The sequence below is a fragment of the Phenylobacterium sp. SCN 70-31 genome (assembly GCF_001724605.1).
Lineage (GTDB): Bacteria > Pseudomonadota > Alphaproteobacteria > Caulobacterales > Caulobacteraceae > Phenylobacterium.
In genome coordinates, this window is sequence record NZ_MEEX01000019.1 from 35,608 (window position 1) to 91,982 (window position 56,375).

At 71.2% G+C, this 56,375-nt stretch carries 51 protein-coding genes and 1 pseudogene; 19 read left to right on the forward strand and 33 right to left on the reverse strand.

The window, feature by feature from the left end; translation table 11 throughout:
• Positions 1–225, reverse strand: a pseudogene (locus tag ABS78_RS23925) (aminotransferase class IV); the annotation flags it as partial.
• Positions 222–1,604, reverse strand: coding sequence for a chorismate-binding protein (locus tag ABS78_RS14660; RefSeq protein WP_363083315.1), 1,383 nt, complete (start codon positions 1,602–1,604; stop codon positions 222–224). The pseudogene ABS78_RS23925 and the gene ABS78_RS14660, both read right to left, overlap by 4 nt.
• 90 nt (positions 1,605–1,694) lie before the next feature.
• Here ABS78_RS14660 and ABS78_RS14665 point away from each other — a divergent pair, with 90 nt between their 5' ends.
• Positions 1,695–2,552 (forward strand): enoyl-CoA hydratase-related protein, encoded by an 858-nt coding sequence (locus ABS78_RS14665; protein ID WP_293380641.1) that lies wholly within the window; start codon positions 1,695–1,697, stop codon positions 2,550–2,552.
• Positions 2,553–2,557: 5 nt separating this feature from the next.
• Here the strand turns inward: ABS78_RS14665 and dgcA are convergent, their stop codons facing one another.
• Positions 2,558–3,577: an N-acetyl-D-Glu racemase DgcA gene (gene dgcA, locus ABS78_RS14670; protein ID WP_293380644.1), complete on the reverse strand. Its 1,020-nt coding sequence runs from the start codon at positions 3,575–3,577 to the stop codon at positions 2,558–2,560.
• An 86-nt stretch (positions 3,578–3,663) separates the two neighbouring features.
• Here dgcA and ABS78_RS14675 point away from each other — a divergent pair, with 86 nt between their 5' ends.
• Complete coding sequence (locus ABS78_RS14675; protein ID WP_293380647.1) at positions 3,664–4,485, forward strand: YciC family protein; 822 nt, start codon at positions 3,664–3,666, stop codon at positions 4,483–4,485.
• Here the strand turns inward: ABS78_RS14675 and ABS78_RS14680 are convergent.
• From ABS78_RS14680 to ABS78_RS14705, 6 genes are read right to left on the reverse strand one after another with little or no spacing between them, the layout of a single operon-like run.
• Positions 4,478–5,407, reverse strand: coding sequence for an RDD family protein (locus ABS78_RS14680; protein ID WP_293380650.1), 930 nt, complete (start codon positions 5,405–5,407; stop codon positions 4,478–4,480). The genes ABS78_RS14675 and ABS78_RS14680 overlap by 8 nt on opposite strands.
• Positions 5,404–6,402, reverse strand: a complete 999-nt coding sequence (locus ABS78_RS14685; protein ID WP_293380653.1) for a stage II sporulation protein M — start codon at positions 6,400–6,402, stop codon at positions 5,404–5,406. The genes ABS78_RS14680 and ABS78_RS14685 overlap by 4 nt, the downstream gene beginning before the upstream one ends.
• Positions 6,402–7,715: a DUF58 domain-containing protein gene (locus ABS78_RS14690; protein ID WP_293380656.1), complete on the reverse strand. Its 1,314-nt coding sequence runs from the start codon at positions 7,713–7,715 to the stop codon at positions 6,402–6,404. Before ABS78_RS14690 ends, ABS78_RS14685 begins: the two co-directional genes overlap by 1 nt.
• A gap of 4 nt (positions 7,716–7,719) precedes the next feature.
• Positions 7,720–8,676, reverse strand: a complete 957-nt coding sequence (locus ABS78_RS14695) for a MoxR family ATPase (RefSeq protein WP_293380659.1) — start codon at positions 8,674–8,676, stop codon at positions 7,720–7,722.
• Positions 8,663–9,883, reverse strand: a complete 1,221-nt coding sequence (locus tag ABS78_RS14700) for a hypothetical protein (RefSeq protein ID WP_293380662.1) — start codon at positions 9,881–9,883, stop codon at positions 8,663–8,665. Before ABS78_RS14700 ends, ABS78_RS14695 begins: the two co-directional genes overlap by 14 nt.
• Entirely contained in the window at positions 9,880–10,512 is a 633-nt protein-coding gene (locus tag ABS78_RS14705) for a DUF4129 domain-containing protein (RefSeq protein WP_293380665.1), read from the reverse strand. The genes ABS78_RS14700 and ABS78_RS14705 overlap by 4 nt, the downstream gene beginning before the upstream one ends.
• A gap of 167 nt (positions 10,513–10,679) precedes the next feature.
• Here ABS78_RS14705 and ABS78_RS14710 point away from each other — a divergent pair, with 167 nt between their 5' ends.
• Complete coding sequence (locus ABS78_RS14710) at positions 10,680–11,705, forward strand: adenosine deaminase (protein ID WP_293380668.1); 1,026 nt, start codon at positions 10,680–10,682, stop codon at positions 11,703–11,705.
• Here ABS78_RS14710 and ABS78_RS14715 read toward each other — a convergent pair.
• On the reverse strand, positions 11,675–12,103 hold the full coding sequence (locus ABS78_RS14715) for a GNAT family N-acetyltransferase (protein WP_293380671.1): 429 nt from the start codon (positions 12,101–12,103) through the stop codon (positions 11,675–11,677). The two genes, ABS78_RS14710 and ABS78_RS14715, sit on opposite strands and share 31 nt — an antisense overlap.
• 86 nt (positions 12,104–12,189) lie before the next feature.
• Here ABS78_RS14715 and ABS78_RS14720 point away from each other — a divergent pair, with 86 nt between their 5' ends.
• From ABS78_RS14720 to ABS78_RS14730, 3 genes are all read left to right on the forward strand, one after another.
• Positions 12,190–13,407 carry a parallel beta-helix domain-containing protein gene (locus tag ABS78_RS14720; RefSeq protein WP_293380675.1) on the forward strand — a complete coding sequence of 406 codons (1,218 nt, stop codon included), beginning with the start codon at positions 12,190–12,192 and terminating at the stop codon, positions 13,405–13,407.
• A gap of 10 nt (positions 13,408–13,417) precedes the next feature.
• On the forward strand, positions 13,418–14,443 hold the full coding sequence (locus ABS78_RS14725) for an SO2930 family diheme c-type cytochrome (RefSeq protein WP_293380678.1): 1,026 nt from the start codon (positions 13,418–13,420) through the stop codon (positions 14,441–14,443).
• Between the two features lie 95 nt (positions 14,444–14,538).
• Complete coding sequence (locus tag ABS78_RS14730) at positions 14,539–15,612, forward strand: NADH:flavin oxidoreductase (protein WP_293380681.1); 1,074 nt, start codon at positions 14,539–14,541, stop codon at positions 15,610–15,612.
• A 222-nt stretch (positions 15,613–15,834) separates the two neighbouring features.
• Here ABS78_RS14730 and ABS78_RS14735 read toward each other — a convergent pair whose 3' ends face one another.
• The 7 genes from ABS78_RS14735 to yghU all read right to left on the reverse strand — a co-directional run bounded on the left by ABS78_RS14735 (position 15,835) and on the right by yghU (position 23,117).
• Positions 15,835–16,470, reverse strand: a complete 636-nt coding sequence (locus ABS78_RS14735; protein WP_293380684.1) for a class I SAM-dependent methyltransferase — start codon at positions 16,468–16,470, stop codon at positions 15,835–15,837.
• 4 nt (positions 16,471–16,474) lie between these two features.
• A complete protein-coding gene (gene glcF, locus ABS78_RS14740; RefSeq protein WP_293380687.1) occupies positions 16,475–17,731 on the reverse strand; it encodes a glycolate oxidase subunit GlcF in 1,257 nt (418 codons plus the stop codon).
• A complete protein-coding gene (glcE, locus tag ABS78_RS14745) occupies positions 17,728–18,897 on the reverse strand; it encodes a glycolate oxidase subunit GlcE (protein WP_293380690.1) in 1,170 nt (389 codons plus the stop codon). The genes glcF and glcE overlap by 4 nt, the downstream gene beginning before the upstream one ends.
• The gene (locus ABS78_RS14750; protein WP_293380693.1) at positions 18,897–20,378 is read right to left on the reverse strand and encodes an FAD-linked oxidase C-terminal domain-containing protein; all 1,482 of its coding nucleotides are present in this window, start codon (positions 20,376–20,378) and stop codon (positions 18,897–18,899) included. Before ABS78_RS14750 ends, glcE begins: the two co-directional genes overlap by 1 nt.
• Positions 20,379–20,422: 44 nt before the next feature.
• Complete coding sequence (locus tag ABS78_RS14755) at positions 20,423–21,268, reverse strand: phytanoyl-CoA dioxygenase family protein (RefSeq protein WP_293380696.1); 846 nt, start codon at positions 21,266–21,268, stop codon at positions 20,423–20,425.
• A 49-nt stretch (positions 21,269–21,317) separates the two neighbouring features.
• Positions 21,318–22,100, reverse strand: a complete 783-nt coding sequence (locus tag ABS78_RS14760) for an enoyl-CoA hydratase/isomerase family protein (protein ID WP_293380699.1) — start codon at positions 22,098–22,100, stop codon at positions 21,318–21,320.
• A gap of 129 nt (positions 22,101–22,229) precedes the next feature.
• Complete coding sequence (yghU, locus tag ABS78_RS14765) at positions 22,230–23,117, reverse strand: glutathione-dependent disulfide-bond oxidoreductase (protein WP_293380702.1); 888 nt, start codon at positions 23,115–23,117, stop codon at positions 22,230–22,232.
• A gap of 220 nt (positions 23,118–23,337) precedes the next feature.
• Between yghU and nudC the strand changes: the two genes are divergently transcribed.
• From nudC to lpxK, 6 genes are all read left to right on the forward strand, one after another.
• Complete coding sequence (nudC, locus tag ABS78_RS14770) at positions 23,338–24,264, forward strand: NAD(+) diphosphatase (protein WP_293380705.1); 927 nt, start codon at positions 23,338–23,340, stop codon at positions 24,262–24,264.
• Positions 24,265–24,385: 121 nt separating this feature from the next.
• Positions 24,386–26,161 carry an ABC transporter transmembrane domain-containing protein gene (locus tag ABS78_RS14775; protein WP_293380708.1) on the forward strand — a complete coding sequence of 592 codons (1,776 nt, stop codon included), beginning with the start codon at positions 24,386–24,388 and terminating at the stop codon, positions 26,159–26,161.
• The gene (locus tag ABS78_RS14780) at positions 26,158–26,859 is read left to right on the forward strand and encodes a lysophospholipid acyltransferase family protein (RefSeq protein ID WP_293380711.1); all 702 of its coding nucleotides are present in this window, start codon (positions 26,158–26,160) and stop codon (positions 26,857–26,859) included. Before ABS78_RS14775 ends, ABS78_RS14780 begins: the two co-directional genes overlap by 4 nt.
• A 170-nt stretch (positions 26,860–27,029) precedes the next feature.
• Entirely contained in the window at positions 27,030–27,899 is an 870-nt protein-coding gene (locus ABS78_RS14785) for a cation diffusion facilitator family transporter (protein ID WP_363083325.1), read from the forward strand.
• Positions 27,896–29,152: a glycosyltransferase N-terminal domain-containing protein gene (locus ABS78_RS14790; RefSeq protein WP_293380717.1), complete on the forward strand. Its 1,257-nt coding sequence runs from the start codon at positions 27,896–27,898 to the stop codon at positions 29,150–29,152. Before ABS78_RS14785 ends, ABS78_RS14790 begins: the two co-directional genes overlap by 4 nt.
• On the forward strand, positions 29,149–30,141 hold the full coding sequence (gene lpxK, locus ABS78_RS14795) for a tetraacyldisaccharide 4'-kinase (protein ID WP_293380720.1): 993 nt from the start codon (positions 29,149–29,151) through the stop codon (positions 30,139–30,141). The genes ABS78_RS14790 and lpxK overlap by 4 nt, the downstream gene beginning before the upstream one ends.
• Positions 30,142–30,171: 30 nt before the next feature.
• On the opposite strand, the gene ABS78_RS14800 is transcribed toward lpxK, so the two are convergent.
• Entirely contained in the window at positions 30,172–31,251 is a 1,080-nt protein-coding gene (locus ABS78_RS14800) for a phosphotransferase family protein (RefSeq protein WP_293380723.1), read from the reverse strand.
• A 70-nt stretch (positions 31,252–31,321) separates the two neighbouring features.
• Here ABS78_RS14800 and ABS78_RS14805 point away from each other — a divergent pair, with 70 nt between their 5' ends.
• The gene (locus tag ABS78_RS14805) at positions 31,322–31,759 is read left to right on the forward strand and encodes an SRPBCC domain-containing protein (protein ID WP_293380726.1); all 438 of its coding nucleotides are present in this window, start codon (positions 31,322–31,324) and stop codon (positions 31,757–31,759) included.
• A gap of 212 nt (positions 31,760–31,971) precedes the next feature.
• Here ABS78_RS14805 and purD read toward each other — a convergent pair whose 3' ends face one another.
• On the reverse strand, positions 31,972–33,246 hold the full coding sequence (purD, locus tag ABS78_RS14810) for a phosphoribosylamine--glycine ligase (RefSeq protein WP_293380729.1): 1,275 nt from the start codon (positions 33,244–33,246) through the stop codon (positions 31,972–31,974).
• A 155-nt stretch (positions 33,247–33,401) separates the two neighbouring features.
• Between purD and ABS78_RS14815 the strand changes: the two genes are divergently transcribed.
• From ABS78_RS14815 to ABS78_RS14825, 3 genes are all read left to right on the forward strand, one after another.
• The gene (locus ABS78_RS14815) at positions 33,402–34,070 is read left to right on the forward strand and encodes a sensor histidine kinase (RefSeq protein WP_293380732.1); all 669 of its coding nucleotides are present in this window, start codon (positions 33,402–33,404) and stop codon (positions 34,068–34,070) included.
• Between the two features lie 22 nt (positions 34,071–34,092).
• Positions 34,093–34,359 (forward strand): SemiSWEET transporter, encoded by a 267-nt coding sequence (locus ABS78_RS14820; RefSeq protein ID WP_293380735.1) that lies wholly within the window; start codon positions 34,093–34,095, stop codon positions 34,357–34,359.
• 85 nt (positions 34,360–34,444) lie between these two features.
• Positions 34,445–36,730, forward strand: coding sequence for a tetratricopeptide repeat protein (locus ABS78_RS14825; RefSeq protein WP_293380738.1), 2,286 nt, complete (start codon positions 34,445–34,447; stop codon positions 36,728–36,730).
• A 1-nt stretch (position 36,731) separates the two neighbouring features.
• Here the strand turns inward: ABS78_RS14825 and ABS78_RS14830 are convergent, their stop codons facing one another.
• The 7 genes from ABS78_RS14830 to rfbF are packed head-to-tail and all read right to left on the reverse strand — an operon-like array spanning position 36,732 to position 42,245.
• A complete protein-coding gene (locus ABS78_RS14830) occupies positions 36,732–37,385 on the reverse strand; it encodes a hypothetical protein (RefSeq protein WP_293380741.1) in 654 nt (217 codons plus the stop codon).
• 6 nt (positions 37,386–37,391) lie between these two features.
• Positions 37,392–38,186 carry an SDR family oxidoreductase gene (locus ABS78_RS14835; RefSeq protein ID WP_293380744.1) on the reverse strand — a complete coding sequence of 265 codons (795 nt, stop codon included), beginning with the start codon at positions 38,184–38,186 and terminating at the stop codon, positions 37,392–37,394.
• Positions 38,183–38,674: an acyltransferase gene (locus ABS78_RS14840; protein ID WP_293380747.1), complete on the reverse strand. Its 492-nt coding sequence runs from the start codon at positions 38,672–38,674 to the stop codon at positions 38,183–38,185. Before ABS78_RS14840 ends, ABS78_RS14835 begins: the two co-directional genes overlap by 4 nt.
• Positions 38,661–39,197, reverse strand: a complete 537-nt coding sequence (rfbC, locus tag ABS78_RS14845; RefSeq protein WP_293380750.1) for a dTDP-4-dehydrorhamnose 3,5-epimerase — start codon at positions 39,195–39,197, stop codon at positions 38,661–38,663. Before rfbC ends, ABS78_RS14840 begins: the two co-directional genes overlap by 14 nt.
• Positions 39,197–40,438: a class I SAM-dependent methyltransferase gene (locus ABS78_RS14850; protein ID WP_293380753.1), complete on the reverse strand. Its 1,242-nt coding sequence runs from the start codon at positions 40,436–40,438 to the stop codon at positions 39,197–39,199. The genes rfbC and ABS78_RS14850 overlap by 1 nt, the downstream gene beginning before the upstream one ends.
• The gene (rfbG, locus tag ABS78_RS14855) at positions 40,435–41,490 is read right to left on the reverse strand and encodes a CDP-glucose 4,6-dehydratase (RefSeq protein ID WP_293380756.1); all 1,056 of its coding nucleotides are present in this window, start codon (positions 41,488–41,490) and stop codon (positions 40,435–40,437) included. Before rfbG ends, ABS78_RS14850 begins: the two co-directional genes overlap by 4 nt.
• A complete protein-coding gene (rfbF, locus tag ABS78_RS14860; protein WP_293380759.1) occupies positions 41,478–42,245 on the reverse strand; it encodes a glucose-1-phosphate cytidylyltransferase in 768 nt (255 codons plus the stop codon). Before rfbF ends, rfbG begins: the two co-directional genes overlap by 13 nt.
• 158 nt (positions 42,246–42,403) lie before the next feature.
• Between rfbF and ABS78_RS14865 the strand changes: the two genes are divergently transcribed.
• Together ABS78_RS14865 and ABS78_RS14870 are read left to right on the forward strand one after the other, a co-directional pair.
• The gene (locus ABS78_RS14865; protein WP_293380762.1) at positions 42,404–43,150 is read left to right on the forward strand and encodes a sulfotransferase domain-containing protein; all 747 of its coding nucleotides are present in this window, start codon (positions 42,404–42,406) and stop codon (positions 43,148–43,150) included.
• Positions 43,151–43,191: 41 nt separating this feature from the next.
• Complete coding sequence (locus ABS78_RS14870) at positions 43,192–44,196, forward strand: M23 family metallopeptidase (protein ID WP_293380765.1); 1,005 nt, start codon at positions 43,192–43,194, stop codon at positions 44,194–44,196.
• Between the two features lie 213 nt (positions 44,197–44,409).
• Here ABS78_RS14870 and ABS78_RS14875 read toward each other — a convergent pair whose 3' ends face one another.
• The 3 genes from ABS78_RS14875 to ABS78_RS14885 form a co-directional block, all read right to left on the reverse strand.
• A complete protein-coding gene (locus ABS78_RS14875) occupies positions 44,410–46,230 on the reverse strand; it encodes a calcium-binding protein (RefSeq protein WP_293380767.1) in 1,821 nt (606 codons plus the stop codon).
• 210 nt (positions 46,231–46,440) lie between these two features.
• On the reverse strand, positions 46,441–47,829 hold the full coding sequence (locus ABS78_RS14880) for an HlyD family type I secretion periplasmic adaptor subunit (protein ID WP_293380771.1): 1,389 nt from the start codon (positions 47,827–47,829) through the stop codon (positions 46,441–46,443).
• Positions 47,826–49,574 carry a type I secretion system permease/ATPase gene (locus ABS78_RS14885; protein WP_293380774.1) on the reverse strand — a complete coding sequence of 583 codons (1,749 nt, stop codon included), beginning with the start codon at positions 49,572–49,574 and terminating at the stop codon, positions 47,826–47,828. The genes ABS78_RS14880 and ABS78_RS14885 overlap by 4 nt, the downstream gene beginning before the upstream one ends.
• A gap of 186 nt (positions 49,575–49,760) precedes the next feature.
• On the opposite strand from ABS78_RS14885, the gene ABS78_RS14890 reads away from it, so the two are divergent.
• Complete coding sequence (locus ABS78_RS14890; RefSeq protein ID WP_293380777.1) at positions 49,761–50,576, forward strand: DUF6270 domain-containing protein; 816 nt, start codon at positions 49,761–49,763, stop codon at positions 50,574–50,576.
• Here ABS78_RS14890 and ABS78_RS14895 read toward each other — a convergent pair.
• The 4 genes from ABS78_RS14895 to ABS78_RS14910 are packed head-to-tail and all read right to left on the reverse strand — an operon-like array spanning position 50,536 to position 56,349.
• The gene (locus ABS78_RS14895; protein WP_293380780.1) at positions 50,536–51,792 is read right to left on the reverse strand and encodes a hypothetical protein; all 1,257 of its coding nucleotides are present in this window, start codon (positions 51,790–51,792) and stop codon (positions 50,536–50,538) included. The genes ABS78_RS14890 and ABS78_RS14895 overlap by 41 nt on opposite strands.
• Positions 51,768–52,793, reverse strand: coding sequence for a hypothetical protein (locus ABS78_RS14900; protein WP_293380783.1), 1,026 nt, complete (start codon positions 52,791–52,793; stop codon positions 51,768–51,770). The genes ABS78_RS14895 and ABS78_RS14900 overlap by 25 nt, the downstream gene beginning before the upstream one ends.
• Positions 52,790–54,394: a hypothetical protein gene (locus ABS78_RS14905; RefSeq protein ID WP_293380786.1), complete on the reverse strand. Its 1,605-nt coding sequence runs from the start codon at positions 54,392–54,394 to the stop codon at positions 52,790–52,792. The genes ABS78_RS14900 and ABS78_RS14905 overlap by 4 nt, the downstream gene beginning before the upstream one ends.
• Positions 54,391–56,349, reverse strand: a complete 1,959-nt coding sequence (locus tag ABS78_RS14910) for a hypothetical protein (protein WP_293380789.1) — start codon at positions 56,347–56,349, stop codon at positions 54,391–54,393. Before ABS78_RS14910 ends, ABS78_RS14905 begins: the two co-directional genes overlap by 4 nt.
• Positions 56,350–56,375: the final 26 nt, after the last annotated feature.

Here is a 56,375-nt window from a genome sequence, read left to right on the forward strand (position 1 = left end):
CGCGGGCCGTCCGGCGGCGGCCCGCGCGGCTTCGGCCAGGGCGGCTTCGGCCGCCGCCGTCAGGTCCGCCCGCGCAGGCAAGGGAAGACCCAGGGCGCGGCAGCCGCGCTCCATGCGTTCGACATGGTCGTCCCAGTATTCCAGCACCCCGCCCGCCCACAGCACCGTTTCGAACAGGCCGTGGCCCAGGGTGAATCCGCGGTCGTTTAGGGCGATGTCGCTCATCTTGGGGCGTCCGCAGCGGGTTCGGTCAACGCCTTCAGGATGGCGCCGATCTTGGCCGTGGTCTCGTCCGTCTCGGCGACGGGATCGCTGTCGGCGACCACACCGCCCCCGGCGCGCGCTTCGAACGCCCATCCCGCCGGATTTTCGGTCAGCTCCTCGACCAGCGCCACCGTCCGGATGAGCACCGAAGCCTCCAGCGCACCGTCGACACCCGCCCAGAACAGGCTGCCGCAGTAAGGGCCGCGCGGGGCCTCGTGGTCGGCGATCACCCGCATGGCCTGCAGCTTCGGAGCGCCCGTCACCGAGCCCGGCGGGAAGGCCGCCAGAAAAGCGTCCCAGGCGCTCTTGTCCGGGGCCAGCCGCGCCCGCACCGTGGAGACCAGGTGATGGACGTTGGCGTAGCTGCGCACGGCCGCGAACGCCGGGACGCTCACCGTGCCGGGTTCCGACACCCGCGCCAGGTCGTTGCGCATCAGGTCCACGATCATCAGGTTCTCGGCCCGATCCTTGTCGCTGGCCGCAAGCTCCGCCGCCAGGGCGGCGTCCGAGGCCGGGTCCGCGCCGCGCGGCCGGGTGCCCTTGATCGGCCAGGTCTCGGCCCACAGCCCGCCCTCGCCGGGCCGCACCGACAGGAAGCGCTCGGGCGAATTCGACACCAGCGCCCGCCCCGGCAACCGCAGCCAGGCGGCATAGCCGGCCGCGCTGCTCGCCGCGAGCCGGCGGAAGAGGTCGTAGGGCGTCACGTCCGCCTCGAGCCGGCCGCGCCAGGCGCGGGCCAGATTCGCCTGGAAGATCTCGCCGGCGGCGATCCTCGCCACCGTCTGCGCGACGGCGGCGGCATGCGCGTCGTCCGTCACCGAAAGCTCGACGGACGCCGCCAGAACGTCCCGGCGGGACGGGGGTCTTGGGGCGTCCAGCCAGCTCAGGGCGAAGTCGGCCGCCGCCGCCGCCGCGCGAGGATCGGGTCCGCGACCGATGGCCAGCGCCCGCCGTCGATCAGCGTGGAAGGCCAGCAGCGCCGGATAGCGCAACAGGGTGAGGTCGGGCCAGACGCCGTCGCGGGCCTGCGGCGTGGTGGGCTCGAGCACCGCGCCCAGTTCGTAGCCGGCCAACCCCACCACCCCGCCCAGGAACGGCGGGCCATCCGTCGGCGGTTGGGGCGGTCCCAACAGGCCGGCCAGGTCCAGGCTGTCCTCCGACACCGCATCGGGCCGGCGGAGGACGTACGACCAGCCCTCGGCCGACAGCAGCACGCAGCCGTAGGTCTCGTCCGCGAAAGCCGCGCCGACAGCCACGGGATCGGCCCAGGCCGTCGCGCGCACGGCGAGGCAGGCCAGCGGATCGGCGATCGACGGGGGGTGTGGGGCGGCGTGCGGCACGCCGCCGCCTATAGCGCATCGCGGGCCGGTTGACCTTCCGCCTCGTCAAGCGCGCCCCCTGCCGGAAACAGACGACCAGGGAGGACGACGTTGGCCTACGAAACCATCCTCTACGAGATCGAAGGCCCGGTGCTGACGGTCACGCTGAACCGGCCCGAGAAGCTGAACGCCTACACCGCCGTCATGGGCGCGGAACTGGCCGACGCCTTCCACCGCGCCGACGCGGACGACGACGTGCGCGTGGTGATCGTCACCGGCGCGGGCCGTGGTTTCTGCGCCGGGGCCGACATCTCGGGCGGCGCAGGCGCGTTCGACGCCCAGGCCGAGGGCTCGGTCGCCTTCGCCGCGCCCGGTCAGGCGCGGCAGGCCGGGGGCGGCTTCGTGGAAGCCATCTTCAACTGCCGCAAGCCGTCCATCGCGGCGATCAACGGCGCGGCGGCGGGTGTGGGTGCGACGCTCACCCTGCCGATGGACATCCGGCTCGCCGCCGAGACCGCGAAGATCGGCTTCGTCTTCGCCCGTCGCGGCCTGGTGCCCGAGGCCGGCAGCGCCTGGTTCCTGCCACGGCTGGTGGGCCTGCCGCAGGCGCTGCGCTGGTGCCTGACCGGCGCGATGGTCGGCCCTGACGAGGCCCACGCCGCCGGCCTCGTGGCCGAAGTTACACCCCTGGACGAACTGATGGCCCGCGCCCGTGCGCTGGCGCTGGAGATCGCCGAGAACACCGCCCCGGTATCGATCGCGCTGGCCCGTCAGATGCTGTGGCGGTTCTCGGGCGAGCCCGATCCCTGGGGCCTGCTGAAGGTGGACGGACCGCTCAGCCTGCAGCTCGGCGCAGGCGCCGACGTGCGCGAGGGGGTCGGCGCCTTCCTGGAGAAACGCCCGCCCCGCTTCCCTGGCAAGGTGTCCACCGACATGCCGCCGGGCTATCCGTGGTGGGAGAAGGCGTAACCCACTCAGGGACGCGGGCCGGGGTCGCCCCAGAATCCCGCGTCCGGCGGGTGCAGCACGCCCCGCTCGATGCGGCAGCCGCCGGGCCGGTCGCGCGTCAGCCACCAGGGGCCGTCCAGGTCGACCGCGTCGGCGCCGGCCCCGATCCAGAGCGCGGGCGCGATCGCCAGGGAACTCGACACCATGCAGCCGGCCATCAGGCCCAGGCCCAGTCGGCGCGCCTCGGCCGCCATCGCGAGCGCCTCGGTGAGGCCTCCGGCCTTGTCCAGCTTGACGTTGACCACCTGATAGCGGTCGGCGACCCGGGTCACGTCGGCGGCGGTGTGGACGGACTCGTCGGCGCAGAGCGGCGCGGGATAGGCCAGGCCGGCGAGCGCGGCGTCCGCGTCGGCCGGCAACGGCTGCTCCACCATCGCCACCGGCAGCCGGGCGATCAGGTCGGCGAGGCCCATGAGGACATCCAGGGTCCAGCCCTCGTTCGGGTCCACGATCAGGCGGGCGCCGGGCGCGGCCCGCGCCACCGCCAGCAGGCGCGCCCCAGGATCGTCGGCGTCCAGCTTCACCTTCAGCAGCGGCGCGTCGGCCGACGCCACGGCGGCGGCGGCCATCGCCTCGGGGGCGTCCAGGCTGATCGTCACCGCCGTCGCCATCGGGCCGGGCGCTTGTCGGCCCAGCCGCGCAGCGACGCTCTTGCCCGAGCGCCGCGCCTCCAGGTCCCGGAGCGCGCAGTCCAAGGCGTTGCGCGCCGCGCCTGCGGGCATGGCCGCCGCGACGGCGCGGGCGGGCTCGCCCCGCGCGATCCGGCCCGACGCCTCCGCCAGCGCGGCGAGCACCGTGTCCGGCGTCTCGCCGTAGCGGGCGTAGGGGACGCATTCGCCCAGGCCCAGCCGATCGCCGTCGCGGACCTCCGCCACCACCACCTCGGCATGGGTCTTCACGCCGCGCGAAATGCGGAAGGGCGCCTTGAGCGGCAGGCGCTCGGCGTGCGCGGTCAGGACCTCGGCCACGACGGCGTTCTCCCCCATCCCCGCCGCCACGTCGACAGGGCCAGCAACCCGTGATTACTCTCGGGTCAGACATCGCCCCCCCGGGGACGATTGGGGGGAGCGACATGACGGACACCACCGCCGCGGAAACGCGCAAGCTCGACATCGGCCGCGTGATGGGCGGCACGTTCTCGGTCATCGGCCGGAATTTCGTGACCTTCGCGGTCCTGGGTCTGATCCTGGCCGGCCTGCCGACCGGGCTGATGTACGTTCTCCAGACCTCGGCGATGACCGAGCAGCTCGCCGCGATGGAGACGGGCGACCTCGGCGCAACCGGCGCCTATTTCGGCAATGTCGGCCTGAGTGTGGTGGTCCTCATGATCACCACCGCCATCCTTCAGGGCGCGCTCATCCATGCCGTCGTCCAGGATTTCAGCGGCGCCCGCGCCTCCATCGGCGAGGCCCTGGCCACCGGACTGCGCGCCTTCCTCCCGCTGATCGCGGTGAGCATTCTCTACACCCTGGCGATCATGCTGGGGTTCGTTCTGCTCATCGTGCCCGGAATCATGATCGCCATCGCGCTGTGCGTCTGCGCGCCCGCGGTCGTGGCGGACCGGTCGGGAGTCTTCGGCGCTTTCACGCGCTCGCGCGCCCTCACCCGCGGCAACCGCTGGCGGATCTTCGCCCTGTTCGTCGTTCTCTTCGTGCTCCTGATGGTGGTCGGCGCCGTCGTCGCCGTCGTCGCGGGCGCGCTGGCCTTCGCGAACCCCACCGCCCTGCAAGACCCGAGCGCCCTGGCGACCAACCCGCTGATGATCGCGCTCAACGTCGTCCAGCAGACCCTATCCGCCATCCTCAGCGCGGCGCTGATCTCGGTGCTGTACGTCGAGCTGCGTCAGGCCAAGGAGGGGCTGGGCGCAAAGGACCTGGCCGACATCTTCAACTGACGTCGAACTTGTCCCGACGGCGGCGGCCGAACAGCAGGCGGCTCTCCAGCCGCCCTCGGAGCGCGACGTAGTAGGCGTTGAGGAAGGTGACGTCGGCCGTGTCGGCGGGCCCTTCCCAGGCGATCTTGTCCCGGATACGCCCGGCCACCGCCGCCATCGCCTTTCGGTCGCCCGCCCGGATCACGTCTTCCAGCACGTGGAGTTCGCGGATGCCGTAGGCGTCGAGCTGGGCCGGCGAGAACGCCAGCCCGCTGGAGACGCGACGGTCGGCGTCGGCGAGGTCGGCCTGCAGCACGCGCCGGGGCGCCTTCACGACGATCGTTCCCGCCACGAGGTCGCCCAGCCGCCGCCGGTCGGCGTTGAACAGCGGGAACAGGACCAGCACCAGGCTCCAGATGGCGCCCAGGCCGATGAGCGCGGCGTCTACCCCCTCGCCGCGCATCATGAAGAAGGTGGCGGGCAGGAACACCTCGACCTCGCGCATGGCGTTCCGCGCGAAGACCGCGTCGGCGGTGAGCCGCCCCCCGTCGGCCGAGGCGACCCGGAGGCCCATCAACCGCTTGCCCGGCGTCGCCGCCCGCGACCGCGCCTCGAACCAGAAGAAGTAGAAGTTCCGGCCCAGGAACCAGCCCAGGATGGCGACGATCACCGCCCCCTGTCCCAGCCACGTCGCACCGGTCGCCCAGACGGCCAGGGCCACCATCAGACCGAACACCAGCAGGCCGGCGCCCAGGATCAGCAGGTCGAGAGCCATGGCGCTCAGCCGCTCGCCGTATCCGCCCACCTGGAGCCGGAGGTCCACGCCTTCGGGGGTGACCAGTTCGCGATAGCCGTCGAAGCGGCGTCGGGCCCCGCGGCCGCGCGCCGGGCGGCGTCCCCAGAACGACCGCCGCGTTCCGGCGGGAGGGGCGGGCGCGGTCACGACGCAGCTTTCCGGGGCCAGTAGAAGTAGGCCAGCCAGCCCGCCAGCGTCGTGGCCGCGATGGCGTAGCGGACGAGGTCGTGGGTGATGAGCTGGCGGCCCAGCCCCTCCAGCAGGCCGGCGACCATCAGCATGCAGACCACGCCCGCCATGGCCGTGGCCGCGCGCCGGCCCGCGGCGGCGGCGGCGTCCAGGCGCGTCCGGTCGCCGGGGAAGATCACCGACCAGCCGATGGAGAAGCCCGCCGCGCCAGCCAGGATCACCGCGAACAGTTCGGTGGCGCCGTGGATCATCAGCCATCCGCCAGCCTCGAAGCCCAGGTTGCGCGAGGCGAACAGAGCCAGGAAGGCGCCCAACATGCCGCCGTTCAGCACCATCAACGCCGCCGTGGGCGCGCAGAGCAGGAAGCCGAGGGCGAAGGCGAACAGCGCCACCTGGGCGTTGTGGGCGAAGAGGAACGCCGCGAACACCGTCAGCCCGTCGCCGACGCTGGCGTCGTGGTCGTAGAGGGTCTCGCGCAGGAACTCCGTCGACGCCGACGGATCGCGGCCGCCGGCCAGTCCCGGATTGACGAAGCTGTGGAACCAGTCCGGGTCGCCCGTCACCAGCAGGAAGGCCACCAGGGCGGCCACCGCCGAGATCGCAAACGAGGCCAGGGTCTCGCGCCACAGCGCCTGCACCGCGTTCGGCCAGTCGTATCGGAAGAAGCGGGCCAGCCGCTCGGGCAGGCGGGTGCGCGCGCCGTAGACGAAGAAGTAGGCCCGCGTGCAGAGGCTCTCCAGATAGCCGGTCAGGCTCTGATCCAGCGAGATCGAACGAGCCACCGACAGCGACGACAGCGCCTGACGGTAGAGCACCGGCATCTCCAGAAGTTCGTCGGGGGACAGGCGGGCCGCGCCGCCGGCCTCCGCCTTGTCCAGCAGCCGCTCCAGGCGCCGCCAGTCCGCCTCGCGCTCGGCCCGGAACCGCCAGCTCTTGAGGTGCAGCTCGGACATCAGACCAGTCCCCGCCGCTTCACGTCGAGGTATTCGTTGAGCAGCACCGAGGCCAGGGCGTCCGCGGGCGCGTCCACGATCTGGGCTCCCAGCCGGCGCAGGCGGGCGGTCACCGCCTCGCGCTGGCGCAGGAGGCGCTCGGCGATGACCGTGCGGGTGACGTCCTCGGGGGTGACCGGCTCGGCCGTCACCCGACGCTCGACCTCCTCGTCGCGGAACACCACGAACAGGACCACGTGCGTGCGCAGCAGCCGCGCGACGTTCTCCACCATCAGCTCGGCCGAGGTGGCGTCGGCGAAATCAGTGAAGACCACCACCGTCGCCCGCCGGTCCAGCCGCCCCGACAGCGCCGTGAGGCCCAGGGTGAAGTTGGTCTCTTCCACCGAGTAATCGATCCCGGCGCAGATCCGCTGGACCAGGGGGAACGCCGACGGTCCCGAGGCCGCGCCGCTGGCCACCCGCGGTCTGGAGTCGAAGGCGAAGACCCCCACCCGGTCGCCCATCCGGAGCGAGACGAAAGCCAGCAGCAGCGCGGCGTTGATCGACCGGTCCAGTCGCGGCAGGCCGGCGACGGGGGCGCTCATCAGCCGGCCGCAGTCCAGCGCCAGCATCACCTGGTGGTTCCGCTCGGTGCGGTATTCGCGGCCGATCAGGCGGGCGTGGCGGGCGCTCTGCTTCCAGTCGATGTCGCCCAGATCCATGCCGGTCTGGAATTCCTTCAGCGCGTGGAACTCGGCGCCCTCGCCCGTGTCGATCAGCGGCTTGGCGCCCAGCGGCGCGTCGCGGGCGAACAGCCTCAGCGCCTGTTCCTTGACCCCGGCAATGTCGGGCAGGATCGGTACGACGGCGCCCGGCGACACCTCGCGTTGCAGCCACATCAGCCCCAGCGGCCCACGCCAGCGCACCCAAAGCGCCTCGACCCGCCCCTCGCCGCGGCGCACGGCCTCCAGGGTCAGCTCGGCCTCGGCCCGGCCCTCGCGCGTCGCCAGCACCCGCCGGTCGGGCGTCACCGTCAACCGCGGTCCCACGCCCGCCGCCACCTCCACGCGCGGCGGCGCGGCCCGCTCGAAGGCGGCGGTGACCCGCAAGGTCTCGGGCCGCCCCATGCCCATCAGCGGCGGCGCGGCGGCGGACAGCGTCAGCGCACGCGGCGAGGCCGCCAGCATGACGTCCGCCAGCATCAGGCCCACGGCCAACAAGATCCACGCCGCCGCCAGCGTCCAGAGCTGGGGCGCGGCCACGGCCAGGGCCAGGGCCGGCGCGGCGCCGGCGGCCATCAGGCCGATCGCCCGGGCTGTGGGATAGAGGCCCACCGGGTCAGCGCGGGGCGGCGGCCAGATCGACCAGCCCCTGCAGGATCTGGTCGGGGCGGCGGCCGTCGATCTCGGCGGCGGGCGACAGGATCACCCGGTGACGCAGCAGCGGCAGAGCCAGGGCCTTCACGTCGTCGGGGATGGCGTAGTCGCGTCCATCCAGGGCCGCGCGCGACCGGGCCGCCAGCGCGAGCTGGGCGGCGGCCCGCGGCGATGCCCCGCTGGCCAGGTCGGGCGTCTCGCGGGTGGACCGCACGAGGTCCAGCACATAGCCCACGATCTCGTCGGTCAGGCGGACGGCGGCCACCGCCTTGTGCGCCTCGTCGAGCTGTTTCGCCGTCACCGCCCGGCCGACGCCGCGCGCCGCGGGATCGACATGGCCGGCCTGCACGCCGTACTCGGCCACGATGCGCCGCTCCTCCTCCCGGCTGGGGTAGCCGAGCGTCTGCTTGAACAGGAAGCGGTCGAGCTGGGCCTCGGGCAGGGGATAGGTGCCCTGCTGCTCCAGAGGGTTCTGGGTGGCGACCACCATGAAGCGCGCCGACAGCGGCCGGGTCTTGCCGTCGATGGTGACCCGGCGCTCCTGCATCGCCTCGAGCAGGGCCGCCTGGGTCTTGGGCGGCGTGCGGTTCACCTCGTCGGCCAGCAGCAGTTCGCAGAACAGCGGGCCCTCGGTCAGCGAGAAGGTCGAGGTCTGGAAGTTGAACACGTTCGAGCCGATGATGTCGGCCGGCATCAGGTCGGGCGTGAACTGGATGCGCCCGAAGTCGAGGCCCAGGGTGCGCGCGAAGCACTGGGCCAGGAACGTCTTGGCCACTCCGGGGGGCCCCTCCAGCAGCACGTGGCCGCGCGCGAACAGCGCAGTCAGCAGCAGGTCGATCGTATCCTCCTGCCCGACAACGGCCTTGGCGATCTCGGCGCGGACGCCGGCGGCCAGGGCCTTCACCTCATCGACGGTCACGCGTGAGTTCTCCCTTCCAGTCGTAGAGCTTGCGGGCGACCCCCAGCAGGTCGTCGCGGGTCTTCGCGCCCTGAGCCTCGGCGGCCATCTCGTCGGGCGAGGCGACACCGCGGCGTCGGGCCAGGTCGTCCAGCCAGTGTTCCTGGGCGGCGTGACCGCCCCCGGCGCGGATCACCATCCGGCGGATCACGCCGGCGTAGGCCGGGGCGAACTCGGCTTCCTTGCGCGCCATGCGGATCAGGTCGGCGGAATTGTCCACCAGCGCGCCGGCGCCCAGCGCGAAGGCCCGGCCCTCGCGGCGCGGCTGGCCGAACCGCGCCAGGGCGTGCAGCGCCATCAGCACCGTGGCCGCCAGGCCGATCAGGGTGGCCGCCAGCCACGGCGGCTCCAGCATCAGCCGGCCCAGCCCGCGCCCGCGCGCCAGGCCGTTCAGCGTCACGTCGAAGAGGATGGGCCGCTCGCCGCCGGCGCTGGCGGCCGACAGGATCGCCGCGCCGGCGCGCGCGTTGGCCAGTTCGGCCAGGCCCTGGTTGTTCAGCAGGTCGGGATCGGCCAGCAGGAGGATCTTGGGGTTTTCGACGGCGTAGGCGAGGACGATCTCGCCCTTCTCGTTCACCAGCGCCGGCGCCCAGCCCTCGCCGGTCACGGTCTGGAGCCGGTCGATCGGCCCCAGCGGCAGCACCGTGCCGGGATCGAACGGCCCGCCGGCGCCACGCAGAATCGGGCGCGTTACGGCCGAACCCGGTGTCAGCCGCGTGGCCTTGGCGTACCGCGACAGCAGCCGGTCGACGTCGCGGGCCGGCCGGACGTCGACCTTGCGCACCGCGCCCCGGCGCAACGGGTCGGGTGAGACCGCCCATTTCGGCATCACGATCAGGACGGCGGCGGCTTCGGCGAACGGATCCAACGCCTGGGTCCGCTCATGGCCTTCGGGCGTGACGACGACCACGGCCTCGGCCAGCCCGCGCGGCGGGCTGCGGCTCACGCTGGCCGTCTCGCCCAAATTCCGGGCCAGGATCGGCGCGGCGGCGAAGCCGATCGCCGATCGCGACATCGCGTGCGCCCGCCCGTCGTTCCCGCTGCGCAGGTCGGGCGCATAGGCCGCCAGGACGGCCATGGCGGCGAACGCCACGACCCCAACGCCGATCAACGCCAGGATCGTCCGCGGCCGGAACGCGGGCGCGGCGGGCGTGGGCGCCTCGCTCATCGCCACCCCTCGGCGAAGGCGAACGCCTCATAGTCCGCGCGCGCCTCGCGGAACGCGTCGGCCCCGGCGGGCCGGCCGCCGAAGAACGTCTGCTCCACCGCTCCGGCCAGACGCGCGAACGCCGCCCGCGCCGCCGGCGGCAGGACCGAAAGGCCGGCGATATCGCGGCTGGTCAGGGCGGGGCGCACCACGCCGGGGCGGCGGCCCGCGAGATCGTCGATGGACCGGAACAGCAGGACGTGGATCGCCTCCTCGAACCGGCCGGCCTCGGCCAGGCGGTCGGCGTCCTCCAGCAGCGCCCGCGCCGCCGCGGCGTCGGGCCGCCAGTCGGCCACGTCACTCACCGTCGACCTTCGGCGGAACCAGGACTCCGGCGCGAATTCCCGCGCGACCAGATAGACGATGAACAGGACCCCGGCCGCCACGCCGGCCCAGAACACCACGACCATCACGGGCGCGATGACCTCCAGGAATTCGGCCAGGCCCTTCAGCCAGGGCGGCGGCTTCGGCGCCGGCGGCGCGCCCTTGAAATCGAACTGGATCCCCGGCGTTTCCAGCAGGGCGCGATGGGCGGCGGCGAGTTTCGCCTCCGCGGCCCGACCGCCGTCCGCCGCCACATCGCCTTGCACGCACGCCCCCCGGTTGCGACGCCAGCCTAGATCACCCACCGCCGTCCGCAAGCCGGGCCCGCCCCGGCAGAGTCCGGGGTCGTCCTGGCCCAAGCGTTTGGCCCCCCAGGCCCGGCGCAAGACCCGCAAACCTTGAACCGACCGCAGGTTCGGAGTTGGGTGGCCGGATGAGTGATCTCCCGACCTTCGTCCAGGGCCTCCCCAAGGCCGAGTTGCACCTGCATATCGAGGGCAGTCTCGAGCCCGAACTGATGTTCGAGCTGGCCCGCCGCAACCGCCTCGACCTGCCCTTCCGCTCCGTGGAGGAGGTGCGCGCCGCCTACGCCTTCGGAAACCTCCAGGACTTCCTCGACATCTACTACCAGGGCGCCGGCGTGCTCAGGACCGAAGAGGACTTCAAGGATCTCGCCCTGGCCTACTTCCGCCGCGTCGCCGCCGACGGCTGCCGCCATGTAGAGCTGTTCTTCGACCCCCAGACGCATACGGACCGCGGCATCCCCTTCGCCGTCGTCGCCGACGGCCTGCTGGCGGGAATGGCCGAGGCCGAGACGTCGCTGGGCGTCGGCTCGGGCCTCATCCTCTGCTACCTGCGCCACCTGGACGAGGACGCCGCCTTCGCCACCCTGCGCATGGCCGAGCCCTACCTGGACCGCATTCTGGGCGTGGGCCTGGATTCGTCCGAGGTGGGCCATCCCCCCTCCAAGTTCGCCCGCGTCTTCCGGGCCTCGCGCGAACGGGGCCTGAAGCTGGTGGCCCACGCCGGCGAGGAGGGGCCGCCGGAATATGTCTGGGAGGCGCTGGACGTCCTGGGCGTCGATCGCATCGACCACGGCAACCGCGCCCTGGAGGACCCGAAGCTGGTCGAACGCCTGGTGGCCGACGGCATGACGCTCACCGTCTGCCCGCTCTCGAACCTCAAGCTGTGCGTGGTGGACGACCTGGCCGAACACCCCCTGAAGCGGATGCTGGGCCTGGGCCTGAAGGCGACGCTGAACTCGGACGACCCGGCCTACTTCGGCGGCTACCTGGGCCGAAACTGGATCGCCACGGCCGACGCCCTGGGCCTGACGAAGGCGGAACTGGTCACGCTCGCGAAGAACAGTTTCACCGGCTCGTTCCTGCCGCCCGAAACCGTGCAGGCCCGCTTGGCCGAGATCGACGCCTACGCCTCGTCCAGCGCGTACTCGCAGTAGGCCACCGCCTGCATCTCGGCGCCGCGGCCGGCGTAGAGCGCGCGGGCGGGGTCGTTGTCGAGTTCGGTGGCCACCCAGGCGACGGCGCAGCCATTCGCACGGCCCCAGTCGGTGAGATCTTCCAGCAGGCGCGAGGCGATCCCTTCCCGCCGCCACGCCTCGGCGACGCCCAGGTTGTCGATGTAGAGCGCGGGCGGGGCGTCGGGCTGGCGCGTGATGACGCCCCGGGCCTGACCGATCACCACGCCGTCCGCCACCGCGCAGACCAGCAGGTGGCCCGGATCGGCGAGATAGGCCGCGAGGTGACGGGGGTCGATCTCATGGTCGAAGACGTCGGCCTCGACCCGGTTCAGCAGGCCCGCCCCGGCGGCGGTGATGCGCAGGATCCGAGCGTCCATGGGCGCCACCTTAGGGCTTGCGCGCTCGAGTTGAACAGCGTCTCCTCAAACCTGAACGGCGCGTCACGATGCCGGGGAGGATCCTGATGCCGAAGCTGATGCTGGCCCTGCTGGCCGCCACCGCGCTCACGGGCGCGGCCCACGCGAAGACCATTGCGGTGCCCCCCGGCCCCGACGCCCAGGAGCGGATCCAGACCGCCCTGCTGGATGCGAAGCCGGGCGACGTGGTCCAGATCGCCGCCGGCCGGTACGATCTGGTCGACGGCCTCTCGCTGGACGTGGACGACGTGACGGTGAAGGGCGCCGGCCCCGAGGCCACCATCCTGTCGTTCAAGGGCCAGAAGGGCGCGGGCGAGGGCCTGCTGGTCACCTCGGACCGCGTGACCATCCGGGACCTCGCCGTCGAGGACACACGGGGCGACGGACTGAAGTCCAAGGGCTCCGACCAGATCAGCTTCATCAACGTGCGCGTCGAATGGACAGGCGGGCCGAAGGAGACCAACGGCGCCTATGGCGTCTATCCCGTCTCGTCCAGCAACGTGCTGATCGACCGCGCCGTGGTGCGGGGGGCTTCGGACGCCGGCATCTATGTGGGCCAGTCGAAGAACATCGTGGTCAAGCGCAGCCGCGCCGAGTTCAACGTGGCGGGCATCGAGATCGAGAACTCGATGAGCGCCGATGTCTTCGACAACGTGGCCACCCGCAACACCGGCGGCATCCTGGTGTTCGACCTGCCGAACCTGCCGGTCATGGGCGGCCACTCCACCCGCCTGTTCCGCAACCGTGTCGTGGACAACGACACGCCCAACTTCGCGCCCGCCGGCAACATCGTGGCCGGCGTGCCGGTGGGCACGGGCGTGATGATCATGGCCAACCGGAACGTCCACGTCTTCGACAACGAGATCGCCGGCAACCAGTCCACCGCGGTGATGCTGGTCAGCTACACTCAGAAGTTCGACGACAAGACCTACAACCCCCTCGCCCGGGACATCGTGGTCCGCGACAACCGGATCGGCCGCAACGGCTGGGACCCGAAGTTCGCGGGCGGCGACATCATCAAGGGGCTGTTGGGTCGCGACATCCCGCCGGTGATGTGGGACGGCGTCACCAGCCACCCGCAGAACAGCGACCCCGTGCGCATGCGCCTCACCGACGGTCCCGTGCTGAACCTGCGTCTGCCCGGTCCCGGCCAGGTGGACAAGGCCAATCCGGACATGACGCCGAACGTCGCCATCGACGGCGCGGCCGTGGCCGAGCCGGCGCCGGTCGTCCTGCCCAAGGCGCAGGCCGACCTCGGGGCCTGAGGCCGGCGCGGTGCGGTGGCTCGCGGCCCTCGCCGCCCTTCTCTGCCTGGGCGCCGCGCCGCCGCCAGGGCCTGTGGCGCTGGACGTCCTGCTGGCCGAGACGCCGGCGCCCAAGCTCTCGGACTACCGTCTGTTCACCGGCCCCGGCCAGGCCACGCCCAACGCCGGCCTGACCCCCTACGACCTGAACACTCCGCTGTTCAGCGACTACGCCGAAAAGCACCGCTTCCTCTACCTGCCGCCGGGCGCGAAGGTCCGGTATCGCGAGCACGGCGCATTCGAGTTCCCCATCGGCGCCGCGCTGGTGAAGACCTTCGGATATCCCGGCCGGCGTCTCGAGACCCGGCTCCTGATCCGCAAGACGGAGGGATGGACCGCGTTCGCCTATGTCTGGAACGACGATCAGACAGAGGCGGTGCTGCGGCGCGCCGGCGCCCGCCTGGAAGCCCGTTTCACCGATCCCCAGGGGCGTGCGCGAACGGTGGAGTGGGCGGTCCCCAACCAGAACCAGTGCAAGGAATGCCATCAGCTCGACAGGACGCTGGTTCCCATCGGTCCCAACGCCCGCAACCTCAACCGCGACTTCGCCTATGCTTCCGGGCCGCAGAACCAGCTCGCCCACTGGACGCGCGCGGGCCTGCTGGCCGGCGCGCCGCGGCCCGAGGCCGCGCCCCGCACCGCCCGCTGGGACGATCCCGCCGCGCCCCTGGCCGACCGGGCGCGAGCCTATCTCGACGTCAATTGCGCGCACTGCCACAACCCGCGCGCCGTGGCCTCGAACTCGGGCCTGTACCTCGACCTGGACGAGACCCGGCCGGCTGCGCTAGGCGTCGGCAAGGGGCCGGTGGCCGCGGGCCGGGGATCGGGCGGGCTGCGCGTCGGCATCGAACCCGGTCGGCCCCAGGCCTCGATCCTCGTCCACCGCATGACCTCCACCGAGCCCGGCGTGATGATGCCCGAACTGGGCCGCACGCTGACGCACGACGAGGGCCTGGCCCTGGTCCGCGCGTGGATCGCCGAGATGCCGCGGCCATGAGGCCGCCGCGCTGATACGGCTTGCAGAAAGGCTGGTTTGCCGGCCGCTGCGGAAGCCCTCTATCCACATCCGACACCCCAGCCTGGAGCCCGACCTTGGCCGACCTGTTCTCGCCCCTGACCCTGGCCCACGGCCCGGCGCTCAAGAACCGCTTCATGCTGGCGCCGCTGACGAACCTCCAGAGCCATCCCGACGGCGTGCTCTCTGACGACGAGTTCCGTTGGCTCACGCTGCGCGCCAAGGGCGGCTTCGGCCTCACAATGACCTGCGCGGCCCACGTTCAGGCGGTGGGCCAGGGCTTCCCCGGCCAGCTCGGCATCTTCGGCGACCAGCACCTGCCGGGCCTCACCCGCCTGGCCGCCGCGATCAAGGGCCACGGCAGCGTCTCGTCCGTCCAGCTCCACCACGCCGGCAACCGCAGCCCCAAGGACCTCGTCGGCCAGCCCGTCTGTCCCTCGGACGATCCCGAGACCGGCGCCCGCGGCCTGTCGCTGGGCGAGGTGGAACAGCTCGTGGAGGATTTCGTCGCCGCCGCCGTCCGCGCCGATCAGGCCGGGTTCGACGGCGTCGAGATTCACGGGGCCCACGGCTATGTCCTGGCCCAGTTCCTGTCGCCCGAGATCAACCGCCGCGAAGACCGCTATGGGGGCTCAATCGAGAACCGCGCCCGGATCGTCTTCGAGATCATCGACGGCGTGCGCGCCCGCACCCGCCCCGACTTCCAGGTGGGCCTGCGCCTCTCGCCCGAGCGCTTCGGCCTGCGGCTGGCCGAGATCCGCGACACCGCCCAGGCCGTCCTCACGGACGGCCGGATCGACTACCTCGACATGTCGTTGTGGGACGTCTTCAAGGAACCGGTCGAGGAAGCGTTCAAGGGCCGGAGCCTGATGAGCTGGTTCACCGACCTCGACCGCGGGAACGTCCGGCTGGGCGTGGCCGGCAAGATCACCACCCCGGCCATAGCGGCGAAGATGCTGGACGACGGCGCCGACTACGTCCTGATCGGCCGCGCCGCCATCCTGCACCACGACTTCCCGGAACGCGCCCGCGACCCGACCTTCACGCCGATCGCCCTACCCGTCACGGCCGAGCATCTGCAGAATGAGGGCCTTGGCCCCGCGTTTGTGACCTATATGGCCACCTGGCCCGGCTTTGTTCAGGCCGCGTGACGTGCGGCGGGCCGCGACCAGGTCGGCCACCATCACGCCCGACAGGATCGTCGCATACGCCACGAAGGCGCACAGGATCACATAGGGTTCCGGCCACATCGCGGGTCCTCCCGACCTTGGCCGCAGGATGCCCGCGTCAGGCGTCCGAGGAAATTTCGTAGCGACCCCTACGGGAAACTACGGAGCCCGCAACACGAGCGTGCAGTGCGGCGCGCGGCGCCCTCAGCCCCGCGTCGCCTCCAGGCGCACCAGGACTGTCGATGTCCACCGCACGTCGCCACGTCCCAGGCGATCCTGGGCGGCGACGCTGCGGATCACGCGGAGACCGCTGTCGCCGGCCAGGCGCTCGAGTTCGCCTTCGGGGCAGGCCCACATCGGCCGGTCGGGAACCGACGAGGGGTTGCGATGGCTGATGAGCAGAACCCCGTCGTCGGCGAGCAGCGCCGCCAGCGACCGCAGCGCCGGCGGTCGGTCGCCCGGCCGGACATGCATCCACACGCCGCTGAGCAGGATGAGGTCGAACGTGCGATCAAGGGCGTGCGTCGCCGACAGACGCGGCAGGCGGTCGTCCAGCCAAAGGACGTCCGCCTCGGCGTGACGCGCCTGCGCCTCGGCGCGAAGTCCCGCGGCGGGTTCGACGGCCACCACCGCATAGCCCAGGCGGGCGAGCCACGCGGCGTCGCGGCCCGACCCCGCGCCCACGTCCAGCGCACGCCCGCCGGCCCGGGACCGGACGAGGTCCGCGACTACGGCATGCACCGCCTCGGCCTGTACGCTCTCGTAACGCACCGCGATCTCGGCCGCCGCGGCGTCGTATCCCGCGATGGGATCGGCTTCCCGGTCATGGTCGGCGTCCACGGCGTCAAGCCTCCCCCACGCCGTCCAGCGCCGCCGGGCGCGGGCCGCCGGTCGCCCAGTCCAGCAGTTCCACCGGATGCGCCATAGGCGTCTCGACCACGGGCGCGAGCTGGGTGATGCAGCCGATGTTGCCGGCCGCCACCACCGCGCCGCCCGCCGCGGCGATATGGGCCGCCTTGCGGTCGCGCAGACGGGTCGCCAGCTCGGGCTGAAGGATGTTGTAGACCCCCGCCGAGCCGCAGCAGAGATGCCCCTCGGCCACCGTGCGCACGTCGAAGCCCGCCTGCTTCAGCAACGCCAGCGGCGGAGCCTTGATCTGCTGGCCGTGCTGGAGCGAGCAGGCGGCATGGTACGTCACGGCCAGCCCCGTACCGGCCACGGGCGGCGGCAGACCCGCCTCGGCCACGAACTCCAGGATGTCCCGCGCGGCGACCGGACGGCCCGCCACCCGGCCGTACGCCTTCAGCATCGTGCCGCAGCCCGCGGCGGTCGTGACGACGGCCTCGATCTCTCCCAGCCTCTCCCAGGCTGCAAGGTTCGCCCGCGCCATGCGCCGCGCCTCGTCCGCCCGGCCCAGATGTTCCGAAAGCGCCCCGCAGCAGCCCTCGCCCGGCGCCTCGGCCACCGCATAGCCCATGCGTTCCAGCAGCCGCGTCGCCGCGGCGCGGACCTGCGGCGCCATCGCCGCCTCGACGCACCCCTTCAGCAGAACCACCCGGCCGCGCCGCCCCTCGCCCCTCGCGGGCGGGACGACGGGCGCAGGCGCCGCAGCCGGCAGTAGCCGCAGCATCGCAGCCAGGGGCGCGAGGCCCAGGCGCGCCAGAACGGGCTCCAGCGGCCGCGCCAGCCGGCCCAGCCGGAGCGCCCAGGTCAGGCGGCGCGGATAGGGCAGCACGACCGCCAACAAGCCGCGCACGAACCGCTCGGGCCAAGGCCGGCGGTGGTGCGTCTCGATGTGCGCCCGAGCGTGGTCGATGAGCTGGGCGTAGTCCACGCCCGAAGGGCAGGTGGTGGTGCAGGCCAGGCACGACAGGCAGCGGTCCACGTGCGTCACCGTTCCGGGCGACGGCGGGCCACCCGTCTCCAGCATGTCCCGGATCAGCTCGATCCGGCCCCGCGGACTATCGCGTTCGTCGCCCAGCAGGACGTAGGTGGGGCATGTGGCCGTGCAGAAGCCGCAGTGGACGCACTTGCGGATCGCGCCCGCGCTGGCGGCGACCTCGGGGTCGGCGAGCTGCTCGGGCGTGAAGGCGGTCCTCATGGGCGGCCCTCCATCCGGCCGGGATTCAGGACGCCGAGAGGGTCGAAGGCGGCCTTCACCCGGTCCTGCAACGCGCCCAGCGCGCCCTCCCGAGGTCCGAACGCCTCGTCGCCCTTGAGGCAGAGCGCATGGCCGCCCAACTCGCGCACCACCGCCCGCACCCGCACAGCCGGCTCCTCGGTGGACAGCCAGGCCAGGCCGCCGGCCCAGTCGTAGAGCGCTTCGCCGGGCAGGGCGTGCGGGGCGCGCCAGCCCACGGCCGGCGGCAACGACAGACGCCAGAGCGGCCGGGGATCGTCCGCCAGCGCTTCCGCCTCGCGCACCTGGAGCCAGAAGTCGCGGGAATGCCCGGCGTCCAGCCGATCGGTGCGGCCGAAGCCGGCCAGCGCCCGCGCCAGGTCGTCGGCCCGCGCCGCCACCGACGCTTCGAAGCCCTCCAGCCTGAGCGCCGTGACCGCCATCTCGGCCTTGAGCGGCCGCGCGCGGGCCGCCGTCACCGGCAGGTGCGCCGCCCCCGACACCTCGAACGGCCCGTTCATCGCCGCCTGCATCGCCTCGAACGCGCGGACGTCGTGCAGGCCGAACAACAGCAGCGTCACCTCGGCGCGCGGTGCGGGCAGCACCTTCACTGTCATCTCGGTCATCACGGCCAGCGTCCCCCAAGAGCCGGCCATCAGCTTCATCAGGTCGTAGCCGGTGACGTTCTTCACCACCTTGCCCCCGGCCTTGAACACCTCGCCCCGGCCCGAGACGGCCGAGAAGCCCAGCAGGTGGTCGCGCGCCGCGCCGGCCCGCAGCCGCCGAGGACCCGAGAGGTTCGCCGCCACCACACCGCCCAGGGTGGGCTCGCCGCGGGCGCCCAGCAGGCGCGTCCAGCGAGGCGGCTCGAAGGCCAGCATCTGGCCGCGCGCGGCCACGATCCGCTCCAGGTCGGAAATCCGCACGCCGGGCTGCGCGGTCAGCACCAGTTCGTCGGGCGCGTAGTCCACGATCCGGTCCAGGCGCTGGATCGACAGCACCAGATCCACGGGCTCCAGCGCCCCGATCCCGCGCTTGGTGCCCGCCCCCATCACCTCGATGCGTCGCGCCGCGGCCCCTGCCTCGGCGACGATGGCCTGGACCTCCTCGGGGGTGGCCGGCTTCAGTGGTCTGGCGGCGTCGGGCATCAGAAGCGCGGCAGTTCGGGGAAAGCCACCTTGCCCCTGTGCACGTGCATCCGCCCCAGTTCGGCGCAGCGGTGCAGGGTCGGGAACACCTTGCCGGGATTCAGCAGCAGGCCGGGATCGAAGGCGCACTTCACCCGCTGCTGACAGGCCAGGTCCGTGGGATCGAACATCTCGCCCATCAGGTCGCGCTTCTCCACGCCCACCCCGTGTTCGCCGGTCAGCACCCCGCCGACGGCCACGCACAGCTTCAGGATGTCGGAGCCGAACGCCTCGGCCTTCTCCAGATCGCCGGGCCGGTCGGCGTCGTAGAGGATCAGCGGGTGCAGGTTCCCGTCGCCGGCGTGGAACACGTTCGCCACGCCCAAACCATAGCTTTCGGCCAGCTCGTAGATGCGGCCCAGCACCTGGGGCAACTTCCCGCGCGGGATGGTGCCGTCCATGCAGTAGTAATCGGGGGCGATCCGGCCCACCGCCGGAAAGGCCGCCTTGCGCCCGGCCCAGAAACTCAGCCGCTCGGCCTCGCTCTGCGACACCTTCAGGAAGTCGGCCCCCCGCGTCGCGGCCATCGCCTCGACCTGGTCCGTGAGCTCGGCGCACTCGGCCTCGGGGCCGTCCAGTTCCACGATCAGCAGGGCGGCGGCGTCCACCGGATAGCCGGCGTGGACGAAAGCCTCGGCCGCCCGGATCGCCGGGTTGTCCATCATCTCCAGCCCGGCCGGGATCACGCCGGCGGCGATGATGTCGCCCACGCAGGCGCCCGCCGCCTCGGCCGAAGGGAAGCCCAGCAGGAGCGCGCGCGCCGTGGCCGGCTTGGGCAGGATGCGCACCGTCACCTCGGTCACGACTCCCAGCAGCCCCTCCGACCCCGTCACCAGGCCCAGCAGGTCGTAGCCCTCGGCGTCGAACGCCTTCCCGCCCAGCCGCACCACCTCGCCGCTCATGAGCACGATCTCGCAGCCCAGGAGATTGTTGGTGGTCAGCCCGTACTTCAGGCAGTGAACCCCGCCCGAGTTCTCGGCCACGTTGCCGCCGATGGTGCAGGCGATCTGGCTGGACGGATCGGGGGCGTAGTAGAATCCCGCCGCCTCCACCGCCGCCGTAACGCCCAGGTTCGTGACGCCCGGCTGAACCACCGCGCAGCGGTTGGCGTAGTCCACCTCCAGCACCCGGTTGAACTTCGACAGCCCCAGCACCACGCCGTCGGCCAGCGGCAGCGCTCCGCCCGACAGTGACGTCCCCGCCCCGCGCGGAACCACCTTCACCCCGTTCGCGCCGCACCAGCGGAGGATGTCGGCAACCTGCTGGGTCGTCTCGGGCAGCACCACCGCGATCGGCGCCTGGCGATAGGCCGACAACCCGTCGCTCTCGAAGGGGACCAGTTCCGCCGCCTCGGCGATCACACCCTCGCCCGGGACGATCCGGCGCAGCGCACGCACGATCTCGCCCTTGCGGGCGATCAGCGACTCGTCGGGCGCGGGCATTCGCATGCGCGCAACCGTAGGCGCAGAGCCCCGTCTGCTCCAGCCTATCCGTCGTAGAAGAACGCCGGATGCAGGCCCACGACGCGGCGCTCGCGCTCGGTTCCGGCCCGCGCGACGGCTTCGGGCGAGAGCTGGTTGCGCTCGTCGGTCGGCAACAACCGCTGGGCGATGTCCCGGCGGCCGTAGTGGACCTGGAGGAAGAAACGCCCGTGGTCCCCGTCCTGCGTCGGCATGCGCCGGTGCCAGACATCCGAGACGAACAGGCCCGCGTCTCCGGCCTTCGCCAGCAGCGGCGTGACCTTGCGGCCCTCATGGTCCAGATCGTCGTCCAGCAGACGGTCGCGCGGCGGCGGACGGCCCGAAAGGTGGCTGCCGGGGATCACGCCCGTCGGGCCGTCCTCAAGGGCGCAATCCATCAGGTAGAGGTGGACGCCGATCGCGAACACCGGGTGCGGGATCTCCGCCGGCCAGCGCACGCCCTCCGGAAGGGGAATGTGCGGGCCCGCGTCGATGTGCCAGTTCTGACCGCCATGGCTGCCGGGGTGGCCCGCGGGATTGCGCCACGCAGTATTGGCGATCACGTGACAGTCCTCGCCCAGCAGCGGCTCGATCACCGACAGCAGGCGCGGATGGGCCACGGCCCGCTGGGCCGCGGCGCTGCGGTTCAGCATGGCGTAGCGGAACATGGCCGCATCCTCGGGCGACCGACTTCCCCGTTCGTCCGGCGGCTCGCGGTCGAAGACGCCGCCGATCTCGGCCCTCAGATCGGCCACCTCGGCCGCGCCGAGCAGGCCCCGGACGACGGCGTAACCCTCCCGTTCGAGCTGATGGGTCTCCTCGCTCGCAGGTTCGCTGCGGGGCTCCAGATATGGAAAGCCGCGTCGGATCATGCGTCCGTTCCTCCCGGACCGGAGCGTAACGCCGTGATACGACCTTGCGCTACCGCCCTTCGAACCGGGCCGTGCGCTTCTCGTTGAACGCGGCCACCCCCTCGCGCCGGTCGGCGGTGGTGAAGAGGTCGTTGTAGACAGTGAGCTCCAGGTCCATCGCCTGCTTCAGGTCCAGGTCCAGGCCGCCGTGGACCACGCGCTTGGCGCCCCGCACCGACTGCGGCGCCTTGCTCGCGATCACCGTCGCCACGCCCAGCACCGTCTCGAACAGGGCCTCGGGCGGAACCACGCCGCTCACCAGCCCCCAGTCCAGCGCCTGCTGCGCCGAGAACGGGGCCGCCGTGGTCAGGAGTTCGATGGCCCGCCGGGGTCCCACCGCCCGCGTGAGGAGTTGAGTGCCGCCCAGGCCCGGCAGGATGCCCAGGCCAGCTTCGGGCAGGCCGAACCGCGCGCCCTCCGCCGCATAGGCGAAGTCGCAGGCTAGCGTCATCTCGCAGCCGCCCCCCATCGCCGCCCCCTGCACCGCGGCGATCACCGGCACGGGACAGGCGAGTTGCATCCGGATCATGGCCTCGAACAGGCGGTGCTGCTCGGCCCAGGCCTCGTCGGTCATGCCGTTGCGTTCCTTGAGGTCCGCCCCGGCCTGGAAATGCTTGCCCTCGCCCCGCAGGATCACGCAGCGCAGCGCCTCGTCGGCCCGCAGCTTCGACCAGGCGTCCAGCAGTTCGCGCCCCATCTGCGTGGACAGCGCGTTCGCCACCTCGGGCCGGTCGAACGTGATCGCCGTGATCCCCGGCGCGGCCGCTTCGACCCTGATGGTTTCGTAGCTCATCGTTCCTCCTGCGCGCCGCGGGCGCGGGGCGGGGCGCCGGGACGGCCGGCGGCGGACGTGGCGCCCCAGGCTCCACGCCCGCTTTTCTTCATATGCGATTCCGCCACCCGTCAGGGACGGGAGCGTCGGCTACTTCCCGGCCTCGGCCAGGGCCTTGTCGATGTCGGCCGCCGAGTGCCGCTCGGCGATCGCAGGCTTGCCCTGGGCGCGGTTGACGATGCGGCCGCGCTTCACCGCCTCGCGCTGGCCGACCTGCTCGGTCCAGCGCTGGACGTTCCTGTAGCTCTGGACGTCCAGGAACTCGCCCGCCTCGTAGGCGCCGCCCTTGGCCAGCAGGCCGTACCAGGGCCAGACCGCCATGTCGGCGATCGTGTAGTCCGCTCCGCCAAGGTACTCGCTCTCGGCCAGCCGCCGGTCCAGCACGTCGAGCTGGCGCTTCACCTCCATGGCGAAGCGGTCGATGGCGTATTCGATCTTCATCGGCGCATAGGCGTAGAAGTGGCCGAAGCCGCCGCCCAGATAGGGCGCCGAGCCCATCTGCCACATCACCCACGAGATCGTCTCGGCCCGCGCCGCGCGGTCGGTGGGCAGGAAGGCGCCGAACTTCTCGGCCAGGTACATCAGGATCGCGGCCGACTCGAAGATCCGCACCGGCTTGGGCTCCGACCGGTCCAGCAGCGCGGGGATCTTGGAGTTCGGGTTGATGCCGACGAAGCCCGATCCGAACTGGTCGCCCTGACCGATGTTGATGAGCCAGGCGTCGTACTCGGCGCCCTTGTGGCCGGCGGCCAGCAACTCCTCGAACATGATGGTGACCTTCACGCCGTTGGGCGTGCCCAGCGAGTAGAGCTGGAACGGGTGCTCGCCCACGGGCAGAATCTTGTCGTGGGTGGGGCCGGCGATCGGGCGGTTGATCGCGGCGAAACGCCCTCCGCTCTCCTTGTTCCACTGCCACACCGGCGGCGGCGTGTAGTCGGCGGGAAAGTTCGGCGGGGGCTTCGTCGCGTCGTCGGCCATGGATCGGCGTCCTCGTTCTTTTTTGTCTCGGCGCCTCGCATCCGGGCGCGCCCCGCCAATCTGGGGGCGGGACACCGCCGTGTCACCCATGCGGCCGAGGAATCTCGCGTGGAAATTCCCGACCGACGACGGGAAAGGGCGCTGAGGCCAGCACGCGAGCGGCCACCCAGGCGTGCGGAACCCTGTTGGGCCGGCGCGCAAGGCGCACTATGAACAGGCCATGCCGCTCACGTTCTTCCGCAACACCTTCGCCGGCAATCCGCTCGACCGGGCCAGCGATCGACGAGGCGACGCCGACTGGCTGTCGCGCCAGCTCGGTTCGTCCGAAAGCCTGGGCGTTGCCCTGTGGAACGGCCGCCCCTTCGTCGAAAAGACCAAGGATGGCGGCGAGCAGATCGCCTATCTGCCCTCGCGCCTCGTGGGCGAGCTGGCCGGCGGGAACGAACGTCTGCTGTTCCTGGGCCTCTGGCAGGAGACCGCCGTCTTCGCCGTCGACATCGAAGGCTCCAACGACCCGGCTCAGGGGCCGCTCCAGGGCCTGGGCGAGTTCAAGGATCTGCGCCAGATCGCGCTGCAGCTTCCCGACACCGACGCCGCCATCCTGGCCACCGGCAAGGCGATGTTCGAATGGCGGCGCAAGCATCAGTTCTGCGCCGCCTGCGGCCAGCCCTCCGTCACGCGGGATGGGGGATGGAAGCGCCAGTGCCCCTCGTGCCAGGCCGAGCATTTCCCGCGCACCGACCCGGTGGTCATCATGCTGGCTGTGCATGGCGACCGCTGCATGCTGGGCCGCCAGGAGGCCTGGCCCAAGGGCATGTTCTCGGCCCTCGCCGGTTTCCTCGAACCGGGGGAGAGCATCGAGGAGGCCTGCGCCCGCGAACTGTCGGAAGAGGCCGGCCTGCGGACCATCAGCGTCCGCTACCACTCCACCCAGCCGTGGCCCTATCCGTCGTCGCTGATGATCGGCCTGATCGCCGAGGTCGAGGACGACGAGGGCACGCCCGACCAGACCGAACTTTCCGAAGTCCGCTGGTTCACCCGCGCCGAGGCCCGGTCGCTGCTGGCCGGCGAACTGGAGGGGGTCTTCTGCCCGCCGCGCATGGCGATCGCCCACCAGCTCATCCGCGCCTGGGCGGAAGAAGGCTGAGGCCGAGCCGTCCCAAGGCCACGGCGTCTCTCGGAGTTCAAGGAACCTCCGCTCGCGCGGGGGTGGTGCGCATGGGCCGCGGGGAGTTGACGCGGGGCGTGCAACATCCGATCCCAGCGCGATGAGCGAGGCCGCCCCGCCGGAGCTGAGCGCGCGCGCCCTGATCGGGCGGGTGGCGCGGGTCTATCTGGCCCCGAGGTGGAAGGGCTGGACCGTCGCCCTCCTGGCCGCCGTCGTTGTGGCCTGGACCAGCGCCGAGCTGGTGCGGATCATCGAACCGGCCACCAACGACCTGCTGGTGTTCCGCAAGCCGGGCGCGATCCTGTGGCTGCCGCTCACCATCGCCGCCCTGGCCGCGGGCCGCACCCTGGCCCAGGTGGTGCAGGCCACCCTGGTCAATCGCATCGGCAACGCCGTGGTGGGCGACGTGCAGGTCCAGCTCTTCGGTCGGCTGGTGCGCGCCGACCTCGCCCACCTGCGCAGCCGCCATTCGGGCAGCTTCGTCTCGTCGGTGCTGTACGACGCCGGCCTGATCCGCGAGGCGGCGACGGCGGGCGTGGTGAACTACACCCAGAACCTGCTGATCTTCGTCGGCGCCACACTGGTGATGGTGGCCAACGACTGGATGCTGTCGCTGCTGCTGCTCGGCGCCGCACCGATCGCCTCGCTCATCATGCGCCGCTTCGCCAGACGGACCACCAAGGCGGCCAAGGGCGCGATGGCCGAGACCTCGGCCCTCTCCTCGGCGATCATGGAGAGCCTGGACGGCGTGCGGGTGGTCAAGCTCGAGAACCGCGAGGCCTACGAGGAGGGCCGCGTGGCCGAGGTGGTGGCGCGCCGCCAGCGCCATCTGACCAAGGGCGCCAACGCCCGCGCCCGCGCCGCGCCGGCCACCGAACTGCTGATGACCCTGATCGTCGCCGCCGTGTTCGCCTACGCCGGCTGGCGGGCGACGGTGGGCGAGATGAACGCCGGGGCCTTCTTCTCGTTCGTGGCGGCGCTGACCATGGCCAGCCAGGCGTTGCGCCAGCTCGCCAACCTCCAGACGGTCTTCGCCGAGGGAATGTCCGCGGCGCGCCGCCTGTTCGCCGCCCTGGATGTCGAGCCGGAAGTCCGCGAACAGGCCGGCGCCCGGCCGCTGGTCGTCGGCGAGGGCCGGGTGCGGTTCGAGGGCGTCGGCTTCTCGTACGCCGCCGACGGCCCGCCGGCGCTGGACGGCGTGGAGCTGGAGGCCCGGCGCGGCGAGACCGTGGCCCTGGTCGGGCCCTCGGGCGGCGGCAAGAGCACCATCCTCAACCTGATCCCGCGCTTCTACGACGCCACCGCCGGCCGGGTGACGATCGACGGCCAGGACGTGCGCGAGGTGACGCTGGCCTCGCTGCGCGACCGCATCGCGCTGGTCACCCAGGAGCCGTTCCTGTTCGACGACACCATCCGCGCCAACATCGCCTACGCCCGGCCCCAGGCGGAAGAGGCCGCGATCGAGGCCGCCGCCCGCGCCGCGGCGGCCCACGACTTCATCGCCGACCTGCCCGAGGGTTACGACACGCTGGTGGGCGAAGGCGGCGCGCGCCTGTCGGGCGGCCAGCGCCAGCGGATCGCCATCGCCCGCGCCTTCCTGAAGGATGCCCCGATCCTACTGCTGGACGAGGCCACCAGCGCGCTGGATACCGAGAGCGAGGCCCAGGTCCAGGCCGCGCTGCAACGACTGATGTCGGGCCGCACCACCATCCTGATCGCCCACCGGCTGGCCACGGTGCGCGGCGCCGACCGCATCTATGTGATCGACCGCGGCCGGGTGGTGGAGACCGGCGACCACGCCGCGCTGGTGCGCCGCCGCGGGCTCTACGCACGCCTCGCCAAGGGCCAGGACCTCGAGGCGGAGCCGACGGCTTGAAGGCCTTCCTACGATCCGACGGCGTGCAGGCGGTCCTCGGCTGGCTGCTCGGAACCTACCTGAGGCTGGTGCTCCGCACGGTGCGCTGGCGGCACGAGAATCTGGTCTGCGTCGAGCCCGTGCTGGCGGACGACACGGCCGGCGCCGTGGCCCTCTTCTGGCACGGCCGCATCCCGCTCTGCCTCGCCACAGCGCCCCAGTGGTGGCGCAAGCGCACCCGCTGCCTGATCTCGCCCTCGGCCGACGGCGAGTTCATCGCCCGCGCGCTGGCCATGTCGGGATTCCCCGCCATCCGCGTCTCGTCGGCGAAGCCCGGCGATACGGCCAAGGCGCGGCAGGCCGTGGCCGCGATCCGCGACGCCACGCAGTGGGTGAAGGGCGGCGGCGCCCTGGTGGTCACGCCCGACGGGCCGCGCGGGCCGAACGAGGTGATCGCCGCCGGCTCGCTCCAGATCGCCCGGCGATCGGGCCAGCCGGTGTTCCTGATGGGCATCGCCGCCGCCCCGGCCTGGCGGCTGGAGAACACCTGGGACAAGGTCATGTTCGCCGTCCCCTTCGGCCGCGGCGCCGTGGTCTGGGACGGTCCGCTCCACGTGCCGGCCGACGCCGACGAGACGGCGATCGCGGGGTTGATCCAGGACTGGTCCGCCCGCCTCTCGGCCGCGACCCGGCGGGCCGAGGCGCTGGTCTCGCGCTGAGGCGAGGCCCCGAGATTGATCCCTGCCGGAGTCGGTGAGACATAGGCGAAATGGCCGACGCCGCGCACGATGACGTCCACGGGCACGACCACGGGCACGACCACCCGCCTGGCCAAGGCCACGGGCATACGCACGCGCATGGCCATCACCACCACGCGCCGCCGGACGACATGAGCCGCGCCTTCCTGATCGGGGTGGTTCTCAACACCGGCTTCGTGATCGCCGAGGTGGCGGTGGGCCTCTGGACCCAGTCGCTGTCCCTGCTGGCCGACGCCGGGCACAACCTCTCCGACGTCCTGTCGCTGCTGCTGGCCTGGGGCGCCGCGGTCCTGGCGAAGCGCGCGCCCGCCGGGCGACGCACCTACGGCATGCGCAAGGCGACCATCCTGGCCTCGCTGACCAACGCCGTGCTGCTTCTGGTCGCCGTGGGCGTCATCGTCTCCGAGGCGATCCACCGCTTGCAGGAGCCGGCCCCCGTGGCCACCGGACTGGTGATGATCACCGCCGCCCTGGGCGTGCTCATCAACGGCGCCACGGCGCTGCTGTTCATGCGCGGCAGCCATTCCGATCTCAACGTCCGGGGCGCGTTCCTGCACATGGCGGCCGACGCCGGCGTCTCGCTGGCCGTGGTGATCGGCGCCTTCGCGATGGGCCTGACAGGCCTCCTTTGGATCGACCCGGTGCTGGGCCTGCTCATCGCCGTGGTGATCGTGGTCGGCACATGGGGACTGCTGCGCGACTCGATCGACCTGGCCCTCGACGCGGCGCCGCGCGGCGTCGACGTGGACGAAGTGCGGACGTGGCTGGCGAACCTGCCGGGCGTAGAGGACGTCCACGACCTGCACGTCTGGGCGCTCTCGACCACCGAGACCGCGATGACCGCCCACCTGCTGCGGCCCGACAACGCCGACGCCGACGACTTCCTGCACAAGGCCTGCGAGGAGCTGGCGCACCGGTTCAGGATCGGCCACGCCACCCTTCAGATCGAGACCGACGCCACCCGCACCTGCCGGCTGGCCCACCACGCCGGGCCGGTGTGAGCCGACCCCTTTCGCTTGCGCTCTACGGCCTCGCCACGGGCCTGCTGGAGCCTTTCGCCCCGGCGATCCTTCGCCGTCGCGCGCGGCGCGGAAAGGAGGCGCCGGCGCGGCTGGCCGAGCGGCTGGGCCGGGCTTCGCTGGCGCGGCCCCCAGGATCGCTCGTCTGGCTGCATGGCGTGTCGGTGGGCGAAACCACCTCGCTGCTGCCCCTGGTCTTCGCACTTCGCGCAAGGCGACCCGACCTCGCCCTGCTGGTCACCTCGGGCACGGTGACGGCGGCCGAACTGCTGGCCCGACGCCTGCCGCCCGGCGTGATCCACCAGTTCGCGCCGGTGGACGGCCCGCGCGCCGTGGGGCGCTTCCTCGATCATTGGCGGCCGGCGCTGGGGGTGTTCGTCGAGAGCGAACTCTGGCCCAACCTGATCCTGGGCGCCCGGCGCGGCGGCGTACGGCTGGCGCTCGCGTCCGCCCGCATCACCGAGGCCAGCGCCCGCCGCTGGCGCGGCTGGCCCGGAGCGGCGCGAACCCTGCTGGCCGCCTTCGACCCGATCCTCCCCCAGGACACGGCTTCGGCTGGGCGACTTGAGAGCCTGGGCGGCGCCTGCGGCCCACGGCTCAACCTCAAACGCGTCGGCGAGGCCCTTCCCGCCGATCCCGAGGCGTTGCGACGCCTGCGCGAGATCGTGAACGGCCGTCGCGTGGTCGTGGCCGCCAGCACCCACCCCGGCGAGGAGACCCTCGTCGCCGAGGCCTTCCGCCAGGCCGTCCCCGACCCTGCCGAAAAAGCGATCCTGATTGTGATCCCGCGACATCCCGAGCGCGGCGCGGACGTCGCGACCGCCCTGGGCGCCGATCGCCGTTCCACCGGCGCGGCGCCGGCGGGACCGATCCACGTGGCCGACACCCTGGGCGAACTGGGCCTCTTCTTCCGGCTCGCCGACGTCGTGGTGATGGGCGGCGGCTTCGTGGACGGCGTCGGGGGGCACAATCCGCTGGAGCCGGCGCGCCTGGGCAAGCCGATCCTCACAGGGCCGCACGTCTTCAACGCCCAGGACCTCTACGCCGAACTCGAGGCCGAGGCGGCGGCCATCGTCGCGCACGACGCCCGGGACCTGGCGCGCCACATCCGCGGCCTGCTGGACAACGCCCGGATCGCCCGGCGGATCGGCGAAGCGGCGCTGGACTACGCCGCCCGCCAATCCGCGGCGCTGGACGACGCGCTCGCCCGACTCGAACACCTGCTGCCCGCATGAGGCTCACCACGCCCCGCTGGTGGTACGCCCGCGATCCCGCCCGAGGCCGGATCGCCCGCATCCTGCTGTCCCCCCTCTCGGCGGCCTGGACCAACGCCACGGCCCGGCGGCTCGAACGTGGACGCCCGTTCGACCCCGGCGTCCCGGTGATCTGCGTGGGCAACCTGACGGTCGGCGGGACGGGCAAGACGCCCGTCGCCCACGAGATCGCCCGTCGGCTGGGCGGCCACATCCTCACCCGCGGCCATGGCGGGCGGCTCCGCGGGCCGCTGCGCGTCGAGCCCGATCGGCACACGGCCGCCGACGTGGGCGACGAACCCATCATGCTCTCCCGGGATGTCCCGGTCTGGGTGGCGCGAGACCGGGCGGCCGGCGCCGCCGCGGCGGTTCGGGCCGGCGCGCCCGTGCTGGTGATGGACGACGGCCACCAGAATCCTACGCTCGCCAAGAGCCTGTCGCTGGTCGTCGTCGACGGCGAGACGCGCGACGGCGAATGGCCGTTCGGCGCCGAGGGCGTGGCGCCGGCCGGCCCCTTGCGCGAACCGCTGGACGTCGGCCTGGCCCGCGCAGACGCCGTGGTGCTGATGCTGCCGGCCGACGTGGCTGCGCCCGATCCCACGCTGCTCGCGCGGCTGGCGGAGACGCCGGTCCTGGTCGCCCGGCTGGTCCCGGCGAGGCCGCCCCCGCCCGGCCCGCTGGTCGCCTTCGCCGGGATCGGCAAGCCCTGGAAATTCGAGCGGGCGCTGCGCTCGGCCGGCGGGGCTGTGGTCGAGATGCGAGCCTTTCCCGACCATCACGCCTATGGCGACAGAGAACTCCGGATACTGGCCGAGGACGCCATGCGCGCGAACGCCCGCCTGGTCACCACAGAGAAGGACTGGGTGCGCCTGCCGCCAGCCTGGCGGGAACGCGTCGCACCCTGGCCCGTGCGCGCCGTGTTCGACGACGAGGCCGCGCTGGAGGCGCGGCTCACCCGGTCGTCGGGCTGAGCGATCGGACCCGACGCCACGCGGCGCGGACTACGCCCCGGCCTTCTGCGCGTACGACCACGACAACTTGGACAGCGCTTCGACGCGGGGGCCCATGTTCGCCGCGTCGGGGTGGTTGGCGGTGCCGTCGCGCACGCGGCCCAGGATGCCCTGGAGGATGCCCACGAGACGGAAGCTGTTGTAGGCGAAGAACCAGTTCAGGTCGGCGATGCCCGAACGCCCGGTGAGGCCGCAGTAGTACTCGACCGCCTCGTCCATCGTGGGGAGGCCATGCGCCTTGAGGTCGGGGATGGTCGAGATCGTGCCGTTCACCCAGTTCATCAGGATGTAGGTGAAGTCGGCCAGGGGCTCGCCCAGGGTGCCCAGTTCCCAGTCCAGCACCGCCGTCACACGCGATTCGGTGGGGTGGAAGATCATGTTGTCCAGGCGATAGTCGCCGTGGACCACGGAGGTCCGCTCCTGCGGCGGCACGGTCTTCGGCAGCCATTCGATGAGGCGCTCGACCTCGGGGATGTGGACCGTCTCGGAGGCCTTGTACTGTTTCGTCCAGCGATCGACCTGGCGGGCCATGTAGTTGCCCGGCTTGCCGTAGTCCTCCAGCCCCACCTTGACGTAGTCGGTGTTGTGCAGGTCGGCGAGGGTCTTGATCTTGGCCTTGAAGATCGCGTTGCGCTCGGCCGGCGCGTACTGCGGAAGACTCTGGTCCCAGAGGATCCGGCCCTCCACCATCTCCATGATGTAGAACCAGGTGCCGATCACGCCGTCGTCGGTGCACAGCGCAAACGGCCGCGCCACCGGGAAACCCGTGGGATAGAGCGCCGAGATCACCTTGAACTCGCGGTCCACCGCATGCGCCGACGGCAGCAGCTTGCCCGGCGGCTTGCGGCGCATGACGTACTTTTGACCGGGCGTCGTGAGCTGATAGGTCGGGTTCGACTGGCCGCCCTTGAACTGGCGCACCGTCAGAGGCCCCTGATAGCCTTCGACGTTGGCCTTCATCCAGGCGTCCAGCGCCGCCTCGTCGAAGCGGTGGGATTCGGCCACATCCTTGGTGCCGGTGTTGGCCTGTTCGCGGGCCTGTTCGGCGGCGAGATCCGCGGTCACGGACATGGCGCTCCCTTCCGTTCGTCGTACGCTTGTTTGAAATTCCTTTTACCCGCGCCGGGCGGGGGAGCAAGGCATGCCGGACGAGGTCTCTTCGATCATCGAGATCGCCGCCCCCCGCGAACGGGTGTGGCGGGCCCTGACCGAACCGTCCCTGGTCGTGCAATGGATGGGCTGCCTGAGGTTCGCGCCGCTGGCCGGCCACGTCTTCTATCTCCAGCCCGATCAAGGGCGCCGCGCAGCCGGCGACGTCACCGACGCCATCGCCTGCCGCATAGGAGTCATCGACGCGCCGCGGCGGCTGAGTTTCACCTGGCGCTTCCCCGGCGCACCCGACACGTTCGTGGACATCCGGCTGACCCGCATCGTCGGCGGCGCCCATGTGCGCCTGGTCCATGCGGGCTGGAATCAGTTCGAAGAGCGGGAGGCGGCGGAGGTCCAGGGGGGCCTGGCCGTCGCCTGGCACGACGTGGCCCTTCCCGCCCTGCGAGCCGTGGCGGAGCGCGCGGGGTAGGGTCGACCACGAAAGTACACGAGGGGGCATGGCGCCCGCCTCGGGCGATGCCGCGAAGCGGCGCCCCTTCGAATTTCAAGGAACCGCGGAAGGCGCGGAAGGGGAAGCCGCGATTCCGCGTTCCTTCGTGTTTTCCGCGGTTGCATGACGGAGCCTCCCCTCGCGCGGCGGCTCGAAGCAAACTCCGGCCCCATCGTGTTTGGTGGTTCCCGTCAGCGCGGCCCCAGGGCCCGCCAGCCGATGTCGCGGCGGCAGAAGCCGTCGGGGAAATCGATGGCGTCCACGGCGGCGTAGGCGACGTCCCGCGCGGCCTGGAGCGTCGGTCCTCTGGCGCAGACGTTCAGCACCCGACCACCCGCAGCGCGAAGCACGCCGTCGTCGCCCTTTTTCGTGCCCGCATGGAACACCGAGGTCAGCGGGCCGAAATCGGCGTCCGCGCCACGGATCTCGCCGCCGGATTTCGGCGCCTCCGGATAGCCGTCGGCGGCCATCACGACACACACGGCCGAGTCGTCGCGCCACGCGGGCGGCGGCGTCTCGGCCAGGCGTCCCTCGGCGCAGGCCAGCAGATAGGGGACGATGTCGCTTTCCAGCCGCAGCATCAGCACCTGGCACTCGGGATCGCCAAAACGGACGTTGAATTCCACCAGCTTCGGCCCGTCCTTCGTGGCCATCAACTCCACGAACAGCACGCCGCGATAGGGAAAGCCGTCGGCGGCGATCCCGGCGAAGGCCGGCTCCACGAGGCGCGTGCGCACCTGCTCCACCAGTTCGGGCGTGAAGACCGGCGCGGGCGAATAGGTCCCCATGCCCCCGGTGTTCGGCCCCTGTTCGCCGTCGAAGGCCCGCTTGTGGTCCTGGGCCCAGCCGAAGATCATCGAGTCCCGTCCGTCGCAGAGGGCGAACAGCGAACCGATCTCGCCCTCCAGGAACTCCTCCAGCACCACGCGGGCGCCCGCGGCGCCGAAGCGGCCGCCAAAGGCGTCGTCGATGGCGGCTTCGGCTTCGGCCCGCGCCTGCGCGATCACCACGCCCTTGCCGGCCGCAAGGCCGTCGGCCTTGATCACATACGGCGGCCGGAACCCATCCAGGGCGGCGCGGGCGGCTTCCGCGCTGTCGCACACCGCGTAGGCCGAGGTAGGCAGACCGTGACGGTCGCAGAAGGCCTTCGTAAACGCCTTTGAGGACTCGAGCTGGCCGGCGCCGGCGGTCGGACCGAAGCAGCGGACGCCCTCGGCCTCCAGCGCATCGGCAAGACCCGCAGCCACCGCCGATTCGGGACCGATCACCACGAGATCCGCGGCGACTTCCTTCGCCAGGGCCAGCAGCCCCGGGACGTCGGTCGCCGCCACATTCCGGAGTTCACACTGCGCAGCCATGCCGGGGTTGCCGGGCGCGGCGACCAGACGGCGAACGGACGGCGAGGCGGCGATCTTCCAGGCCAGCGCATGCTCGCGGCCGCCGGAACCCACGAGGAGGATATTCATGGGCGGGGCTTTGACCTGCGCTCGCCCTTCCGGTCAAGACGCTGCGCAAGCGCACGATTCGCGGCGTAACATGTTTCACTGGTTGCGACGTCGAGTCGCACCCCTCGCCCAGGTTGCGGGGGTTAGGGTTTGCCCGGCCTGCGACGGGAGACGGTATGGCCAGTCCCAGCGACGACGACGAGACGAACGCGTTGGAGCGGCACGCCGCGCGGCAGCGCGAATCCGAGCACAGGGTGAAGAACACCCTGCAACTCATCTCGTCGATCGTCATGCTTCAGGGCCGGCGGGTGTCGGACGAGGATGTCCGCCAGGCGTTGAAGGCGGTCCAGAGCCGCGTCGCCGCGGTCAGCGTGGCGCACCGTCACGTGACGTGGGGCGAAGACGCCGAGGAGACCGAGCTGGCAGGGCTCGTGCGCGAGATCGTCGGCGACCTGGCCGGCTCGGCAGGCCGCGAGGGCGTGGACATCGATCTCGACCTGGAGAGCGTGATCATTCCCGGCCGCAACGCCGCGCCGATGGCGCTGATCGTCAGCGAGGCCGTCGGCAACGCCTTGCGCCACGCCTATCCCGACGGCCGCAACGGCCGTATCCGCGTGGCGTTGCAGCGGATCGACCACGGTTTCGAGCTGAGCGTCGCCGACGATGGGGTCGGGGTGGACGACGGAGCGGGCGACCGGGCGCCGACACCGGCCTTCGGGCTGACGGTCGCGCAACTCATGGCCCAGCAGGTGCGCGGCCGGTTGCAGACCGGCGGTGTTCCCGGGCAACCCGGCGTGCGGATCGCCGTTACCGTCACCATGGACAGCACCGCGCCCCGGGCCTGAGGCCCATGCCTCCCAGGACACCATGTCTCTGATCGCCAATGTGATCGGCACGGGCGCCGCCCTGTGCTCGATGACCAGCTTCGTGCCGCAGATCGCCAAGATCGTGCGCGAACGCGACGCCACCTCGGTTTCGCTGCGCATGTATGCCGTCACCGTGACGGGCTTCTGCCTCTGGACGGCCTATGGCGTGATGATCGGAAGCTGGCCGGTGGCGGCGTCCAACATCGTCTGCCTGGCCCTGTCGGCCACTGTCCTGGCGCTGAAGTGGCGCTTCTCGCGCGCCGCATAAACTTCTTGTCCTAGCCACGTCGCCGCCGGGGCCGTAAGTCGGGCGCTCACGCGCAGGTTTGGCGCGCGGGCTCGAAGGTCACGGAATGAGCGACAGGCTGCAGGCCGCACAGGCGGCGCTGAATTCGGGACGGCGGGACGAGGCGATCGAGCACCTGATCGCCGCTGTGGCCGAGGCGCCAGGCCAGCCCGTCAACGTCTATCGGATCCTGACGGTCCAGCTCTACAACGCCGGGCGGTTCGAAGAGGGCGAGCAGCACGCGGCAGCGGGGCTCAAGCGCTATCCCCGGGACTACGACCTGCTCAACGTCCACGGCGTGATGCTGCGGAAACTCAAGCGCCAGCGCGAAGCCGCGCCCGTGCTGGAGCGAGCGATCAAGCTCAAGCCCAACGCCCCGGCGGCTCAGCAGAACCTGGGCAACGTCCTGCTGGACCTGGGGGAGCACGCGCGCGCCGAAGCCGTGTTCTCGAAGCTCGTCCGGGCCGAGCCGCGAAACAGCGAATACCACCGCCAGCTCGGGCGCACCCTCGCCCGGCGAGGTAAGATAGAACCCGCGCTGACCCGGCTACGGGCCGCAGTCAGCATCAAGCGGGACAATGTGGAAGCCTGGCTGGACCTCGCCGGCTGCCTCTCTGAGGAGTTCCGTATAGCCGAGGCGCAGGAAGCGCTCGCCGCGGCCCTCGCCGCCAACCCCGGCGCCCAGAAGCTGCTGGAAGCCAGGGCGCTGACCCTTCGACGCGGGGGAGACCTGAAAGGCTGCCAGACCTTCCTCGAAGAACTCCTGCCGTCCAATCCCGACGCGGCCTGGCTCCAGCACCAGCTCGGCTCCCTGGTTTCGGACTGGGACCGCGATCGCGCCAACCGGCATTTCGAGCGGGCGCACGAGCTGGAGCCGGACAGGCTCGAATACGCCACCGCGCTGGTCGAGAGCCTGGAGCGCACCCGCCTCGGCGACGAAGGCGGCCATATCGAGCGCGCCTACCAGCTCGCCCTGACGCTCCTGCCGCGAAAGCCGGAGTTCTCGGACTCGACCAACAAGGTCATGACCGACGTTTTCGTGCGCGTCTGCGACTACGACGGGCTGGACGCCGTGGGCGACTTCAAGACTCTGGGCCGGGGCTGGGCCCAGAGCGGCCGCCACACCGCGCTGCTCAAGCAGATCGCCCGCGTGCGGGGCGACGACGACCGGCAAGAACTGGTCGAGCAACACCGCATCTGGGGCCGGGCCCAGGAGGAGGCCGCCGCCCGCCGAACCATCAAGCGCCCGCCGCCGCGGCCGCTCGGTCCGAAGATCCGCCTGGGCTTCATGTCGTCGGACCTGCGCGCCCACCCGGTGGGCTACTTCGCGATGCCGCTCTTCGACCACATCGACACCGACCGGTTCGAGGTGTTCATCTACTCATTCTACCAGGGCCGAGAAGACGCAGCGCAGCGGGCGATCACAGAGAAGGTCACCGCCTATCGCTGGTGGCCCGAGGCCAGCATCACCCAGGCCGCCGAGCGGATCGCGGCGGACCAGCTCGACCTGCTCATCGAGCTGGGCGGCTCCACCCACATGAACAAGCTGGAGGTGATGGCCTATCGGCCGGCGCCGCTCCAGGCGAGCTGGCTGGGCTATCCCCACTCGGCGGGGCTCTCGACCATCGACTGGTTCATCTGCGACCCGATCACCGCGCCGCCCCGGCGCGAGCTCCTGATCGAGACCCCGCTGCTGATGCCGCGGAGCTGGATCGCGCTGGGCGCGCGGTTCTTCTCCAACACGGTCGAGATCGGCGAGGCGCCCGAGCTGCGGAACGGCTTCATCACCTACGGCACGGCAAACAATCCGCACAAGTACACGCGCGACGTCCTGCGGACCTGGGCGAAGGTGGTCGCCGCAACGCCGGGGTCGAAGTTCGCGTTCATCCGGCCCGAGGCCAGCGGCGAGAGCTTCCGGCGCAACATCGAAAAGCAGTTCGCCGTGGAGGGCGTCACGCCCGACCGGCTGGTGTGGCACGCGATCCGCGGCGCGCACCTGCCCTACTACAACGAGGTGGACATCACCCTCGACCCCTTCCCGCTGACCGGCGGCACCACCACCGCCGAGACCCTGTGGATGGGCGTGCCTCTGGTGAGCCTGACGGGGCCGGCGTTCTATGAGCGCCTCAGCGCCTCGATCATGACCAACAGCGGGGTCGGCGACCTGGCCGTCGACACGCGGGAGGCCTACCTCGACACCGCTGTCGCCCTGGCGGCGAACCGCGAGCGGCGGCTGGAGCTGCGGCGCTCGCTGCGTGACCGGATGCGCCAGGGGCCGCTGGGGCAGACCGAACAGTTCGCGAAGGACTTCTACGATATGATCCACGCCGCGGTGACCGCGAAGCGCGGATAGGTCAGAGGCGGAAGTATTCCTTCAGCAGATCGTCGGGGCGCGGCTGGAAAGCCAGGTCGGCCCCGGCGCCGCGAAAGGCGATGACGCCGGGTGGAACGACCTTGTTCACCGCGCTGACGCCTTGGCTCAGCACGGCGTCGTCGCCGATCACCGAACGGCCGATCACCGCGGTGTTGGGATAGAGCACGACCCGGTCGCCGATCACGGGGATCTGGTCCTTGTGCCGGCCGACGGTCGAGTTCTGGTAGAGGACCAGGTAGTTCCCGTAGGTCGCCTTGGCCAGGACGATGCCCACCGAGTGGCCGATGTAGAACACCGGCGGCATCTGGATTTCGTAGAACAGGTCGATGCCGTTCAGGGCCTTGTTCATCAGGAACAGGCGCGTGGCCGCCGCCGTATCGCCCGAGCGCCGCCAGATCGTGTTCGAGAGATAGTACAGGAAGATGCAGTGTTGCGAGCTCTGCAGCACGTTGAACTGGTCGGGCCGCCACGGCGCGCAGGCGTTGATACAGACGTGCATCCGCTCCAGGGCTTCATGGACATGCTCGTCCACCGCCTTGCGGAAGGCGTCCTCCCGGCCGTCGGGCACGATCGCCGCGCACTGGGCGACGAGATAGGCGACCAGGCTGTCGCGGGTGTGGTCGAGGAGCTGCACGGCGCGTCAGAGCCCTTCCAGATAGGCGCGGATCACATCCTCGACGGCCCGCGCGCGCACGCCAAGACCCGCCAGCCGTTCGACGCTGGCGCTGGGCGGCGGCGGTGGGTTGGCCTGGCCCCGGAATCGCACTGTCCAGCCCGCCGTCTCGAACACCCGAGCGATCCCGGCGTTTGTGGTCAGGCGGCCTGCGGCCACGTTGAAGACCCCGACCGGCGCGGCGGCGATGGCCATGAGGGCGGCGACCGTGTCATCCAGGTGGATGTAGTCGCGCGCGATGTTCGGGCTGGAGTCCAGCTCCAGGTCCCGGCTCCCACGGGCGGCGATCAGCCATTCGGACAGGAAGCCCGGCGCGCCGTCCGCCCAGTCGAACACGTTGGACAGCCGGGCCACGGCCCCCCGGCCGCCGGTGCGCGCCAGGGTCAGGTTCTCGCCCAGGGCTTTCGAGAGATCGTACACCCGCCGCGGGTCGGCCGGATCGAAGATCAGGGGCTCGGCCTCGTGGACCACGTCCTTGCGCTGGCCGTCGTACAGCCGGGTGGACGAACAGTAGACCAGCCGCTCGAACCGGCCCGCCTCGACAAGCCGGCTCACCAGACTGGCGTGGGCCTCCACCGTATCGAACGGCCGCCGGTCGTAGTCGGCGGTCAGGCCGGCGCAGTAGAACACCACACCCAGGTCACGGGCCAGCAGGTCGGCGTCGCCCTTGGCCGGCGCCCACACGTCCCAGCCCTCGGCGCGCAAACGCTGCGCCAGGCGGACGCCCACGAACCCGGCCGCGCCGACGACGGTGGCCTTCATCCGCCCCGCTCGCCGATCCGTCGCGCCGGGGCGCCCGCGAAGATCGCATAGGCTGGGACCTCGCCGCGCACCACGGCCCCCGCGGCGATAACCGCGCCACGCCGGATCACCGCCCCGTCCAGAACCACCACGCCCGAGCCCAGCCAGCAGTCGTCCTCGATGACGATACCGCCCTTCGACGCCTGGAAACCCTGGTCCTTGATGAATCGCTGGCGGTCGGAGATGGCGTGGTTCGTGGGCGCGAGCGTGCAGTTGGCGGCGATGGCGACACCCTGGCCGATGGTCACGCCGTTGCCGGTGTAGATCACGGTGCCGGAATTGATGGCCGTGTCCGGGCCGATCACCACGTCGCCCGAGCCGCCGGCCGGCTTGATCTTCACGAAGCTGTCGATCATCACCCGCGGTCCGATCTCGATCAGAGTGCCGCGCACCGACTCCTCAATGTCGGCCATCGGCGAGATCCGGGCGGTGGGATCAATCTTCAGCATCGTAATCGGGATACCCGGCGTCTCGCGGCGAGATCAACTGCGGCCGCATCGGCCAGGCGATCCCGAAGGCCGGGTCGTCCCAGCGGACGCCCGCTTCGAAGCCCGGCCGGTAGGCGGGAGCGATCTGGTAGAGGACGTCGGTGTCGGGTTCCAGCGTGAGGAAGCCGTGAGCGACCCCTTCGCCGATATAGAGGCCCACGAGATTGTCGGCGGAGAGTTCGACGCCGATCCATCGGCGGAAGGTGGGGCTGCCGCGGCGCAGGTCGATGGCGACGTCGAAGACTCGGCCGCGCGTGACGCGCACCAGCTTGGTTTCCGCGTGGGGGGCGGCCTGGTAGTGCATGCCACGGAGCGTGCCGACGCGCGGATTGCGCGAGACGCTGGTCTGGACCGGGGCGAAGGGAGCGCCGGCGGCGGCGAATTCGTCGGGGCAGTGCAGGCGCGCGAAGAGGCCGCGGTCGTCAGCATGCGGCTCGGCCTCGACCCTGACCACGCCGGCGATCGGGGTCGGGACAAACCGCACTAGTCCAGCACCCTGGTTTCGGGCGAGGCGACGACGAACCGGCCGCCCCAGTCGCCGATGAAGGCGAGTTGGCGGACGATCTCGTCCTGGAGGTTCCAGGGCAGGATGACGACGTAATCGGGCCGCGTGGTCCGTACGGCGTCGGGCGCCTTGATGGGGACGTGACTGCCGGGGAGGTACCGGCCCTGCTTCGCGGGATTGGCGTCGTAGACCTCGACGATGTCATCGCGCGTGACGCCGCACCGGTTCAGGAAGGTGTTGCCCTTGGCCGCCGCGCCATAGGCGGCCACTGCCCGGCCCTCGTCCCGGGCGTCCGACAGGAAGGCCCGGAAGCTGTCGCAGACCGCCTCCACCCGCGCCGCGAAGCCGTCGTAGGTCTCCGCCACGCCCAGGCCAGCGTCGGCCTCAGTGGCGCGCAGCGCCCGCAGGGCTTCGGTCTCGGCATGGTCGGCCGCCTCGTGACAGCAGAACAGCCGCAGCGAACCGCCGTGGGTGGCCAGCAGCTCCACGTCGAAGGGCCGCAGCCCGTGCGCCCGCAGCACCTGCTCCACCGCCAGCAGCGACAGGTACGAGTAGTGCTCGTGGTAGATGGTGTCGAACTGGACCTTCTCGATCAGGTTCAGGAGGTGCGGGAACTCGAAGGTCAGCACGCCCTGCGGCTTCAGCACCTTGGGGAAGCCGGCCATGAAGGCGTTGAGGTCGGGCACGTGGGCCAGGACGTTGTTGGCCGCCATCAGATCGGCGCGGTCGCCCCGCGCGGCCAGAGCGCCCCCGGTCTCGGCGTTGAAGAAGACCACGTCCGTCCGCACGCCGATGGCGCGGGCCGCCTCGGCCGTGTTGGCCGTAGGCTCGACGCCCAGGACCGGGACGCCCCGGGCCAGGAAGTGCTTGAGGAGGTAACCATCGTTGCTGGCCACCTCGACCACCAGCGAATCGGGACCCAGCCCGAACCGCGCGATCATCGCCTCGGCGTAGCGGCGGGCGTGCTCGACCCAGCCCGACGAGAACGACGAGAAGTAGGCGTAGCCCGCATCGAAAATCGCCTCGGCCGGGACCTCATGATCGGCCTGGACCAGGAAGCAGCGGTCGCAGACGCGCGTGTGCAGCGGGAAGACCGGCTCGTTCCCCGCCGCCAGTTGCTCGGGCGTGAGGTAGCTGTTGGCCAGGGGCTGCTCGCCCAGGTCGAGGAAGGTGCGGGTCAGAGGCGCCCGGCAGAAGCGGCAAAGTGGCGGGTTGGTCATGCGCGGGCTTGGTACCCTTCGATCTGCTCCAGGCACAAGGCGCGCGCATCGGCGCCGGCCGCCTGTCGCGCGTACCAGTCCATGGTGAGCCGGACGGCTTCGGCCGCGTCCAGACGGCTCTCGAAGCCCAGGGCGGTTCGGGCCAGAGTGGCGTCGATGGCCAGCGCGCGCGCTTCCAGGGAGTTCGCGTCGGATTCGTGACGCCAGGGGCGCCCGCCCAAGGCCTCGACGCCCAGGGTCGCCAGTTCGCCCACCGTCACCTCGGCCCCGCCGGGACGCGGCCCGAAATTGAGCGCCCGCGGCGTGTCGGGACGCGTGGCCAGCGCCTCCAGGTGGGCGAAGTAGCCGGCCAGACAGTCCAGCACGTGCTGCCAAGGCCGGGTCGCCTCGGGATGGCGGAGGGTCACCGCCTCGCCGGCTCGCGCCGCGCGCACGATGTCGACCACCAGGCGGTCGCGCGAGAAGTCGCCGCCGCCGATGACGTTGCCGCCGCGCGCGGTGGCCACCGCCACCTGGGGGAAATAGCTGCGGGCGAAGCTCTGGACCACGATCTCGGCGGCCGCCTTCGAGGCCGAGTAAGGGTCCTTTCCCCCCAGCCGGTCACCCTCGGCGAAGGCCCGGCCGCCGTCGTCGTTGGCGTAGACCTTGTCCGACGTGATGGTCAGGACGGCCTTCAGGTCGGGGCGGCCACGCAGGGCCTGCAGCAGCCGCGCCGTGCCCATGACGTTGGTGTCGAAAGCGGCCACGGGATCCTCGATCGCGGTGCGCACGATCGCCTGGGCCGCCATGTGCAGGACGAGGTCGAAGGTCTTTCCCGCCAGCGCCCGGTCGATCGCGGCCGGATCGCGGATGTCGCCGAACCGCGAGTCGACGCCCCGCTCGACGGCCGCCATCTCGAACAGGCTGGGCGTCTGGTCGGGCGGGAGGGCGAGGCCGGTCACCTCCGCCCCCATTTGGGACAACCAAAGGGCGGCCCACGAGCCCTTGAAGCCCGTGTGGCCGGTTAGCAGGACCCGCTTGCCGGTCCAGAACCCCGGGGTCACCGTCGCCACGGCGCCTCGCCCGAGGCCCACAGCGCCTCCAGGACGTTCTTGTCGCGCAGGGTGTCCATGGCGGCCCAGAAGCCGTCGTGACGGAACGCCATGAGCTGGCCGTCGGCGGCGAGGCCCTCCAGCGGCTCGCGTTCCCAGATCGTGGGATCGCCGTCGATCCGGTCCAGCACCGCGGGATTCAGGACGAAGAAACCGCCGTTGATCAGTCCCTGGTCGCCCGGGGGCTTCTCCACGAAGCGATCGACGCGGCCGTCCTGGATATCCAGCGCCCCGAAGCGACCCGGAGGGGCCACGGCGGTGATCGTGGCCTCGCGGCCGTGGGCTTCATGGAACGCCAGGAGGGCGGGGAGGTCCACGTCGGACACGCCGTCGCCGTAGGTCATGAAGAAGGGCTGGCCCGGCTCGAGATACTTCGCTACCCGCTTGAGGCGGCCGCCGGTCATGGTCTCGGCGCCCGTCTCGACCAGGGTCACCTTCCAGGGTTCGTGATTGGTGGCGTGGTACTCCAACGCGCCCGTGGCCATGTCGACCGTCAGATCCGCGTTGTGCAGCACGTAGTTGGCGAAATACTCCTTCACCACATAGCCGCGGTAGCCGAGGCAGACGATGAAGTCGTCGAAGCCGTGGTGGGCGTAGTGGCGCATGATGTGCCAGAGGATCGGCCGGCCGCCGATCTCGATCATCGGCTTGGGCTTGAACTGGCTCTCTTCGGAGATGCGCGTTCCCAGGCCGCCGGCCAGGATCACGGTCTTCACAGGATCACCCCGCTCACAGCAACACCGTCTTCATGCATCCGCCCCGTGGCGCGCGGGGTCGAAGGACTCGGGGCCGCGCGGGTTCACGTCGTCTTAGCGGCTCCGAGCGCGCGCCAGAAGCCCCTTGCCCGAAACGCCGCTACGGGGGATGGGACGGCATGGCCGCGCCGCCCCTTGTCAGCTTCCTGATCGCCGGCGTCCAGAAGGGCGGCACGACCGCCCTCTTCGACTATCTCGGCGACTACGGCGACATGGCCTTGCCGGCCGAAAAGGAGCTTCATTTCTTCGATGACGAGGGCGTGGACTGGTCGGCGCCAGACTATGCTCCCTACCACGCCCGCTTCCCCATGCCGGACGGACGCCCGCGAGGCGAAGCCACGCCGATCTATACCTACTGGCCGAACAGCCTCGAACGGATCGCCGCCTACAATCCGGCCATGCGACTGATCGTGGTGATGCGCGACCCCATTCAGCGGGCCTGGTCGCACTGGCGCATGGAGTACGCCCGCGGCGTGGAGACGCGCCCCTTCGCCTGGTGCGTCCGCGAAGGGCGACAGCGGCTGTTCCAGACCGAACCCTGGGGCCACCATCGCGAGTTCAGCTACGTGGAGCGCGGCTTCTACGGTGAGCAGGCCGAGCGGCTCCTGGGCCTGTTCCCACGCGAGCAGTTGCTGTTCCTCCGATCCGAGGACCTTCGGCGGCAGGGCGGCGCGACCCTGGACAGGGTGCGGGACTTCCTGGGTCTGGCGCCCGCCGCGACGCCCGCGTCCCGCGAATCACACGTGGGGCGGTCGGCGGACTATCCTTCCGTGCTCACGAGCGAGGACGTCGCCCACCTGCGACTGGTCTACGCCCGCGACGCCGAACGACTGGCCGATCTGACGGGTGTCCGCTTCGAGACCTGACGGCCATACATTGGCCCCGGCGTTCCCGAAGGAGTCGCATCATGCGCCGCGCGCTCCTCCTCCGCACCACCTTCGCCATTGGCGCGTCGGCGGCCCTGGCCGCGCCGGTGACCGCCCAGCCCCCCGGCGCCCCGTCACTGGCCTTTCCCGTCGCCTGTCAGCCCGGCCGGACCTGCGAGATCCAGCACTACGTCGATCGGGATCCCGGTCCCGGCGTGCGTGATCATCGCTGCGGGACCATGACCTACGAGGGGCACAACGGCGTCGACATCCGTCTGCCCGACCTCGCGGCGCAGCGTCGGGGCGTCGCGGTGCTGGCTGCGGCCCCAGGGCGCGTGCGGGCCGTACGCGACGGCAAACCCGACATCTCGGTGAAGGCCGTGGGCGCGCCGTCGGTCGCGGGCGAAGAGTGCGGCAACGGCGTGGCGATCACGCATGCCGGCGGGTGGGAGACGCAGTACTGCCACATGGCCCGCGGCAGCATCGGCGTGGCCGAGGGACAAGCGGTGGCGGCCGGCGCGCCCCTGGGGCGGATCGGCCTTTCGGGACTGACCGAGTATCCGCACCTCCATTTCACCGTGCGGCGCGCCGGCCGGGTCGTCGATCCCTTCCGTCCCGACGCTGGCCAGACCTGCGGCGGCGGGGCGGCGGCGGGTCTGTGGACGCCCGAGGCGGCGGCCCGGATGCCCTATCGGGCCGGCGCGATCCTCAACACCGGCTTCTCGGCGACCCCCGTGAGCCAGGATCAGATCGAAGGCGGCGCGATCCGCGCACCCGACGCCGGCGCCGGTGTGCTCGTGGCCTACGCGAGAGCCATCGCGCTCCTGCCGGGCGACGAGGTGGAACTGGATCTCAAGGGTCCGGACGGTGTCAGCCTGGCGCGCAGCCGGCGGCCCCCGCTGGCCAACTGGCGGGCGCAGGAGATGATTTACGTGGGGAAGAAGCGACCCGCGGCGGGGTGGCCGCGGGGAATCTATTCCGCCGAGTATCGCGTCTGGCGGAAGGGGACGGTCGTCCTGTCGCGGCGCTTTCAGACGAGGCTGTAGAGCGCGGCCCGAACAGATCCTGGCGGTAAGGGCGCCCCATAGTCCGCGGTGGAACGACGCTCAATCGGCGGGCGCTCTGCGGGACACTCGACACGTTCCCGGGGGGAAGGCCGTGGCATGGCCCCACGGCGACAATCGCGATGATGCATAGCGCAAAAGAAAAGGGCCGCCCCGAGGGGCGGCCCGATCCTTGTTCAGCTCATCGTTCGGACGTTAGACGCCGACGATGTTCGACGCGCTGATGTCGGCCAGGGTGCGGCCCACCAGCACGACCGCGTCTTCCGCCGTGCCGTTGTTGGCGCCGGTGTCCGCGAAGACCACGACGTTCGTGCCGACCTGGATCACCACGTAGTCGATGACGCCGCCCGCGATCTGGGCGTCGGCAAGGAGCTTCGCCGCGTCGTAGGTGCTGGCCGACAGTTCGATGTAGTTCGAACCTTCGGTCGCAGCGCCCAGGCCGTTGAAGCGGAGGGTGTCCACCGTCTCCCAGTCGAGGATCTGATCCAGCGAACCAGCGGTGACGCCGGAGTCGCCCGAAGCGAACACGAAGCGGTCAGCGCCATTGCCACCGGACAGGAAGTCGGTGCCCGCACCGCCCACGATGGTGTCGTTGCCGTCACCACCTTGCACGGTGTCGTTGCCGGCTCCGCCGATCACGCTGTCGTTGCCGCCGCCAGCGTCGATCTGGTCGTTGTCGGCGCCGCCATCGAGGGTGTCGTTGCCTTCACCGCCCGAGACGACGTCGTTGCCGGCGCCAGCGATGACGCTGTCGTTGCCGGCGCCCGCGCTGATGGTGTCGTTGCCGGCGCCCGCGTCGGCGGTGTCGTTGCCATCGCCGAGGGTGACGGTGTCGTTGCCAGCGCCCGCGGTGACGTTGTCGTTGCCAGCGCCCGCATCGACCGTGTTCGCGCCGTCACCGGCCACGATGGTGTCGTTGCCGTCGCCGCCGTCGATGTTGTCGTTTCCGGCTCCGGCGGTGATGTCATCGTTGCCGATGCCGCCGCTGACGGTGTTGTTGCCCGCACCGGCGTCGATCGTGTCGTTGCCGTCTTCACCGAAGACGCGGTCGTTGCCGCCGCCCGTAGCGATGGAGTCATCGCCCAGGTTGCCGTTGAACACGCCGCCCGCCGTAGCCGCCGAGGCGTCGATCACATCGTTGCCCTGGCCGCCGAGGACGGTCAGGTTGGCGCTGGTGCTGGTGGCGGTGACGGTGTCATCGCCGGCGCCGCCCTGGACGAAGCCCGCACCGGTGAACGTGATGTCGTCCGCGCCCGCGCCGCCCTGGATGTTCACGACGCCAGCCGTGGCCGTGATCGTGTCGTTGCCGTCGCCGCCATCGACCGTGACCGAGTTGGTCGCGCCGCTGGTGGCGTTGATCGTGTCGTCGCCGGCTTCACCGAAGATCTGGTCGTTGCCGCCGCTGCCGGTGAGCGAGTCGTTGCCGAGGTTGCCGTTGATGAAGTCGTCGCCGGCGCCGCCGTCGATCACGTCATCGCCTTGGCCACCCAGCACGGTGTCGTTGCCCGCGCCACCATTGATGGTGTCGTTGCCGATGTTGCCCTGACCGAAGTCGTTGCCGTCGCCCAGGTCGAGTTCGTCGCTGCCCTGGCCGCCGTAAGCGGTGTCGTTGCCCGTGCCGCCGACGATGCTGTCATCGCCTTGGTTGCCCTGCAGCACGTCGGCGCCGCCGGCGCCGTTGAGCGTGTCAGCGCCCGCACCGCCGAACAGGGCGTCACCGCCCGCGCCGCCGGTGCCGGCGTCGTCGCCCGCGCCGCCGATGAACAGCGACGAGCTGTCGGGGAACACGACTTCACCGGCCGTGCCGGTCGCGATCGAGTTGCTGAACGTCACCGCGCGGCCCGTGAGGCCCGAGATGATCGTCACCGTCGCGGCGGAGGTCGCCGTCGCGGGATTGAAGATCACGGACGTGGTCACCGCACGCTCGCCGACGCCACCAAAGACGAGTACGTCGTTCGCGGCGTTGTAGGCGAGAGCCTGCGCTTCCGTGATCGTCTCAAAAAGATAAGTCGCCATTAGTCTCTCCAGTCTGTGTCACACGGACCCCTGGAACGCTTGACCTCCACTCGCGGCAGAGCATCCCAGCGGTCCATTACCCCACGCGCCATAGCACGGCTGCGGCGCAGGTTAGACGAGCCCAAGGGGAGACGTATCGGAACCCCGCCAATTGCGCAACCTGAAAAAGCCCCCGGAATCCGAGTGTTCGGCGGTGTGGCGGCGGCGCCTCTACTGTTCGCGGAAGGCGTCTTCCAGGGTCTCGGTGATGGGCGAGATCAGGTAGCTCATGACCGACCGCTCGCCCGTCACGATGAGCGCCTGAGCCGGCATGCCCGGCGTCAGTTCGACGCCCTTCTTCAGCTTGCGCAACTCGGTGGGGAGGATGCGCAGATCGACTTTGTAATATGCGGTCCCGTTCTTCTCGTCGGTGAACCGATCGGCCGAAACCACGGACACCTCGGCATCCAGCGAATCGCTGAAGCGCTGATTGAGACCGGTCAGCTTCACCTTCGCCGGCATGCCGACACGGACCTCGTCCACGTCCTCCGGCTTGATGGTGGCGGTGACGGTCAGCGGCGTGCCGGTCGGCACCACATCCATCATGACCTCGCCGCCGCCGACCACGCCGCCCACGGTGAACTGGGTCAGGTTGAACACATAGCCGTCCACCGGAGCGCGGACGACCGTCGAGGCCAGGGTCTGGCGGGCGGTCGTGAGGCGGGGGATCACGTCGGAGAGCTTGGTCTGGCTGTCGCGCAGACCTTCGGCCGACTGCGTGGCGCGTTCGTTGCGCAACGAGGCGAGCTGGAGCCGGGTCTCCCCCATCTGCTGCCGTAGCCGGGCGATGTCGGCGTTGAGCTGGCCGCGGCGGCCGCCCAACTCGGCCAGGCTGCGCTCGTAGCGCAGGATGAGAGTCTTCGGCGCGAAGCCCTGCTCGTTGAGCTTGCGGTAGCCCGAGAGCTCCTCCTCGGTCAGGCGCTGCTGCTCGACGATGGAGTCGAGTTGCGCCTGCGCGCCCTGGATCTGGGTCTCCTGCTGCTCGATGCGCTGCATGAGGACGGCCGACTGGCTCTGGAAGAGCTGCTGGCGGGTGGTGAAGAGGAACTGCTGGTCCCGGATGATGGTGGCGACCCCGGCCTCGCCCATGCGCGCCGTCAGTTCGGGCGGCAGTTCCAGCGAAGTCCTGCCCAGGGCTTCCGCCGTGTAGCGGGCGTTCTGGGCCAGGAGCGTGTCGTACTGGTTCTGCAGCACGTCGACCGCCGCACGGGCCTCGACGTCGTTGAAGAGCAGGAGCGGCTGACCGGCGCGGACCTGCTGTCCCTCCTTCACCAGGATCTGCTTCACGATCCCGGTTTCCTTATGGCGCAGCGTCTTGCGCTGCGAGTCGGCGCGAACCGCCGCCCCGGCGGTGATTCCCGACGCCAGGGAGTTGAACGACGCCCAAAGGCCAAGCCCCACCACGAACACGGCGATCACGCCCGCGCCCACCAGCATCGGGCGGCGCAGGCGCTCCCGCAGCTCGGGCGCCATCGGCCCAGGGTCCTCGGCGCCGAAGGTGGGCGGGACGTAGGCCGACGGCGCCTGCGACGGGCGGAACGGCTTCAGGTCGAGCTTCACCGGCCACCCTCCACCGCGCGCACTTCCGCCGCAGGAGCCTGCGGCTGGGCGGGCTTCACGAGGCGCGCCATCACCTGATCGCGCGGGCCGAACAATTCGACGCGGCCGTCGCGCAGCACCAGCATCTTGTCGGCGGCGCGAAACACGCCGGGCTTGTGCGAGATGATGACGACGGTGGCGCCGTTGGCCTTCATCGCATCGATGGCGCGCATCAAGGCGTCCTCGCCCTCGGCGTCGAGGTTGGCGTTCGGCTCGTCCAGCACCACGAAGGCGGGATTGCCCAGCAGGCATCGGGCGAGGCCCACGCGCTGGCGCTGGCCGGCGGACAGCACCGTTCCCCCTTCGCCGACATCGGTGTCGTAACCCTTGGGCATGCGCAGGATGAGCTCGTGGACTCCGGCGAGCTGGGCGGCGGCGACCACCTCCTCATCGGTGACCCCTTCCCGGAAGCGCGCGATGTTGTTGCGCACGGTGCCGGCGAACAGTTCGGTGTCCTGCGGCAGATAGCCGACGTAGCGGCCGAAGTCGGCGCGATCCCAGGTGAAGACGTCGGCGCCGTCCAGGCGCACCACGCCGTTCAGCGGCTTCCAGATTCCGACCAGCAGACGCGCGAGGGTGGACTTGCCGGCGCCCGAGGGGCCGATCACGCCCAGGACTTCACTGGGTTCGATGGTGAAGTTGACGCCCGACAGGACGAGGCGCTGAACGCTGGGCGGGGCGAAGTTCACGCCCTCCACCGAAAGCTTGCCCAGCGGTCGCGGAAGGGCGGTGGCGGCGGCCGGCGCCTCGGCGGTCTCCAGCAACTGGTTGAGCCGAAGGTACGCCCGGTACATCGCGTTGAGCGGATCCCACGATCCCACGATCTTCTCGATCGGCTGCAGCGCCCGGCTGACCAGGATCATGTTGGCGAACAGCATGCCGGGGTGGATCGAGCCCTTCAGGATCAGGAACGCGCCCAGCCCGATGGTCAGCACCTGCATGCCCATCCGCACCGCCTTGATGGCGTCGGTGTAGAAGTTCGACGCCTCGGAGGCGGCCGCGCCGCGCTCGATCGTCACCGCGCGGTGACGCGCCCAGGCCTGGCCCAGGGTGGGCAGCATCCCCATCGCCCGAACCACCTCGCCGTTGCGAAGCGCCGCGTCGGTGAAGGCGTAGCTGCGCAGCGCGGCGTCATTGGCCTCCTTGAGCGCCGACTGTGTGGCCCGCGCCTGCGCGATCGCCAGCATCACCAGGATCGCCGCGCCGATCAGGGTGACCACACCGATCAGCGGGTCGATGATGAAGAGAACGCCCAGGAAGACCGGGATCCACGGCACGTCGAAGAAGGCCGCAGCCGCGATGCCGGTGAGCGCCTGCCGGAACTGGTCCAGGTCGCGCAACGCCTGCGCGCGGGCGCCAGCGCCGCCGCGGACGGCCGCGTCGAACAGGCTGCTGAACACCCGCCCCGAAACCCGCTGGTCCAGGGCCACGCCGTAGTTGATCAGGATGCGCGCCCGGAAGTCGTCGATGACACTCGAGATGATGAAGACGAACAGCGTGATCAATGTCAGCGACCAGAGCGTCGCCTGACTCTGGCTGGTCAGGACCCGGCCGTAGACCTGATAAGTGTAGAGCGGAAGAGCCAGGTAGAGGACGTTCGACACCAGACTGAAGCCGAACGCGACCATGGCCGGGCGGCGGCCCTCGCGCAGGGCGCGGCCGAGCACGTTGTCGGGCAGGTCCGTGAGGAACGTCAGAAACTTCATGTGTCGCTAAAGCCGTCCCGCCAGACCTTTAGGGCCTGATACACCATACTTCGACAAAAAGGATGAACGCGCCGGAAGTTTGGCGGTCGTGACCCGTCCCTAGGCGAACGGGCCGGTAGATGATGGCCCTCCCACGGGTTGTCAATGCCGCGACTCGACGCACGCTCGGCATGGTAAGGGACCGGGATGGAGCCGCGCATCGCCATTCTCGGGAGTTGCATCACCCGCGACCTCTGGCCCGTTCGGGGCGGCGGCGCCGAGCGGCTGCTCTACATTTCGCGGACCAGCCTCCCGAGTCTGTTCTCGCCGCCGGTGGCCGGTTTCGAACCCGCCGCAAGCGCGCCCGAGGGCCTGACCGCCCATGAACATCGCGCCCTGGTCGCCGATCTGCGGAAGACGGCCCTGGCCAGTCTGGTCGCCTTCGATCCCACGCACCTGATCTTCGACTTCATCGACGAGCGCTTCGACCTGGTGTCCGCGGGCGCGGCGCTGGCCAGTCGCAGCAGCGAGCTGCTCCGCAGCGGCTATGGGGCGCAACCCGCCTTCGACGGCGCCCGTGTGATCCCCAGGTTGTCGGCCGTCGCCGAGCGCCTGTGGGCCGAGGGACTGGCCCAGTTCGCGGCCCTCGTCCGATCGACCCCCCTGGCTCATGCGCGGCCAGTTCTGCACCGCGCCCGGTGGGCGAGCCATCTCCGGCTGGCGGACGGAACGGACGAACCGATTCGCGACGTCCAGATCGTCTCTGGCCAGCCCACCGACATCGCCCCCTACAACGACCTGCTCGCGCGCCAGGACGCCGCGTTCCTGGCGGCGATGCCGGGGATCGAGGTGGTGGAGGCGGCGACGCCGCCGCTGGCCGACCCCGACCACCGCTGGGGCCTCAGCCCCTTCCACTACACCGCGGACTACTACGAGGTCCTTCGGACCCGCCTGTGCTCGGTCCCGGGCCTGGAGGATGCGTTCACGCCCGTCCCTGCCGCGCCCAGTGCTCTAGGGGCGTGACGCCCGTCCGCGCCAATTCCGGCCGGCGCGCCAGATAGACGGCCGCGGACGAACCCGGCCCGAAGTCTCGCGCCTTCCAGGCGCCGCCCAACAGATAGTCGATCAGCAGATTGAGACCCGCAGGACGATCTTCGCCCCGCGCCGTCGCGTAGGCTTCGGCGTCGAACCAGGGACCGGGCCGCCGGAAATGCTCAGGCGGCTCCAGGAGATAGTGGGTGAGCGGATCCACGCCCGCAGCCTCCACGTCCGGATAGGTCTCCCGGTACCATCGTGCATCGAACAGCGGATGCGGCGAGACGCCGTCGCGCCAGCCTTGGTCGAGGTAGTGCAGCAACGGCGGCCCGGGTTCGGAACCGACCCGCGCGCCCACCTGGGCCGCGTACCAGGCCGGATCGAACAGCGGACCGGGCGAGAGCCCCCGTCTCCAGCCCTCGCGCAGATAGTGCGAAAGCGGATCGTCGTCGGGCGCCAGTTCCACGCCTTGGGCGAGATAGTGACCCACGTCGAACAACGGATGCGGCGAAGCCCCCTCGCGGGCACCCGCCCGGACGTAGTGCTCCAGCGGCGAGAGGCCGGTCGCCGCCAGCGCATGGGCGTGGCGCGACGCATACCAGGCGGGCTGGAAGAACGACGCCGGCGCACGGCCTTCGAACCCGCCCCTGACGAGATAGTGGACCAGCGGGGCGACCCGGGCTGCGGCCACGTCGGGATAGGCCGACAGATAGGCCGCCTGGCTGAACAGCGCCGCCGGCGCGACGTCGGACCGTGCGCCACGCCGGGCGTAGGCCGCCATGTGGCGCAGATCGTGGAGCGCCCGCCCCTCGCCACGCCAGACGCCGCTGCGCGCGATCACCAGGGCCTGTCCGAGCGACCCCAGGCGAGCCAGGAAGCGATCCAGCGCCTTGCTGGGCCGATTGTGCCGACGGGACGGACGGACCCTCGCCAGGCGCCGCCAGGCTGAGAGCGCCTGGGCGCGGAGGCGGGCCTCGGCCTCGGCGCGGCCCGCAGCGGCCTCGAACAGCGCCAGACTCAGCTCCGTCCGCGTCAGAGCCTCGCGAAGCTGGGCGTCGTGCGCCACCCGGCGCAGGCCGGCGTGCTCGCGGGCCAGGGCCTGAACCCTCTCCAGCGTGCGCCCGCGCTCGGCGAGGATCGCGGCGGCGCCGTCCGGCTGGACGCCGGCCGCCGCCGGGGTCACGCCCCTTCGGTTTCGAGCCATTCTTGGAAGGTTCCGCGTCCGGAGGCGAAGGGGTTGGGGAAGGCCGACTGCAGGTCCGGCCGCTCCCGATAGAGCACACGATCCGACTTGGCGATGGGCCGGCCGTCGTCATAGGCGCCATAGGCCCACCAGCGTTCCGGGATGGCCGGGTCGGTCGCCGCGGCCACCTGACGCCGGTACCAGGCCCAGATCTCGTAGACGGGGTGATTCGAGCCGGCGTAACGGCGGGTCATGGCGTCGCCGATCGCCCCCAGCTTGGTGAAATGCCAGAACCGCAGGGGATGGCCGTTGACCAGGATGCGCCCGTCCTTCTCCACCGAGACCGTCCGGGTGGAGAGGTTCCAGCTCGCCACGTTGTAGCCGGGATCGCGCACGACCTTCACCTTGTCGAACAGCGCCGGCACATGGTCGCACCACCGCTGGTCCACGAAGAGGCCGCTTGGCATGTCGTCGTAGCAGTACGACAGCAGCCGGTCGTTCCACCAGCGGGCGAAGCGCGCGCCCTCGCCCGTCGTCCGGATGGCTACGAAGCCCAGATTGAAGATGCCGGTCCGCGAGGCGGACAGGTCGTTGTCGAGGATCGCCGCATGATCGTCGTTGGGATCGACCAGATGCGGGGTGAGCAGGATGTCGTGCTCTTCCAGCCAGGACTCCAGCGGCGCCAGCGTACCCAGCGCGGCGGTGTCGGGGTCCATGTAGATCACGGCGTCGAAGCCCCAGCCGCAGGCCTGGTGGATGAACGGCCCCTTCACCGCCGTGCAGACCTCGACCACGTCGTGGCGGAACAGCCATCCGGTGAAGTCCGGGATGCCCAGGTCCTCGGCCCAGACGAGTCGGTCGAACGGTTCGGACGCCGGATCGAACACGAAGCCCTCGGGCGGCCGATCGGTGATCAACGCCGCCAGCTCCCAATCGGGATGGTGGCGCTTGAGGGTCTGGAACAGCACCCGCGCCCGGTTGAGGTACGAGAACGTGAAGCTGGAGTAGCAGAGGATCTTCATGGGCGCGGCAGGTCCAGCGAAAGGGCGCTGAAGCGCAGGTCGTACAGCATGGGACGCCTTCGTGCGCGGGCCAGATCGAGGATCGCGCCCGACTCGAACGCGGCCCTCAGGGCGGCCTCGTCGGGCAGGCTCAGCCCGTGGCCGGTCTCGTCGACGAAGGCGCGGACGTTGCCGCTGTCGGGCCCCGTGACGACCGCGCAGCCCGCGGCCACCGCCTCGTACGCGACGAAGGAGAAGGTTTCGCGGCACAGGGGCCAGACCAGCACCGCATCGGCCTGCACGCGCGCAAGCGCGCCGGACATGTCGTGGGTCACGGCCTCGAACCCGCATTCGGCCCCTGGATCTCGGCGCGCGCCGAGATGGAGGAATTCGTAGCGGGCGTCGTCGGCGAACCGCGACGCCAGCTCGGCGAAGATCGGGAAGCCCTTGTGGGCCACCGGCAGGCCCGCGAAGGCCAGACGGAACGGCCTGCCGCCGTCCGCGGGCGCCGGGCCGCACGCCGTCAGGGTCGCATGGGGCAGCACGACGGCGCCGGCGTGGGGCAGGCGCGCGCGGGCCTCCCAGAGGTCCAAGGCGTTCCGGGACGGTGCGGCGACGGTGAGCCGCAGGCGTTCGAACAGGCGGGCATGGGCCGCCTCATGGCGAGCACGCCAGGGGCTGTATACGCACACCCCGCACCCCGGACTGTCGGGCGGCGGCGCAGCGCAATCCTCGACGTCGTTGCGCAGGAGGTGGAAGCCGGCGCACAGGCTGGCGAAGTCGTGCAACCAGAAATGCCCCGCCGAAAGGCCTGCCGCCGCCAGGACGTCGGCCACCGTATCCGCATCGTGGCCCAGCAGGCTGTGGATGGCGAAGCTGCGCGATCCGCCGCTCTCCGCGCCGGACGTCGCCGCGACCGCCCGCGCCAGCGCCCCACACAGGTCGACAGCGTCGAAATAGCCGAGGAAGGCACCGTTCCAGACCACGCCCAGCGGCTCCTCGACACCTACGGGCCGCACCACCGGCCAGGGCCGCGCCGGGAAGACGTGCAGATGGTCGCGTCCGTCGGCCTCCAGCCGGACGGCTTCACGGCGAATGGCCGTCTGAAGTCCGCCGACCGTGGCGGTGAAATCGTCGTGGCTGAAGGTGACGTGCAGGCCCGCCAGGCGGCTGCGGGCTCGGGCCAAGGCGTCGTCGAGGTCGGCGGCGGTTCCCGAGGCGGGCGCGGCCGGCGGCAGTGCGTCCAGGCGTTCGTCCATCGACGCCAGCCGCGCGATCACGTCGTAGCGAAAGCCGTAGGGCGGCGGCGGGCGCCGCAACCTGGGCCGCCCCGTGGTGAGCCAGTGGACGAACGGGTTGACGCCCGACTCCGACACATCCGGGAACATCTCCAGATAGACCCGGGTCGAGAAGGCCGGGCTGGGGTCGCGGCCCTCGCGCCAGCCATGGGCCATGTAGTGATCGAGCGGATCGCCCCCGCCCGCCGCCACGTCGGCGTAGGTCGAAAGATAGAAAGCCCGGTCGAACGCCCGCGCGGCGATCGCGTGGTCGCCGTGCAGCGGCGTCCGACGGAGCCGGCGACGGATGTCCGGCGGCAGCATGGCCGCGACGAGCCGCCTCATTTCGCGCCCTTCCCGACCAGATCCGCCGTCATGCCGCTGAAGGCCAGGTCGAACAGTTCGCCCCCCGTTCGGCCACCACGCGCCATGCGGATGATCTCGCCCGAGGCGAAGACCTCGGCGAGGGCCGTCTCGTCGGGGAGCACGACGCCCCGGCCGGACGCCGCGAAGGCCGCCACGTTGCCGCTGTCGGGACCGGTCAGGACGGCCGCGCCCCCGGCCGCCGCCTCGTAGGCCGTGAACGAGAAGGTCTCCCGGCACAGGGGCCAGATCAGCGCGATATCCACCTCCAGGTCCTCGACGGCGTCGCGCATCGCGAGCGGCTGTTCCACGCTCACCACGACCGGGTGGAAGTCCGCCGGCGCGGCCGGATCGGGGCGTCCGCCGAGGTGCACGAAATCGTAGCGGGGATCGTCGGCGAACCTCTGGGCCAGATCGCGGAACACGGGCCAGCCTTTCAACGCCGCCGGCATGCCCAGGAAAGCGGTTCGGAGCACGCCGGTCCGCGGCCCGCCGGCCCCGGTTCGAGGCGTCAGCTCGGCGTGCGGCAGCACCACGGCGCCCGTCGCAGGCAGGTCGGTGCGTGCGCGCCAGAAATCCAGCGTCACCCGCGAGGGTGCGACCACGGTAAGGGCCAGGCGCTCGAACAGGCGTCGGTGCGCCGTCTCGTGGCGGGCGCGGAAGGGGCCATAGTCGCAGACGCCGCAGGCCGGGCTGTCGGCCGGCGGCGCGCCGCAATCCTCGACGTCGTTGCGGACCAGATGGACGCCCGCGCACACGCTGGCGAAATCGTGCAGCCAGAAGAAGCCCGCCGACAGTCCCGCCGCCGCCAGGATATCGGCCGTGGCGTCGGCGTCGTGGCCCAGCAGGCTGTGCACCGCGAAGGTGCGCCGGCCCCCGGTCGTCGCCGCGTCCGCCAGCGCGCGGGCGACGGCCCGAGACGGATGGACACCCAGGCTGACGCCATCCAGCAGCACGCCCAACAGACCCGGCTCCTCCGGCGTCCGAACCATCGGCCAGGGCGATGCCGGATAGAGGTGGAGGTGCGCCACGCCCGCCGCAGCGAATCCGGCGCTCTCGCGTCGCACGCAGGCCTGGAGCCCCCCCGAATTCCGCACATAGTCATCGTGGCTGAAGGTCACGTGCAGGTCGCGCAACCGCCCCAATCCCTCGGCCAGCCGTTCCGGCGCGTCGGGACGCAGACGCGCCGCCGCGTCCCGCGCGTCGTCCAGGCGGCCAGCCGCCGGCCGGGCCCGCGACAGGATCTCGTAGCGGAATCCCAGGTCGATCTTCGCCGCACGTCCCTCGGCCCGGCCGGCCATGACGTAGTGGACGAAGGGATTGAGGCCGCTGGCGGCGACGTCGGGATGCGCCTCCAGATAGTCGCGCACCGAGAACCGCGGCGACGGATCGCGTCCCTCCCGCCAGCCGGTCCGCAGGAAGTGGTCGAGAGGGTCCATCCCCGACGCCGCGATGTCGGGATTCACCGCCAGATAGTAGGCGGCGTCGAAGTCGGCGCCGACGACCGCCCGCTGGTCGGAGAGGTTGGGCGCACCCGCGCCGGCGACGCCCCCCCGTCGGCCCGGCCCGTCACCCTGCGCAACGTCTTGCCAGGCGGGCGGCGCCCAGCCGGAGGCCCCCAAATAGTCCCAGGCATGCGGCGACGCGGCGACCTCGCGCCCCTGAAAGCGGCCTTCCAGAAGATAGTGGGCGAAGGGACCACCCTCCGCCTCGGCCGCATCGGGATGATCGCGCCGATAGGCCTCGGTCGAAAACCAGGGCGCCGGATCGCGCCCCTCCGCCTCGCCGGCCATCCGGTAGTGCCACAGCGCGTCCATCCCGGCCGGCAGGTCGGTGTAGACCGCACGATAGAACCGCGCATCGAAGGCGACGGCCACGGCGCGATAGCCGATCTCGGTGCGAGGGCGGTCGTGGGCGAGGGCGACGAGGGGGGCCATCAAGGCCTTGAAGCTCCGGAAACGGT

Coding starts and splice junctions, on each gene's coding strand:
- ABS78_RS14755 (WP_293380696.1), bottom strand. CDS start 21,268: ATGATCCGACGCGGCTTTCCATATCTGGAGCCCCGCAGCGAACCTGCG.
- ABS78_RS14815 (WP_293380732.1), top strand. CDS start 33,402: ATGGCCAGTCCCAGCGACGACGACGAGACGAACGCGTTGGAGCGGCAC.
- ABS78_RS14700 (WP_293380662.1), bottom strand. CDS start 9,883: ATGAGCGAGGCGCCCACGCCCGCCGCGCCCGCGTTCCGGCCGCGGACG.
- ABS78_RS14720 (WP_293380675.1), top strand. CDS start 12,190: ATGCCGAAGCTGATGCTGGCCCTGCTGGCCGCCACCGCGCTCACGGGC.
- ABS78_RS14675 (WP_293380647.1), top strand. CDS start 3,664: ATGACGGACACCACCGCCGCGGAAACGCGCAAGCTCGACATCGGCCGC.
- purD (WP_293380729.1), bottom strand. CDS start 33,246: ATGAATATCCTCCTCGTGGGTTCCGGCGGCCGCGAGCATGCGCTGGCC.
- nudC (WP_293380705.1), top strand. CDS start 23,338: ATGCCGCTCACGTTCTTCCGCAACACCTTCGCCGGCAATCCGCTCGAC.
- ABS78_RS14835 (WP_293380744.1), bottom strand. CDS start 38,186: ATGAAGGCCACCGTCGTCGGCGCGGCCGGGTTCGTGGGCGTCCGCCTG.
- ABS78_RS14900 (WP_293380783.1), bottom strand. CDS start 52,793: ATGAAGATCCTCTGCTACTCCAGCTTCACGTTCTCGTACCTCAACCGG.
- ABS78_RS14750 (WP_293380693.1), bottom strand. CDS start 20,378: ATGCCCGCGCCCGACGAGTCGCTGATCGCCCGCAAGGGCGAGATCGTG.
- ABS78_RS14895 (WP_293380780.1), bottom strand. CDS start 51,792: ATGGCTCGAAACCGAAGGGGCGTGACCCCGGCGGCGGCCGGCGTCCAG.
- ABS78_RS14805 (WP_293380726.1), top strand. CDS start 31,322: ATGCCGGACGAGGTCTCTTCGATCATCGAGATCGCCGCCCCCCGCGAA.
- ABS78_RS14685 (WP_293380653.1), bottom strand. CDS start 6,402: ATGTCCGAGCTGCACCTCAAGAGCTGGCGGTTCCGGGCCGAGCGCGAG.
- ABS78_RS14885 (WP_293380774.1), bottom strand. CDS start 49,574: ATGAAGTTTCTGACGTTCCTCACGGACCTGCCCGACAACGTGCTCGGC.
- ABS78_RS14840 (WP_293380747.1), bottom strand. CDS start 38,674: ATGCTGAAGATTGATCCCACCGCCCGGATCTCGCCGATGGCCGACATT.
- yghU (WP_293380702.1), bottom strand. CDS start 23,117: ATGGCCGACGACGCGACGAAGCCCCCGCCGAACTTTCCCGCCGACTAC.
- ABS78_RS14775 (WP_293380708.1), top strand. CDS start 24,386: ATGAGCGAGGCCGCCCCGCCGGAGCTGAGCGCGCGCGCCCTGATCGGG.
- lpxK (WP_293380720.1), top strand. CDS start 29,149: ATGAGGCTCACCACGCCCCGCTGGTGGTACGCCCGCGATCCCGCCCGA.
- ABS78_RS14760 (WP_293380699.1), bottom strand. CDS start 22,100: ATGAGCTACGAAACCATCAGGGTCGAAGCGGCCGCGCCGGGGATCACG.
- ABS78_RS14785 (WP_363083325.1), top strand. CDS start 27,030: ATGAGCCGCGCCTTCCTGATCGGGGTGGTTCTCAACACCGGCTTCGTG.
- dgcA (WP_293380644.1), bottom strand. CDS start 3,577: ATGGGGGAGAACGCCGTCGTGGCCGAGGTCCTGACCGCGCACGCCGAG.
- ABS78_RS14870 (WP_293380765.1), top strand. CDS start 43,192: ATGCGCCGCGCGCTCCTCCTCCGCACCACCTTCGCCATTGGCGCGTCG.
- ABS78_RS14710 (WP_293380668.1), top strand. CDS start 10,680: ATGAGTGATCTCCCGACCTTCGTCCAGGGCCTCCCCAAGGCCGAGTTG.
- ABS78_RS14825 (WP_293380738.1), top strand. CDS start 34,445: ATGAGCGACAGGCTGCAGGCCGCACAGGCGGCGCTGAATTCGGGACGG.
- ABS78_RS14910 (WP_293380789.1), bottom strand. CDS start 56,349: ATGGCCCCCCTCGTCGCCCTCGCCCACGACCGCCCTCGCACCGAGATC.
- ABS78_RS14800 (WP_293380723.1), bottom strand. CDS start 31,251: ATGTCCGTGACCGCGGATCTCGCCGCCGAACAGGCCCGCGAACAGGCC.
- ABS78_RS14820 (WP_293380735.1), top strand. CDS start 34,093: ATGTCTCTGATCGCCAATGTGATCGGCACGGGCGCCGCCCTGTGCTCG.
- glcE (WP_293380690.1), bottom strand. CDS start 18,897: ATGCCCGACGCCGCCAGACCACTGAAGCCGGCCACCCCCGAGGAGGTC.
- ABS78_RS14890 (WP_293380777.1), top strand. CDS start 49,761: ATGGAGCCGCGCATCGCCATTCTCGGGAGTTGCATCACCCGCGACCTC.
- ABS78_RS14905 (WP_293380786.1), bottom strand. CDS start 54,394: ATGAGGCGGCTCGTCGCGGCCATGCTGCCGCCGGACATCCGTCGCCGG.
- glcF (WP_293380687.1), bottom strand. CDS start 17,731: ATGAGGACCGCCTTCACGCCCGAGCAGCTCGCCGACCCCGAGGTCGCC.
- ABS78_RS14715 (WP_293380671.1), bottom strand. CDS start 12,103: ATGGACGCTCGGATCCTGCGCATCACCGCCGCCGGGGCGGGCCTGCTG.
- ABS78_RS14875 (WP_293380767.1), bottom strand. CDS start 46,230: ATGGCGACTTATCTTTTTGAGACGATCACGGAAGCGCAGGCTCTCGCC.
- ABS78_RS14865 (WP_293380762.1), top strand. CDS start 42,404: ATGGCCGCGCCGCCCCTTGTCAGCTTCCTGATCGCCGGCGTCCAGAAG.
- ABS78_RS14850 (WP_293380753.1), bottom strand. CDS start 40,438: ATGACCAACCCGCCACTTTGCCGCTTCTGCCGGGCGCCTCTGACCCGC.